At 39.2% G+C, this 44,788-nt stretch carries 39 protein-coding genes, 1 pseudogene and 1 riboswitch; of the genes and pseudogenes, 10 read left to right on the top strand and 30 right to left on the bottom strand.

Features of this window, described 5'->3' with window-relative positions:
- Nucleotides 1-577: 577 nt before the first annotated feature.
- Both rutD and umuD read right to left on the bottom strand, forming a co-directional pair.
- Entirely contained in the window at nt 578-1,378 is an 801-nt protein-coding gene (gene rutD, locus GJV03_RS15340; protein ID WP_105714093.1) for a pyrimidine utilization protein D, read from the bottom strand.
- 373 nt (nt 1,379-1,751) lie between these two features.
- The gene (gene umuD, locus GJV03_RS15335) at nt 1,752-2,363 is read right to left on the bottom strand and encodes a translesion error-prone DNA polymerase V autoproteolytic subunit (RefSeq protein ID WP_004724650.1); all 612 of its coding nucleotides are present in this window, start codon (nt 2,361-2,363) and stop codon (nt 1,752-1,754) included.
- Nucleotides 2,364-2,640: 277 nt separating this feature from the next.
- Here umuD and GJV03_RS15330 point away from each other — a divergent pair, with 277 nt between their 5' ends.
- The 6 genes from GJV03_RS15330 (at nt 2,641) to GJV03_RS15305 (ending at nt 7,462) form a co-directional block, all read left to right on the top strand.
- Nucleotides 2,641-2,874, top strand: a complete 234-nt coding sequence (locus GJV03_RS15330; RefSeq protein ID WP_004724652.1) for a hypothetical protein — start codon at nt 2,641-2,643, stop codon at nt 2,872-2,874.
- 450 nt (nt 2,875-3,324) lie between these two features.
- Nucleotides 3,325-4,269: an ABC transporter permease gene (locus GJV03_RS15325; protein WP_004724654.1), complete on the top strand. Its 945-nt coding sequence runs from the start codon at nt 3,325-3,327 to the stop codon at nt 4,267-4,269.
- Nucleotides 4,269-5,150 (top strand): ABC transporter ATP-binding protein, encoded by an 882-nt coding sequence (locus GJV03_RS15320; RefSeq protein WP_154130472.1) that lies wholly within the window; start codon nt 4,269-4,271, stop codon nt 5,148-5,150. The genes GJV03_RS15325 and GJV03_RS15320 overlap by 1 nt, the downstream gene beginning before the upstream one ends.
- 77 nt (nt 5,151-5,227) lie before the next feature.
- Nucleotides 5,228-6,232: a 2OG-Fe(II) oxygenase family protein gene (locus GJV03_RS15315; protein WP_105714092.1), complete on the top strand. Its 1,005-nt coding sequence runs from the start codon at nt 5,228-5,230 to the stop codon at nt 6,230-6,232.
- Complete coding sequence (locus GJV03_RS15310; protein ID WP_154130471.1) at nt 6,229-7,116, top strand: hypothetical protein; 888 nt, start codon at nt 6,229-6,231, stop codon at nt 7,114-7,116. The genes GJV03_RS15315 and GJV03_RS15310 overlap by 4 nt, the downstream gene beginning before the upstream one ends.
- A 16-nt stretch (nt 7,117-7,132) precedes the next feature.
- Entirely contained in the window at nt 7,133-7,462 is a 330-nt protein-coding gene (locus GJV03_RS15305; RefSeq protein WP_004724663.1) for a multidrug efflux SMR transporter, read from the top strand.
- 119 nt (nt 7,463-7,581) lie between these two features.
- Here GJV03_RS15305 and GJV03_RS15300 read toward each other — a convergent pair whose 3' ends face one another.
- From GJV03_RS15300 to GJV03_RS15270, 8 genes and pseudogenes are all read right to left on the bottom strand, one after another.
- Entirely contained in the window at nt 7,582-8,604 is a 1,023-nt protein-coding gene (locus tag GJV03_RS15300; RefSeq protein WP_105714090.1) for an ABC transporter substrate-binding protein, read from the bottom strand.
- Nucleotides 8,601-8,819, bottom strand: a pseudogene (locus GJV03_RS15295) (hypothetical protein); the annotation flags it as partial. The pseudogene GJV03_RS15295 and the gene GJV03_RS15300, both read right to left, overlap by 4 nt.
- Nucleotides 8,820-8,837: 18 nt before the next feature.
- The gene (locus GJV03_RS15290; RefSeq protein WP_004822751.1) at nt 8,838-9,272 is read right to left on the bottom strand and encodes a hypothetical protein; all 435 of its coding nucleotides are present in this window, start codon (nt 9,270-9,272) and stop codon (nt 8,838-8,840) included.
- Between the two features lie 4 nt (nt 9,273-9,276).
- Nucleotides 9,277-9,411 carry a hypothetical protein gene (locus tag GJV03_RS21905; protein ID WP_267313591.1) on the bottom strand — a complete coding sequence of 45 codons (135 nt, stop codon included), beginning with the start codon at nt 9,409-9,411 and terminating at the stop codon, nt 9,277-9,279.
- Between the two features lie 332 nt (nt 9,412-9,743).
- Nucleotides 9,744-13,349, bottom strand: coding sequence for an urea carboxylase (gene uca / locus GJV03_RS15285; protein ID WP_105714088.1), 3,606 nt, complete (start codon nt 13,347-13,349; stop codon nt 9,744-9,746).
- A gap of 2 nt (nt 13,350-13,351) precedes the next feature.
- Complete coding sequence (locus GJV03_RS15280) at nt 13,352-14,020, bottom strand: urea amidolyase associated protein UAAP2 (protein WP_154130470.1); 669 nt, start codon at nt 14,018-14,020, stop codon at nt 13,352-13,354.
- 11 nt (nt 14,021-14,031) lie between these two features.
- A complete protein-coding gene (locus GJV03_RS15275; protein ID WP_004822762.1) occupies nt 14,032-14,787 on the bottom strand; it encodes an urea amidolyase associated protein UAAP1 in 756 nt (251 codons plus the stop codon).
- 30 nt (nt 14,788-14,817) lie between these two features.
- Nucleotides 14,818-14,919: riboswitch (guanidine-I (ykkC/yxkD leader) on the bottom strand.
- 481 nt (nt 14,920-15,400) lie between these two features.
- Nucleotides 15,401-16,315: a LysR family transcriptional regulator gene (locus tag GJV03_RS15270; protein ID WP_004724679.1), complete on the bottom strand. Its 915-nt coding sequence runs from the start codon at nt 16,313-16,315 to the stop codon at nt 15,401-15,403.
- A gap of 319 nt (nt 16,316-16,634) precedes the next feature.
- Between GJV03_RS15270 and GJV03_RS15265 the strand changes: the two genes are divergently transcribed.
- The gene (locus GJV03_RS15265) at nt 16,635-17,297 is read left to right on the top strand and encodes an epoxyqueuosine reductase QueH (RefSeq protein ID WP_081401080.1); all 663 of its coding nucleotides are present in this window, start codon (nt 16,635-16,637) and stop codon (nt 17,295-17,297) included.
- Between the two features lie 22 nt (nt 17,298-17,319).
- Here the strand turns inward: GJV03_RS15265 and GJV03_RS15260 are convergent, their stop codons facing one another.
- From GJV03_RS15260 to GJV03_RS15250, 3 genes are all read right to left on the bottom strand, one after another.
- Nucleotides 17,320-18,708, bottom strand: a complete 1,389-nt coding sequence (locus tag GJV03_RS15260) for a methylenetetrahydrofolate reductase C-terminal domain-containing protein (RefSeq protein WP_154130469.1) — start codon at nt 18,706-18,708, stop codon at nt 17,320-17,322.
- Nucleotides 18,709-19,094: 386 nt separating this feature from the next.
- Complete coding sequence (locus tag GJV03_RS15255) at nt 19,095-21,197, bottom strand: TonB-dependent siderophore receptor (RefSeq protein WP_154130468.1); 2,103 nt, start codon at nt 21,195-21,197, stop codon at nt 19,095-19,097.
- Between the two features lie 213 nt (nt 21,198-21,410).
- Nucleotides 21,411-22,190 (bottom strand): helix-turn-helix transcriptional regulator, encoded by a 780-nt coding sequence (locus tag GJV03_RS15250; protein ID WP_004724689.1) that lies wholly within the window; start codon nt 22,188-22,190, stop codon nt 21,411-21,413.
- Between the two features lie 96 nt (nt 22,191-22,286).
- Here GJV03_RS15250 and GJV03_RS15245 point away from each other — a divergent pair, with 96 nt between their 5' ends.
- Nucleotides 22,287-23,105: a sulfite exporter TauE/SafE family protein gene (locus GJV03_RS15245; RefSeq protein ID WP_105714084.1), complete on the top strand. Its 819-nt coding sequence runs from the start codon at nt 22,287-22,289 to the stop codon at nt 23,103-23,105.
- A 130-nt stretch (nt 23,106-23,235) separates the two neighbouring features.
- Here GJV03_RS15245 and GJV03_RS15240 read toward each other — a convergent pair whose 3' ends face one another.
- Together GJV03_RS15240 and GJV03_RS15235 are read right to left on the bottom strand one after the other, a co-directional pair.
- Entirely contained in the window at nt 23,236-24,072 is an 837-nt protein-coding gene (locus GJV03_RS15240) for a class I SAM-dependent methyltransferase (protein ID WP_004724692.1), read from the bottom strand.
- Nucleotides 24,073-24,087: 15 nt separating this feature from the next.
- The gene (locus tag GJV03_RS15235; RefSeq protein WP_105714083.1) at nt 24,088-25,056 is read right to left on the bottom strand and encodes an AraC family transcriptional regulator; all 969 of its coding nucleotides are present in this window, start codon (nt 25,054-25,056) and stop codon (nt 24,088-24,090) included.
- Nucleotides 25,057-25,228: 172 nt separating this feature from the next.
- On the opposite strand from GJV03_RS15235, the gene GJV03_RS15230 reads away from it, so the two are divergent.
- Nucleotides 25,229-26,311, top strand: a complete 1,083-nt coding sequence (locus GJV03_RS15230) for a class I SAM-dependent methyltransferase (RefSeq protein ID WP_105714082.1) — start codon at nt 25,229-25,231, stop codon at nt 26,309-26,311.
- 189 nt (nt 26,312-26,500) lie between these two features.
- On the opposite strand, the gene GJV03_RS15225 is transcribed toward GJV03_RS15230, so the two are convergent.
- Nucleotides 26,501-27,442 (bottom strand): LysR substrate-binding domain-containing protein, encoded by a 942-nt coding sequence (locus GJV03_RS15225; RefSeq protein ID WP_171287935.1) that lies wholly within the window; start codon nt 27,440-27,442, stop codon nt 26,501-26,503.
- 180 nt (nt 27,443-27,622) lie between these two features.
- On the opposite strand from GJV03_RS15225, the gene GJV03_RS15220 reads away from it, so the two are divergent.
- Complete coding sequence (locus GJV03_RS15220) at nt 27,623-28,462, top strand: hypothetical protein (RefSeq protein WP_105714080.1); 840 nt, start codon at nt 27,623-27,625, stop codon at nt 28,460-28,462.
- A gap of 117 nt (nt 28,463-28,579) precedes the next feature.
- Here the strand turns inward: GJV03_RS15220 and GJV03_RS15215 are convergent, their stop codons facing one another.
- The 14 genes from GJV03_RS15215 to GJV03_RS15150 form a co-directional block, all read right to left on the bottom strand.
- Nucleotides 28,580-29,281 (bottom strand): fumarylacetoacetate hydrolase family protein, encoded by a 702-nt coding sequence (locus GJV03_RS15215; protein ID WP_105714079.1) that lies wholly within the window; start codon nt 29,279-29,281, stop codon nt 28,580-28,582.
- 67 nt (nt 29,282-29,348) lie between these two features.
- Nucleotides 29,349-29,735, bottom strand: coding sequence for a RidA family protein (locus GJV03_RS15210; protein WP_105714078.1), 387 nt, complete (start codon nt 29,733-29,735; stop codon nt 29,349-29,351).
- Nucleotides 29,736-29,795: 60 nt separating this feature from the next.
- Entirely contained in the window at nt 29,796-31,382 is a 1,587-nt protein-coding gene (locus GJV03_RS15205) for an aldehyde dehydrogenase family protein (RefSeq protein ID WP_105714077.1), read from the bottom strand.
- Nucleotides 31,379-31,825, bottom strand: a complete 447-nt coding sequence (locus tag GJV03_RS15200; protein WP_105714076.1) for a cupin domain-containing protein — start codon at nt 31,823-31,825, stop codon at nt 31,379-31,381. Before GJV03_RS15200 ends, GJV03_RS15205 begins: the two co-directional genes overlap by 4 nt.
- Complete coding sequence (locus tag GJV03_RS15195) at nt 31,822-32,553, bottom strand: dimethylmenaquinone methyltransferase (protein ID WP_105714075.1); 732 nt, start codon at nt 32,551-32,553, stop codon at nt 31,822-31,824. The genes GJV03_RS15200 and GJV03_RS15195 overlap by 4 nt, the downstream gene beginning before the upstream one ends.
- 8 nt (nt 32,554-32,561) lie before the next feature.
- Nucleotides 32,562-33,494, bottom strand: a complete 933-nt coding sequence (locus tag GJV03_RS15190; protein ID WP_154130467.1) for a VOC family protein — start codon at nt 33,492-33,494, stop codon at nt 32,562-32,564.
- Nucleotides 33,495-33,513: 19 nt separating this feature from the next.
- Complete coding sequence (locus GJV03_RS15185; RefSeq protein ID WP_105714073.1) at nt 33,514-34,056, bottom strand: flavin reductase family protein; 543 nt, start codon at nt 34,054-34,056, stop codon at nt 33,514-33,516.
- Nucleotides 34,057-34,089: 33 nt separating this feature from the next.
- Nucleotides 34,090-35,649, bottom strand: coding sequence for a 4-hydroxyphenylacetate 3-hydroxylase N-terminal domain-containing protein (locus tag GJV03_RS15180; RefSeq protein ID WP_105714072.1), 1,560 nt, complete (start codon nt 35,647-35,649; stop codon nt 34,090-34,092).
- A gap of 711 nt (nt 35,650-36,360) precedes the next feature.
- Entirely contained in the window at nt 36,361-37,740 is a 1,380-nt protein-coding gene (locus GJV03_RS15175; RefSeq protein WP_216070500.1) for a hypothetical protein, read from the bottom strand.
- 626 nt (nt 37,741-38,366) lie between these two features.
- Complete coding sequence (locus GJV03_RS15170; protein WP_154130466.1) at nt 38,367-40,967, bottom strand: TonB-dependent hemoglobin/transferrin/lactoferrin family receptor; 2,601 nt, start codon at nt 40,965-40,967, stop codon at nt 38,367-38,369.
- 193 nt (nt 40,968-41,160) lie between these two features.
- Nucleotides 41,161-41,751, bottom strand: a complete 591-nt coding sequence (locus GJV03_RS15165) for a fimbrial protein (protein WP_151957917.1) — start codon at nt 41,749-41,751, stop codon at nt 41,161-41,163.
- Nucleotides 41,752-41,839: 88 nt separating this feature from the next.
- Nucleotides 41,840-42,445: a type 1 fimbrial protein gene (locus GJV03_RS15160; RefSeq protein WP_151957916.1), complete on the bottom strand. Its 606-nt coding sequence runs from the start codon at nt 42,443-42,445 to the stop codon at nt 41,840-41,842.
- 90 nt (nt 42,446-42,535) lie between these two features.
- Nucleotides 42,536-43,129 (bottom strand): type 1 fimbrial protein, encoded by a 594-nt coding sequence (locus GJV03_RS15155; RefSeq protein ID WP_154130465.1) that lies wholly within the window; start codon nt 43,127-43,129, stop codon nt 42,536-42,538.
- 847 nt (nt 43,130-43,976) lie between these two features.
- A complete protein-coding gene (locus GJV03_RS15150) occupies nt 43,977-44,567 on the bottom strand; it encodes a type 1 fimbrial protein (protein WP_154130464.1) in 591 nt (196 codons plus the stop codon).
- Nucleotides 44,568-44,788: the final 221 nt, after the last annotated feature.

Raw genomic sequence — 44,788 nt, 5'->3', positions numbered from 1 at the left:
ATTTTTTATTTTACCTTTTGGTAAAATTTATAAATTTCTTAAGTGAAAAAATTAAACTAAAATAGTGCATAAATGCATCATTTTAGATCATTGAAATTTCTAAAATCGGATTTAACAAAAAATAAAAAACCGCATAAAAATGCGGTTCGATAGCATAACAATTTTTGTTTAATCAACCAGTATTTTAATAAAATAAATAACCTATTAAAAATCAAAATTAAAACTAAAATTAAAACCGTAGCAAAATCAATATTTATAATATTTTACAAGCACCCTCAACAGCTAATCGAAGCTATCATGCATATATTTTTATGACCAACATAACCAATATTAATAATCATATTTGCAGCCGTCATGTTTTTTTCTATATTTCATTTCCTAAAGAAAGCACTGGCTTTTATCCTACTTTGGCCTCAGATGTCGTCAAAAATATAAATCGTGCAGGACAATGATTGGCAGAAGTAGGTCCCATTTTTACTACATCATAAATCTGCTCAGTGCTGATTATTTTATCCAACTAGCCATTATAGTTCTGGCTGCTAAGCACAATTGATTTATATTCATATTTAGGTTCTGGTCATAAAACCTCTTCTACTAAATTTTGAATTAAAATCTGGTTGACTGTCTTACTTTCTGTTACAGAGGATGCATGTGCTCCTGTTTCCAACAGTGTTAATACCCCATGCCCCAATACTTTTTTAAGATCTATACTCTTTTGATAAGGCACTAAAAAATCATCTTTGTTGGCAATATAATACACATCCGTTTTTGCCAAAGCTGCAACATGTTCAGGTAAAATTTTAAAATTCATCAATGCATTCATACGTACCAATACATTGTTGATGGGTGGGAAATCATCGAATCCTGAATTTTCAATATCCTGAATTTTTTGAATATGTTTTGAAATATAGGCAGGCGGATATAGGAATAAAGCTTGTACCCGTATATAAGCTTCAACACCTACATTTTCTAATAAAGTAATACGTGCCTGAAAACACTTTTGTGTATGCGGATCAAGTGCATCCCAAGCATTAATAAAAGTAAGACTGGTTAATGATATATCTGTGTTCTGAACCAAGACCGCCAATTCTGCCCCTATGACCGCACCCAAAGCATGTCCAATAAAATGGCATTGTTTGATCTGTTGTTGTTGCAGAATATCGAGAATTTGTTTTGCCATATTTTTGATTGAGTATGATGTTGGCAATGCATCAGAATCCGCATGACAACCTTCTTGATCATAAACAAGCACTTGAAAATATTGGGTTAATGTTTCAATTTGTGGTTGCCAGAATGAGGCGTGCCCGCCTAAACCTGAAGATAAAACGACAATTTCAGCATCTTGCTGAGTAACACAAGGAAAAATTCGATAGCTCATTGTTTTACCATTTTATTAATTAGTTGATTTAATAACAGCAAAAAATATGCCGAATACTTGTTATGTTTAGGTTGGTTTTTTTAAGGCTTTTGATGACCAATGTAAACGGTAGGATTTTTATCCTATCCTTTACATGCTAAACATAACATCAGCATATTTTTGACATAAAGCTAAAAAGACTCTTGATAAAATGAATCTTTTATTCAAAATAATTCGATATCATAAACATAGACCTACCCATTAAAATTTGGATATTGGATTAAATCCCTTAAATGTATCTTAAAAAAAAGCAACAAGAATGTTAAAAAAAGCAACAAGAATGTTGCTTTAAAATACAAAAGACTTTCAGCATTATCCTCATATATAGTTTCAATCAACGCATGCGTTTTAAGTTATAGGTTACCACACCCCAGATTTCAAATTCCTGCCCTTCTTCAATATAAATATTTTTAAATTCTGGATTCTCAGCTTTTAACCAAACTTTCGGTGGATCAAACTGTTTATCAATCATCAGGCGCTTCACCGTGAAATCATTATCAATACGGGCAATCACAATATCACCAGATTTTGCAGAAATACTACGATCTACAATCAAAGGATCTTCAATATCTATACCGACATCCAACATTGAAAGCGAATTTGCTTTAACAATAAAGGTAGAACTTTCATTTCGAATTAAATATTCATTCATATCCAATGATTGTTCAATGCTATCTTGAACAGAAAATGGCACACCAGCAGCGACTCGTTCTGTCGCAAGTGGAATCTGATAGACCTTATCATTTTTAGGCTGAATGGTCTGGATATTCATGCTAGAGCTTAAATCACTGAGCTGGCCGTTTTTGAAATTTTTCAGTAACCAGTTTTTGATAAAATCTACTTGTGACTCTGGGACACGGATAACTTTGGTCGGCTCACTAAACTGTGCCTTACGCCCAGCATTGGCTCTCGCACCTCCGTGTTCAAATTCTACTTTCTTAGACATTATTTATCCTATATGCTTCATAAAAGCCTGTAAAATCAATATAGCTTGAAAAAGTTACAAATTCAAGTTGACGGCAAGTTTTTTTTGAATAACAATAACTCTATCGATCAGTTTTGATACATCTATTTGAACAAGGACGACAAAGATAATCAATATACTTATCATAAATCAATAATTTAGAATACAGACATCTTGTTAATTTATTGATATTTTTGAATAAGTTCTCTGATCCCACTTAAGCACTTAATTGATTGATTTTCTATGTGGAGACATAAAAATGGCGACTCAACGTGATGCAATTCTTGGTTATGCAGACGAACAACATGCTTACTATATTCGTTTGATTGAAGACAATAATGTGTTAGGCAGCCAGTATGGTTTATTTTGTGAAAATACCAATAGCGATATCGCTGAAAGTATCATGACCACATTATTTTTAAAGAAATCATTTTGGTTAAATGGTTCTGAATTTAGTGATATTGTTAAAGGTTTAGAACCTCTTCCACTTTAAGCTGATGCCAACCTGATAAAATTGGATTTGCTTAAATATTCAACTGAAGTTTATGATTTGATATGTATTTCGTGATTAAAATGTCGTTGTATTCCCCTCGATACAACGACGATTTAATTTTCAATTGATCATGCTATTGATTGAGTTTAGATCCTTGTCATAAGTATTAAGCTTTTTAATCAAATACTCACCACCCATTATTTCTTGTTTGATTATTTCTTCTTTAATCATTCCCCGCTTTATCCATTTCTTGATTATCTTGTCCTTTCATTGAGCTTCTACTGAGCGCTTTACCAGTCACTTATAGAGATCATTGATCACTCATATTCATGAGTTGCTGAAATACTCGCATCAATCCAATCGCCTGTTTATTCATGGCACTTATTTTGCTTAATAAATATTACGTTTTTCAATAATCGTAATACTCAAGCTAAAATGAGGGCGGTAAATATGGGTTATGTCGCAAAGGAAATTGGTCAAAAGAACAAGCTATTACTAAGCTTGTGTTCTTTTCTGATCCCTATATTGCTGTGGTGTGCGGTCAGTTATTTACCTTTTATTTGGCACCCTCAAGTGCAAATTACAGATTCTGGTAGTGTCTCGTATTTTCAAGTTGGCAGCCGAGTTGAAAAAAGTGTGTTCTATAGTGAGGCACAAAATGCGGTCGATCACCATTCTGCACCACCACAAGGTATTTTAGTTAATCCCATTTACTTACCTGCACCACATGAAGTGGCTAAAGCCTTGGTCACTGCATTTACCACGCCCCCAGAGCAACCAGATACACCATGGTTTCATCAAAGCTTATGGCACAGTATTAAAATCGTTTTTTCTGCTTTTTTAATCTCTTCAATTTTTGGTATTCCGCTGGGGATCCTCTGTGGTTTCTCACAAAAAATATCGCTGCTTACAGAACCTTTTGTTGAGTTTTTCCGTTATTTACCTGCACCTGCATTTGGTGCGCTTGCTGTTGCCATTCTCGGAATCAATGATGCGCCTAAGATTGCGATTATTGTAATTGGAACGCTATTTCAACAAATCCTAATTATCGCCAATACGACACGTATGGTCGATAAAGGCTTAATTGAAGCCGGCTATACCCTTGGAACCAATAAGCTTAAAAGCCTATTCAATGTAGTAATTCCTGCGGCTTTTCCAGATATTTACCGTGATTTACGTGTCTTGCTGGGCTGGGCGTGGACCTATTTGATTGTCTCTGAACTGATTGGTACGACCTCAGGTATTACATGGTTTATTACTCAACAAGCACGCTATCAAAACTTTGACAATGTCTATGCCGCGATCTTGATTATCGGCGTGATTGGGCTGGTTTGTGATGTGTTATTAATGAAATTGGGCGAGCGAATGTTCGCATGGAAAGCAGGGGCAAAATAATGAATGACTCAACTTTTAATTCAGCTGAATATTTTCAAAAAATTTATGCACGCCCTGTCATCTTAGAGGCCAAACGACTGAGCCAAGTATTTAAACATGGTAAAACTGAACGAACCGTTTTAAATCAACTGGATCTTAAAATCCATAAGCGTGAATTTATTTGTGTGATCGGTCCATCAGGCTGCGGAAAATCAACCTTAAGCCGAGTGATTGCAGGTTTAGATCCATACCATAGTGGTGAGATCTTGGTCGATGGCGAAGCTATTACAGGCCCAAGCCCTGAACGTGGCATGGTATTTCAGGGATATACCCTATTTCCTTGGAAAACGGTTAAAGAAAATGTCATGTTCGGCCCACGAATGAAAGGTGCCAGCCAAATGACTGCGGAAGCCAATGCACGGGAATGGATCAATATTATTGGCTTAGATAAATACGAAAACCAATATCCACATCAACTTTCTGGTGGAATGAAACAGCGTGTTGCCATAGCACGAGCTTTGGTCAATGAACCAAAAATCTTATTGATGGATGAACCTTTTGGTGCGCTTGACCCGCATACCCGCCAAAAGATGCAAAAACACTTAATGGATTTATGGAAAAACATTGATATCACCATTATTTTTGTCACGCATGATATGGATGAAGCCATTTTATTGGCTGATCGTATTGTTGCATTAAAAGCCAATCCCGGTGAAATTAAAGAAATTATTGAAGTAGATTTACCGCGCCCACGTTCATTAGATCTTATGGCAACACCCGCTTTTCAACATTTAAGAGCGCGAGTGGATCAGTTGGTCCATGCTCAGGAAGATGAGCTAGATCCATCACTACAAGACTTACCCAAAATACCGCGTATGACCCAAGTTAGTACGGGTAAATAAGCAGACGGATTTTTTGAGCATTTGGGACGACCCAAATCGCTGAATTCTTTGTTGGACGGCCAACCTTGGTGATATTCATGTCAAACACATATGTTTTACCGCTTGTGGACATTTCTCTACTCTCCAGCCCTGAGCTTCAAGATCGACTCACAGTCGCACACGCTTTAGATCAGGCATGTAAAGATGTTGGTTTCTTATATTTAACAGGAAAACAATTTAAACCTGAGTTATTTCAAAAGCTTTATCACACTGCCCAGCAATACTTTGCCCAAGATACTGCCATTAAGATGCAGAATTATATTGGCTTATCAGAAAATCATAGTGGTTATGTGCCGATCGGTGAAGAACGCTTTGTCGAAACAAGTTATGATCTCAAAGAGGCCTATGATGTCAATTATGATCACCAGAGCCAAGCAGATCGTCGCCCTTTGATTGGCCCAACGCAGTGGCCTGAGGACCCGATATTTAAGCAGCATGTCTCTGCCTATTATCAACATATCAAAGCGATTGGGCATGAAATTTTCCAAAGTTTTGCACTGGCACTCGGTCTAGATGAGCATTATTTTGATGCACATATTTCCAAAGCCCCCAGTCAACTTCGCCTGATTCATTATCCTTACCATCCTGAAATTCAGGATAAAGAAGGTATCGGTGCGCATACCGATTATGAATGTTTCACTTTGCTATTACCCACAGCGCCCGGATTACAAGTGCTTGATAAAACGGGGCAATGGATTGATATCCCCCTTCTTGAAAATACTTTGGTTATGAATATTGGCGATATGATGGAAATTTTATCCAATGGTCGATATTTAGCAACCAAACATCGTGTTAAAAAAGTGTCTGAAGAACGCTATTCATTCCCGTTTTTCTTCTCTTGTGATTATGACTATGTAATTCAGCCTTTACTCAAAGATCAGCCTGCACAATATGCACCTTTAAAAGGTGGTGAACATCTTTTTAATCAAACTGCACAAACCTTTCAGTATCTCAAAGAAAAAGTGGCACGGGGCGAAATTCAACTTGAAAATGCCCGCCCACTTTATTCATTTGGTTTAAGCCAAAATGAGGAGTCGAAATGAACTTATTAGAACTCTGTACTCAACTTAAGCCAACGGATGATTCAACCTGCTTATTGCCGCAATATTTATTGGGTGCTTTTCGCCGTAAGAGCATTACCTTTGCCAATGGTTTAACTGATGAAAATAGCCTGGTCTATTGGTTTCAATCCAAGACATTTACCATTGATTTACGCTTAAAAGACCCTCGATTAACACCCGTTTTAGAACGACAAGGTTGGGTTGGCGATACTCTTTGGGATGCTCAAAATCAATTACTTTCATGGCATCTCAGCAGTAATTATCAAAATCATGTGCAATGGCCCGAACCTGCAAAATTATATTCAATTGGCAATGCCATACTCGAGTTTTCACCCAGCCATGCTTATGTTGAGGATTGGCGTCAACAAGCGATACGTGGCATTTATCTTGGCTTACGTTTATTTAAAATTGAAAATACTGAGTTAAATACCAGTTATCCTGCGGATGGTGGCTTGATCCTTTGTGATCATTTTATTGCCTTTGCCAAGTCTCGACATCCCGATATACAACAGGCTTTTAAATCCGCTGAGACGTTAACAGAAGCTATTTCTCAGCAACAGATCAGTCTAGAAGCAATCCAAGACTATGAGGTTTCGATCAGTTTTGATCAACAGATCATCGAACTTAGTACCGTCACCAACAAAGTTGGAAGCAAGATTGATCTTGAAAATTTCCAACAGCTTGATCACAACACACTGGTTCAACAGCGAATTATCGATGGTGAACAGTGCCGTTTATATTTCACACTCGATGTATTTCAAGCAGATTTTTGCTTTACAACACTCACGGGCACTTCAACTGCTAGCCAAAGTTGGTTTGATCATGAAGAAAATCACCTTTTCCATCATGCAAAAATAGCCTTATAAGGAATATTTCCAAGCAATGTCTTTTTTATATTTAATCATTGCCATTGTGGCAGAAGTCATCGCGACTTCTGCCATGAAAGCATCTGATGGTTTTAGTCAGTTGTCTGCATCGATCATCACCGTGATCGGATATGCGGTTGCCATTTATTTTTTATCACTGACCATGAAAACGATTCCTGTTGGTATTACTTATGCGCTTTGGTCGGGTGCAGGTATTATTTTAGTGTCTTTAGTCGGCTTCTTTTACTACAAACAACACTTAGATTTAGCTGCAATCATCGGTTTGGTATTTATGATTATTGGAATTTTAATTATTCATCTTTTTTCAAAAAGCACAGAAATATAATCAATGGATAATCATATTTTAATGTGATTAAGCTCTATATAATATTTTTGCACCTAAAATAAAATAGCCCGAGACATGCTTAGGCTATTTTTCAAACTATCTAACTCTTTTAAAAAACGTTATTTCAACTCTTGTAACAATGTTGGATAAATCAGACCATCGACATTTTGTTCGGTTTTATAGATGCCATTTTCCACGTTGAATTTATTGACGTGATAAGACGAGCCATAGATCGAATCAAAACCATTGCCTTTGCTAAAGACTTTTTGATTGGCTTCTAAATCAAGTAAATGGGTACCATTCACCATTGTTTCGTATTGTTTTGGATCGACCCCAGAACGAATTGCCATAATTTTTACAGCATCTGCATGTGTCGCAGGATCATTGATGTATTTCACCGTCTTGTCCCACACTTGAAGGATCTTTTTCCATTCATCTTTATGTGCAGTTAAATGACTCATATTTACGGTCAGGGTGTCATAAATTAAGCCAGATTTATCCTTCGAGGTATAAATGATTTTTGATCCAGCTACCGCTTTTAATGCCTGACTGGCTACAGGTTGCCATACCGCAATCGCTGAAACATCGGGGCTGGATAGAACTTGTGGTAATTGATTGGTGGCAGAATTAACCAATTTGATTTCATTAATTGGAATTTTTTGATCTGACATTGCTGTTGCAAGAAGCAAGTGATCGACCAGACCTTTTTCAACACCAACAGATTTACCTTTTAAATCCTGAATACTATTGATCCCATCTTTGGCAATAATCACATCATTGCCAGCAGAATAGTCCGTTGCCATAATCATCATGCCTTGGGTACCACCTGATGCCGTCACCAAGTTATCGCCATTGGTGACAAATACCGCATCTAATTGATTGGCTGAAAAGGCTGAGAGTGATGCTGAATAATCAAACCATTTAAACTCAACATTGAGACCAGCTTCTTTTAGCCAGCCTTTTTCAATCGCAACCTGCCACGCCACAAAACCAGGCCAATCACTATAGCCAATGGTGATTGGTTTAGCATTTGTTGAAGCTTGAGTACCTTCTTTCGCTTGTGGAATTTTTGCTGTGTTGTCACAACCAGCGAACAATATCGCAGATAATAGTGATACTGATAATAAAGATTTATGGATCATACAGAAACTCCCCCGGTTTTCTCGCCTTTAAATTGTGTATTGGTTTGATTTAGCGACTGTATATATGCACGCCTGCCATCTTTAAGTTGTAAATTACCGATTTCCAACGGCGCTGGAAGCTCTGCAACGATTGCCGCAAAATTTGCCAATGGAATATCCCAAACCTCAACTTCAATAGACGTTCCTGTTGCATCACATTGCAGACCTGATCTTGGCATCCCCCTACTCCCGATTTAATCATTTTGCAGAATTGGTGGCATCACAGCATCCATCAGCTCCAGATGCCCTTTGATCACACCCTTGAGTGCTGTAAATTGTTGGCTAATATGCCGAAGCTCAGAACTTGCCCCTTGCATCAGCATGACTTGTAAGATTTTTTGTTGATCAAGTTGAATATGCAGTGAACTGATCACTTGTGTTAAAAACTGTTGTTGTAAATCAATCAGTTGATTTCGAAGTGGCATTTGTCCTGCATCATAAAGGATGGTCAAAGTGCCGACCATGACTTCATTTGCTTGAGCCTGTTCCGCAATCAGGTGTTTATTGATCATGTCAACAATCGCTTGAGAACGACTTTCGTAGTGCTGATCAACAATTTTCTGATCGAGTGCATTTAGCGTTGCTTCAGGTACAGTAATGCTGATTCGAGCCAACTTTTGTTTAGCCACAAACTTATCCTTTTACCTTGTTGACAGAAATGTTTTGAGTGTTTTGTTTGATATATACGCCTGCACGTACACTGAATAAATCAATAAAAAATGCTTTAAGCGGATGTGTTTTTTTGACTGCTGTTTTGATCTGATTCATAGCACAACTCCATCTCAGTATTACCAAATTAGGTTTTTGTATTACTAATATAACAATGCAGAAAATGTGCCAGTTTTTAACCAAGTTTTTGCTGGTTTTAGCGTGTATTTATGGATGATTTTCGGGCAAAAATAAATTAAATGCACAAGCATAGCGCGAAGCGTTATCTAGGTTTAACAGTAAAAGCCTCTTTTATTTTAATTTTAATCGGTTAAGTCTTTCTAACTTATGACACTTGATAGGATTATGGCTGTAAAGCAAATAGAAAAAAATAAATCTATGTTTAAAACAGAAAAGGAGCATCATGACTGACGCTCCTTTGTTGATTTTTATCAGGCTACAGGTGCCAAGGTAAACAACACCTGTCCAGTCTTAACCGTCTGACCTTTTTCAATGGTGATGGCTTCCACCTTCATCCGTTCAGGTGCAAGAATGGGAATTTCAATTTTCATCGCTTCAATCACCGCAAGGGTTGCACCTTCTTCAACAATATCTCCAGAAGCACATTCGATTTTCCAAATCGAACCGGGCATATGTGATTCAACTGCACAACCACCTTCAGGAATACTGACCGCTTCACCATCATCTACAGTATCTAAACCTTCTGATACATATTCTTGTAAACCTGCGGCATGCCAACGACGGCGCTCTGCTTCAAAGTTGGCTTGTTGCGTTTGTTTAAAAGTATGAATACTGTCCTGATTTGCAGCAAGGAAATCATTGTATTCTTTAAGATTAAGCACACCCTCTTCAATACGCAGTTGCAAACGCCCTGCTTTAAAATCTTCACGCATTTGTAGCAATTCTGCTTCTGAAACCTCATAGAATTTAACCTGATCAAAGAAGCGTAATAACCACGGCTTGTCAGCTTCAAAATTGGCATTTTTACGATAACGGCTCCACATTTGTGTGGTACGTCCCACAAATTGATAGCCCCCGGGACCTTCCATACCATAAACACACATATATGCCCCACCGATACCAACAGCATTTTCTGGTGTCCAAGTTCTTGCAGGGTTATATTTTGTTGTGACCAAACGCTGACGCGGATCAAGTGGTGTGGCAACGGGTGCACCTAAATAAACATCACCCAATCCCATGACCAGATAATTGGCACTATAGACCACATCTTTTACCGCTTGCTTTGATGCTAGGCCATTGATACGACGAATAAACTCAATATTATCAGGGCACCACGGCGCATCAGGACGGACGATTTGTGTATAGCGCTCAGTCGCCAATTGGGTTTGTGAATCTTCCCATGCCAGTGGTAAATACACGGTCCGTGAAGGCACTTGCATATTGTGAATATCGGGTAGTTCCGCTTCCGCTCGTTGAAGTTTTTCCAATAGCTCAAGTTGATCGATTTGAATTGAATCAAAATGAATTTGTAATGAACGAATCCCCGGAGTCAGATCAATAATTCCATGGATATTCTGCTCTTTTACCCATTGCATCAAAGCATGAATACGGAACCGTAGATTCAAGTCTAAAACCAGATCACCATATTCAACTAATAAATAGCTATTCCCCGCAGGTCGGTAAGTCACACTCGGTAAATGTGCTTGTCCTACGCGTGTGGCTAAAACAGCATTTTCTAATGTGTCATTTTCCGCGTGGAATACAGGATTAAAATTCACTTCATCTGTGTCAGAAGCGATAAGGCTTTGATGATATGTGTGATCCAAGACTTTTGCTTGCGCATAACTGACAGGAATAAATTTAACTTTATCACCTGCTTTAAGTTGACCAATTTTCCAAAGTTCAGAATGAATCACCACTGCTGGACAAACGAAGCCACCTAAGCTTGGACCATCAGGCCCTAAGATGATCGGCATGTCGCCTGTAAAATCAATCGCACCAATTGCATAAGCATTGTCATGAATATTTGACGGATGTAGACCTGCTTCACCGCCATCTTCACGTGCCCACTCAGGTTTTGGGCCAATTAAACGAATACCGGTACGACTGGAATTATAGTGAATCTCAAACTGATTGTTAAAGAATCTATCAATATCGTTTTTGGTAAAGAAATCTGGCGCGCCATGCGGACCATACATCACCGCAATTTCCCAATGACGCGCAAATTTAGGGATTTGATCTGCGGCTAAACTTTTGCTTTGATCAGATGAATATTCAGTAATCGCAAGCATATCCCCTATTAATAAATTACGCCCTGCATGCCCACCAAACTGTCCCAGTGTAAAAGTTGCTTTTGATCCTAAATATTCGGGAACATGGAAACCACCTTTGATCCCAATATAGCTTCGGCATCCAGTGCTCATTGTTCCACACTTTAACACCTGACCTTTTTTAACATTTACGGTTTGCCACATTGGAACCAGTACGCCATCCAGTTTAGATGGCATGTCGCCACCAGTAATCACAATTTGACTATCACAATGAAACTTTAAACTTGGCCCTTGTAAGGTACATTCCAATCCAGAAGTATTATAAGGATTGCCTAAAAGTTGGTTGGCGACATTTAAACTTAAAGGATCAATTGCACCCGATGGTGGAACACCCACATCCCAGTACCCTAAACGACCAGTAATATCCTGAATTGCGGTTTGAATACCCGATTGTAAAACCTCAATTTTTTGGGTTTTCCATACAAAGCTATTTAAGAAGCGTGTGGTTTGTGTCCCTGAATTAAACACCTCACCCGCAATAATATTTTGTAGGTATTCCAGATTGGTTTCGATTCCTGCAATCTGTGTATCTGCCAGACTAGATAGCATGGCTTGAATTGCTGCACCTCGATCAGACGCCGTCACAATGATTTTGGCAAGCATGGGATCATAAAATGAAGATACATTTGAACCAGTTTCAACCCATGTTTCGACCCGTGCATTTTGATCAAATTGCACATAGGTCAGTAAGCCTGCGCTGGGTTGAAATTGTTTAATCGGATCTTCCGCATATAAACGCACTTGAATCGAATGTCCTTTTGACGCTAATTTTTCAGTGGGTGCTGACCAATCGCCACTGGCCAAAGTCACCATCCATTCAACCAGATCTACAGCATAGACTTGTTCCGTCACGCCATGTTCAACTTGCAGACGGGTATTCACCTCTAAGAAATAGAACTGCTCGGTTTCAGTATCCATCACAAACTCAACCGTACCTGCTGAACGATAATTCACAGATTGCATAAGTTGAATTGCGACAGTTTGAATATAGTCACGTTGCTCATCGGTTAAATGCGGTGCGGGTGTTTCTTCTATGACTTTTTGATTACGTCGTTGTACAGAACAATCTCGTTCTCCTAAAGCCAGCACTAGCCCTTTTCCATCACCAAAAATTTGTACTTCAATATGTCGAGCATGCTGCACAAATTTTTCTAAGTACAAGCCTGCATCTTTAAAGTTGGATTGGGCCAAATACGAAACGGTTTGATAAGCGTCTTTGAGTTCCGCTTCATCCCAAACCAAACGCATACCGATACCACCACCACCCGCAGTACTTTTTAACATCACAGGATAGCCAATACGTGCAGCTTCGGTGATTGCTTCTGGTTCGCCTGAAAGCAAAGAACTTCCCGGCAACAGTGGTACTTGGCTTTTAATCGCCAGTTCGCGGGCCGTATGTTTTAGACCAAAGTCCAGCATTTGGCTTGAGGTTGGGCCAATAAAGGCAATGCCCTGATTTTCACATAGGTCACAAAACTCTGCGTTTTCAGACAAAAAACCATAACCCGGATGGATTGCTTCAGCGCCAGTTTGCTTGGCAATTTGTAGAATTTTTTCAATATTTAAATAACTTTGTTGTGCTGGTGCAGCACCAATACAAAATGCCTCGTCGGCTAAAGTCACATGTAAAGAATCCTGATCAGCTTCTGAATAAACAGCAACGGAAGCGATGCCAAGTTTTTTTAGTGTACGAATCACACGACAAGCGATTGCACCACGATTGGCAATAAGAACTTTTTTAAACATATTTATGCTCCCATACCATTGTGTATCAGCAATTGAATTTTCGTTGGGTTATAGCCATTACATGGGTTATTTAATTGCGGGCAATTTGAAATCAGTACGATCAAATCCATCTCTGCTTGAATTTCCACATATTTTCCAGCAGCAGAAATACCATCAGCAAAGGTTAAATGGCCGTCCGAGCTGACAGGCACATTCATAAAGAAATTAATATTTGGGCCGATGTGCCGAACGTTTAACTGATGTTTTTGTGCAATCGGATGCTTGGCTAATGCATACATAAAATTATTACGACAACTGTGGATTGGATAGGTGTCATGTGCATAGCGAACCGTATTACTTTCACATGAACAAGCACCGCCTAAGGTGTCATGACGACCGCAGTTATCATCGACAATCACTGCAATTGGGCGGCCTAAATTACTGTATAAGGTTGTCCCTTTTTCAAGGTAAACATGCTGATTAATGGCCAAAGTATCTGTTGCGCTATAACGTTCTGCTGGGTTTTCTGCTGAGATAAATAAGGTATCGACGGCTTGATTGCCTTCTAAATCAACAATACGGAAATATTGGCCTTTTTTTACTTCGCCCATCCATGCTTCACCCGCAGGACAAACTTCATTTAACAAGGCTTGATCTAAAATAGGCTTTTCGATTGAAGTTAAAATGCTCATGATGATTGTCCTTAAATGCGTGTGTTACTAGATGAACTCAGCGCGTAATAACGCTGGTTATTGTCAAATGCACGTTGATTTTGCGGACATGAGTCTCGACAAATATCGTTTTCTGTTAAGGGCAATGCGGTAAAAAGACCCATTTCTATATCAGCGGGGGCATATTGCGCTGAATGATCTAAACCATGCGGTGCAGCCGATAAGAATACAAAACAATCCATTTCAAAACGCAGTTCAATGATTTGCCCAGTATTGTCTGAGCCAATATAAGACAATGCACCCGCATCATCTGGGGTCACTTTTGAAAATAAATTCACTGTTGCGCTGAGGTCGATTTGCCCAAGTGAATATTTGCTCATTTCAATCAGCAAACCATCTAGACCATTTTGAATCATTTGATTTCGGGCATCTTGGAATGTCTTTATTCCAAAAGTAGCTTGGATTTGTTCTGGACGACTTGGACCACACAAAGCGTCATTCCAGCCATGATCATCATAAATAATTGAGGCCATAACCCGCCCCAAATCGGAATACAACACATGACCTTGGGTTAAAAAAGCAGTATGTTGCCCTTTTAAACTATCAGGCATATTAAAACGCTCAAGTCGATCATGGGCATTCACACAAAATAAAGAGACATTGGCATCGGCAGATAAAGCTTTAAATTGAAGTACGCTTCCTTTGGGAATGCGACCTGACCAGTGATGCCCACCGGGTAATTTTTCAGACCAAATGACCTGTTGATCATGATAATTTGTCGTATGCATAGCCACTCCTGTTCGGATAGTTTATTGACTTCCTCCCGGGCTTTTATCCCTCCGTGTAGTTCTTTCGAACCGCGAACTCTCGGTCCAGACATACTCTTTTAGACAAGTATCGGAACCCTAGATCACTTTTTATAATTTTATTTGATGCAAAGGATGTGCCAATTAAGTATTACGTTTTTATGTTTTAGTAATACTAATTTTGTGCGATAAGAGTGCATTTCAGGACATAGAAAGCAAAAATGAGTTATTAATGAGCTAAAAAATGGCGATGTGCTAAATAAAAATCCGTTCTAAATAAAACGATCTCTAATTAAAAGCCATCTCTAATAAAATCCTTTTCTAAAAGAAACCTGTCATCGAAACAGCGCAGCACAAAAAATATTTAGGCTCGTCGATAGGTTGACTTAGGGCATGGCAAACCTTACGCTGCAAACAAAGCCAAGCTTTGTTTTGCTCATATTCTGCTTAAGAAGATAATTCAGGGATATAGCGAAAACACCCGATAAAAAACACGCGCTCATTTAGGCCAAAACCAGCCTGAGTCAGCGCGTGTTAAAATGATTCATCGTACTCAGCAAGCAGGTGCTACAGGATGACTCATTAATAATGCATTTTAGTAATACGTTGCTCTTTTTTTCGAGAATTTATCCAATTGCTTAAGAAAGCCATCAAAATAATCTTTTTCTTTTTCTTCTACACGATAACCTGCATATAAGGTTCGACGTAAACCTTCAGGCGCAACACAATCTAAACGGCGAGAAACCACCCAGCCCTTTTGCTCATATTCATTAACCACCCAATCAGGCAGTGCTGCGATACCATGACCACTTGCCACAAGTTGAATCAACATTTGGGTTAAGTCTGTGGTGCGAATATGTTTTGGCTGAATATTGGCAGGAATAAATAATCTCGACATGATATCCAGCCGATGCTTATCCACTGGATAGGTCACCAAGGTTTCTTCCGCCAACTCTTGCACCGTAATTTCTTTCATTCGTGCTAAAGGATGCGTGATTGAGAGCACCAATCGCGATTCATATTCAAAAATTGGAAAATACTCTACCCCTTTTAGCGCAATTGGATCTGCTGTAATTAACAAATCAAATTCACCGGTTTGTAATAACTCATGCGGATTGGCTTCAAATCCTGAGGCAAAATCCAAATCTACATCTGGGTATTGCTGACGATACTGATTCAGCAATGGCATAAGCCAATCAAAACAACTGTGGCATTCAGAAGAGAAAACGATTCGTCCCGTTTGCCCATGCACAATACGGGTAATATCAGACTGGGCAATTTGCACTTGTGGCAAAATATCATCAGCAAGTTTCAGTAATCGTTGACCAACATTAGAAAAACTCACAGGGCGTGAGCGGCGATTCACCACTTCGACACCAAACCATTGATCTAACTCTCGAAGCTGGTGTGATAAAGCAGAAGGCGTTAAACACAAATCTCCTGCTGCTGCAACCAATGAACCATGTTCACGTAAAGCAGTAAGTGTTTTTAGATGTCGAAGTTCTAACATTCCGTCATTACCAAATTAATATGTTAAAGGTGATCTGGCTATAGCATAACGGATTGATGATGTTTATGTTTAATTATTTTCACTTCAATTTTAATTTTGTTATTTTTATTCATTTTTAAATGATACGCAAAATATTGAAGATGCTCTTACTCATCCATACAATTAAATCACTCCATTTTTGAATGAACTAAATCTGGTGATTTAAAATATCATCCTTAAAAACTTTCAGCTTAGACTGAAAACATTTCAGTGAATTTAAGCACCACAAGACGTTAAAACTTCTAGAATAGAAGATTATTCATTTTTTATATTGTTTAACATGACTCTGGAACGCCAAAAGCTCACACTCCCCCAAGGCCACGACAAATTGTTGCTGCATTCATGTTGCGCGCCTTGCTCAGGTGAAGTCATGGAAACCTTAATTGAATCAGGCATCGACTTTTCAATTTTTTTCTATAATCCAAATATTCATCCAGTCAAAGAATATTTAATTCGCAAAGAAGAAAATATTCGCTTTGCTGAGAAGCATAATATTCCATTTATTGACTGTGACTACGATACAGACAATTGGTTTGAACGTGCCAAAGGTATGGAAAATGAGCCTGAAAAAGGCATCCGCTGTACCATGTGTTTCGATATGCGTTTTGAGAGAACCGCACTCTACGCACACGAACATGGATTTAGTTTAATCAGCAGCTCATTGGGCATATCGCGTTGGAAAGATATGCAACAAATTAACGGCTGTGGAATCCGAGCTGCCGCACATTACCCACAAATTGAATATTGGGATTATAACTGGCGTAAAAGTGGCGGTGCACATCGTATGATCGAGATCAGCAAACGTGAAGAATTTTACCAACAAGAATACTGTGGCTGTGTTTATTCACTGCGAGATACCAATCGCTGGCGTATGAAAAACGGTCGTGACCGAATCAAATTAGGTGAAAAGTTTTATACCAATGCGATGGACGAGGAAAATTAATTTATTCAAACTCGTCCCTTTATCACTGCTTCACATACCAGTTTTTCCAAGAGCTGGTTCCACGTACTTCTATCGGTACAGTTGGAATCAGCTGTTTTTTTAATATCTGAATTTGATCGACCTCTTCAGCCAATCGAGCTTTGATAGAGTGTATACACTCTCGATCCCCAAATTCACAACGGTCTAAATGTGTGCCACCGCATGGACCATTTGCCAGACCTTTAGGGCAAGTTTCAGGGCAAATGTATAAGGTTTCAGCCAGCCGACACTGACCACAGCTCTCACACCCGACAATAAAGTGCTTACTCAAATATTCCGCTTGTAATAGTAATTTTGCTGCAAGGGCTTTATTCCAAAAATTCGCACTAAAAATATAAGCACCCAGCCCTTTGACCAAACTGGAATTAAACATGGTACTGTGAATGGTATCTAAAAATTGATATTTCACTTTCTGATGCAAATTACGCAGCTTAGACTTTTCTACAGCAGCTGGGCGTAATTCATTGCCCGTTTTAAGCTGCCATAATTGAGTCCATAATTGTTCACATTGTTTAAGATCAAGATGTCGATACTGTTCAATATAACTAGTTAAAATCGCTTGCTCATCGGCTTTATGGCACGCAGAAAGATGCACACCAGCATAACCAATATGCTGACAAATCAAAATTTGCAAAGCACAACGTAAATAAGTATTTTCAGTTTGATCAGAATCATGTTCTTGAGCCAACACTTCAAGCATATGTGGTGTAATCACAATACCTGCAACGTTATGTTTCAGCATAAATTTCGCTCGTGCTAAAGTCAGCGGCATCACACAAGCAAGAATTTTTTGCGTATAGTTTTCTTCAATTAAAAACTCATGCGCTTGTTTAAGTGCCACGAGGTCAAAGCCCAACTGGGTAATAATATAATCAGCGCCGGCTTGTAGTTTTTTATGTAATTTTAAATACTGCGCTTGTTTTTCTGCTTGGCTATATTTAAACGGATTCAAAGCAACGCCAATATGAAAGCCGCCCTGTTGTTTGGCAGCGATGACCGCATTCACCGATTCTAAATAGCGTGTTCGAGCGTGGCTACCTTGTCCATCATGATGTTGTTTTAACTTATCGCCAGTCAGTAACAATAAATTTTGCTGTCCGTGTTGTTTGGCTTGCGTTAAAAACAGATTGAAATCATGAATATCTCGGCCTTTACCTGCATAGTGCAATACTTTTTCAATCTGCTGTGGATAAGATTGTGCGGCGATTAATGGTGCAATATCTTCATCTGAACGTACTCGATCTGACAAAGTCATACATACAGGAAAGCCCGCCAGTTGTGTTGCTACAGGCAATACCTCTTGCTTTGAAGGCAAATATTCCACCAAACAACAAAATTGGTTTTGAGCAAAGTATTGGGAAAGCTGAGACATAAAAAAATTTAGATAAATACAGCAAAATAAATAGGCCTGAATTATAGAATGTTTTAAAACGAATTGCTGTAATCATAAAATGCTTTTCAAGCAGATCTCTGCATAATCGACATCATTCACTGCATCTTAATTTAAGCTTTTTAATCACTTCTCTATAGCATCAATGATTTTTATCACGATGGTAGAAATTAGCCATAGTGTTGTTCTAAACTGAATGTCTTAAGGTTTTCGCTCGATTAGCCAATATTTTAATAAATCTGAGTATCTTTAATTCCAACTTTTTTATACTGAAAAAAATGGGTATTGTCATCTCCAATACCCATAAAGCTTCCGCCTTAGCATTAAATTCAAATAGCGAAAATAATAATATCTAAAGCGAACAGCTGTTAATATTTAAATTTCACATTCAGACGAACCATCATTGGATCCCCCCAATTAACCAATTGTGCATTTGGTGTGGTCCCTGCCAGATACTCTCTATCAAATAAGTTTTTAATCGTTAAACCCGCACCCCAATTTTTGGCTTCATAACCCGCATTTACATCAAATAAGGCATAACTTGGTAAGTAGACAAAATCTGTACTACGTTGTGCTGTTCGAGAACCTTGATAACGAATCCCCGCACCAATATTCCAACCTAATTTATCTGGGCTAAAATAGTACTGGGTAGATAACGAACTGGCATTTTTAGGTACATGATTGGTACGTTTGCCAATATCACTGGCAATCACACTTTCAGTGACTTTTGCTGTTGGGATATAGCTATAGGTTGCTGTGGCATTCCATTGATCGGTTAATGCCGCAGCAATTTCTGCTTCAAAACCTTTGGTGACTTGTTCGCCTGTTTGGATTGAAAAGTTTCCAGAAATATCTGCTTCAGTTACATTTTTACGGGTCAGATCATAATAGGCAATATAGCCTTGTAGACGCTGATCCAGTGCTTGTAACTTGACCCCAACTTCGGCCTGTTTACCCTCTTCAGGATTCAGCAATTGACCATTTTCACCGGCATCTGTTACAGGCATAAACGAGGTCGAATAACTGATATATGGTGCAAACATATCGTTGATACGATACATCACCGATCCACTGCCCGTAAATGCATTGTCTGAGTTTTTGCTGCTGCTATTTTTTAATACATCGTCAATTTCAACCTGAGTCCAATCATGTCGACCAGACAATCCGATAATCCAGTGATCATCTACTTTAAGTGTATTGCGTAGATATAAACCAGTATATTGGCTATAGGTTAGTTGTTGCGTTGGTGCCCCCAGTTTGGTACTGGTGATCCCATAAACTGGACGGTCGGCATTAAAAGAATTGATGGTATCAGTTCTACGATAATAATCACTGCGCTCTCGCATCATATCAACACCGACCATCACATCATAGTTGATCTTTCCAAAATCAAAATTACGTTGTAAGTTATTGTCCAAGGTGTAGTTAGTATCTTGTTTGTCTTGATTATTCACCGCGCGTTTAATGGTTGGCAGCGTATTTGTACCCGATGCCAATATCGGATTGCCTTGGGTATTAGTTTTGGTGACCGCAAAATTCTGTTTAAAAACCCAAGCATTATCAAAGTAGTGTGCATAATTTGCACCAAGACGATAAACATCGACGTCATAACCATGATCAGGTTCGCCAAAGAATAGACTTGAAGGATATTTTTTATAATTGCCTTTGCTATAAGGAATGCCCTGTTGACGGATGTATTCACGATGTTGATAGCTGGCAATGACAGATAAATCATCTTTATCGCCTAAATCAAAATTGTATGATGGAGCAATATATTGGTTTTTAAAATAGACATGGTCAGTTGGGTCATCTTGATCAGAGATCCGTCCTACAATACGAAAAGCCCCTTTTGCACGATTATCAGGTGCGTAGTTCAGGTCAAATGTACCCTCTTTTAAACCATAGCTTCCATAACTTAATGTGCCTTTATAAGCGGTTTCTGCTTGTGGCCGTTTGGTGGTTAAATTGACTAAACCGCCTGGCAGCGCCAAACCAAAACCAACTGAGTTTGGGCCTTTGACCACTTCAATAGACTCTAAGCCAGAAATATCTTCCGCTCTTAAAACATTATCTGATGCTTGAATACGCAACCCATCAATATAAGTTTGTGAACTGGATATTTGTCCACGAATAATAAAATCATCCCAGCCTCTTCGTCCATATTGACCAGAGGTCACACCTGCCACACCTTCTAAAGCTTCGGCTACTGTTTTTGCTTGCTTTTGTTCAATTTGCTGATTGGTGATCGCACTAATCGACTGAGCTGTTTCAAATAAAGGCGCTTTAGATCGCAATACCGCACTTGCTGTTTTTGCTGCATAGGCTTTTTTATCACTGTCTGCTTGTACGGTAATCGTTGGCAATTTATTGGTTACAGCATTTTGCGTTATATCTGATTCTGACTCAGCATGAGCGGTGGATAGCATGATGGCAAAAACTGAAAATGCGAGGGAGGATTTATTAAATTGCATTAAACAATGACCTAAAAACTTGAAGCATAATTATAATCATTTTCATTTATATTTATCACTACTTTTTACGCTTTCCTTTTGATGATATAAGTTTGAAAAGAAACACGCTTTAAATAAAACATGATTTTTCTAATGATTCGACTGTCTCAATCACATCATTGATAAGTTAGGCTTATTCTTTTATAACGATCGGTCAAAAATTAATAATAGTGTTTATTTAGATGTTTTATTTTGCAGATGACTCATATATTGAGTTGGGCTTAAACCTAGAACTCGATGAAACATGGTGGTGAATGCAGCCGGATTTTTAAAGCCAAAATCATAAGCAATGTGCTGTATTGGCTGATTTTGGATTAATTTTTCCAGACTTAACAGTACACAAGCATGTTGTCGCCATTTTGAAAAAGACACCCCGACTTCACTTTTAAACAGCCGACTAAAATGCCGCTCACTGATATAAAGTTGTGTCGCAATTTCTTCAGGTGATAAATGAATATTTGGCTGCTTTAAGAACTTTCGGCAAATTTCTAAAATGGCTTTATTTTCTGGCAAAGGTAAATGCAGTTCAATTTTTTCGGAAATTCCCAGCTCAGTTAAAATCAATTCTTGAATCAGCTCATCATGTCTAGAAAGTGGTTCATTTAACGCTGGTGCTTTTAAAAGTAATTGTCGAAGCAAAGGCGAAATTGACAGCACTTCGCAACATCCAATCTGCCTCGGGACGTATTCAGGAAGAATATACAAACTACAGGTTTTAACATTAAACAAAGTCAATTGATGCGGAACTTGCGGTGGAATCCAAACCGCCCTTTCAGGAGGAATGATCCAGTTTCCTTGTGGTGTTTCTACATGCATCACACCCTGAGCAGCATAGAGTAATTGTGCTCGTTTATGGCTGTGCATCTTCAACACATAATACTTAGCGTACTGCGTTTCTATCGCAATCATTTTATGTTTTAAATGCTCAACACTATGAATCGAGATTTGTTTCATATCCGTGTCTGATTTGAGTAATTAAATGCGGAATATAACAAATTTTACCGATCGAGAAATCCTTAAACTGGTATTTATTTTGAAAGATCTCTGTGTATGGAACTCTATCTTATTTTATTGGTTGCAGGATTTGTCAGTGGCATACTCACCATATTATTTGGTTTTGCCGGTGGCTTTGTTGTTGTTCCATTGGTTTATTCGACAATTCGTATGCAATATCCAATTCATTCTACCGCCTATGATTTAGCTTTTAAAAGTGCGGTTGCAAGCTCATTATTATTGATGGTGATCAACTCTGGTTTGGCAACTTATCAGCAATATAAACAACGAAAAATACACAAGCAGTACCTCTTCCCAATCGCGTATTGGATTGCTGCTGGCGCAATTTTAGGCACTTTACTCACCCTGAATATTTCATCACATGTATTAAAATGGTCTTTTGCGCTCTATTTGTGTATAACAATTTTTGATTGTCTGATTCGTCAATTCAAACAGCCGCATTCAAATCCACAAGCAATAAGATTACTCACCAAAACAGAACAAGGTCTAGGCGGCATCTTTATCGGCGGGATTGCATCAGCGTTGGGTGTCGGTGGCAGTGTGATGACTGTTCCCCTATTCCGTCGCTGTGGTTTGGATATGTCTTCAGCGGTTGCCCTTGCCAATCCCTTAAGTATGCCTGTTGCTATTGCAGGTTGTATCACCTTGATCCTTGGGCAAATTATCCAACCACAACATCTAGGCGCACATTTTGTTGGTTATTTTTACTATCCCGCTTTAATTGCTTTGATTATAGGCGGCTTTTTAGGCATGAAATTGGCAATACAATGGACTGGAAAATTGTCTAATCAAATGCATGAGCGTGGTTATATTCTATTACTCATACTGGTTTTAATTAGTATTTTATTTCAATAACGGAGACTAGCAACTTAACGACTTGGAGCTTATCTGTGATAAAAACCCAACTGAAAACCAAGCCATATATCATTTTAATGCTAATATTTTTTATATTTGATATATGACTGGATCGATGTTTTTTTATAGGCTAGTTAATTTTAAACATGACAATACGTGAAGAAGTTTTCAGTTTTGGAACAATTGACATCAGTGTCGTTAACACTAGCCCCATTCGACGCCAACCTTTAAATTGATTAAACAAATAGGTCTGTACATGTTTAAGTTTGGGATGCCATGTTTCGATTTCTTTTTCATCATCTAAGCCAAACTTAAATGTGGCTTTGGTTTTACTCACAGTATCGTGTAAAGCAGACTTGGTACTCATCCAAGCATTAAGCATATCAAAATGCAGTTCAGCACCAGAAAACCGCTCTGCCAAAGCTGTTAACACCTGTTGATTTTGTGCTTGATTGAAGTACATCAATACCCCTTCGATCACAAACATAAAATGACCATTGGGATGCGTCTCTTTTAATTGATCCATCCAAGTGGTCGATAACATTGAAGTTGCGATGAAGTGTTCATTTTTTTGCGCTGGTATTAGTTGCTGACGTTGCTCAATGACTTCTGCAATATCCAACTGATAAAATTCAGCATATTCAGCACTTTTACCAATACGTTGTATACGGGTATCTAAACCACAACCGACAAATACAATAATTGGCTGATTACGAAGATAATTATGAAGTTGAATGAAGTCTTTAACCTTCTGATCAAAATGTGTTGAACGCAATGCAACACCAACAGACGTGGCCTTCTTGTTTTTATATTTTGAAAAATCATAATCAATTTTTTCCACCAACTCACAGGCTGTTTGGTCATTAATTAAAGGATTTTTTTTCTGCGTTTCAACGGATTTGGCATATAAGGTAATCAATAGCGTGTCGGCAATGTCATCCTGTAAGTTAAGCGATATTTTTTTCATTACGTATTCCTCATGTCATTTAGATTTATTTTTTGCAAATAATGCTTTGGGTGATTTTCCATAAAAACGAGTAAACGCAACTGTAAAATTATTGGGATATTGATATCCCACCTGCCAGGCCACTTGAGTCACGTGTAAACCTGACTCAAGTAAGCTATGGGCTTTTCGCATCCTCAACTGCAATAAATATTCAGTCGGATTGACCCCATACAGCTTGATAAAACAGGCTTTAAATTTATATACATTCATACCGATCACACTGGCGATATACTGCATCGTCAATGCTTGATCTACTTGATTGATCATTAACGCTTTGGCTTTTTCCAAATTTTGCACATCCTGCATACTCAAGTTTGCAGGTGAGACTGTTGATTCATCAGGCACAATTAACGGCAAATGTTCTGATAACAAACTCAGTGCATGAATATGTTGTTGTAAGCTATGTTTTGGTTGGTTGTTGCGTTGTAATAGTGAATGTGCCAATGCGCAAGCATGGACTTTAGTGGTCATTGAAACAGGCTGAAAAGCGATTGGATGGATATGGTTTGGGAAAAATAATGTCTTGAGCTGTTGTGAACTTAAATATTTACTCAAAAATTCCGAAGTCATAATCAAGCGAAGTTGAGAAACCGTCTGCTGTTTTTGATAGTGACGTATTCCTTCAATAGATGGAAAAGTATTGATACTGATATGGTCAGTTTTAAAACTGAGCTGTTCTGTATTGTTACTCTGATATTTTGAGCACCCTTGTAATCCAACGGTCAATACCATCACGGGGTTTGGGTGTGTTGCTTGGGTTTCTTCTTCTAATGCATATTGAGGACAATAGTGTAATTGGTTAAGCAGCAAGCCAGCTTCAATCTGTAAAGTGTCTGCATAGCAATAACCAAAATCTTCAGGCAAGCCAATACGTTGTTGCTGTGAAGAGATCTCTTGAACCGAACGCTCTACATCAATCCGTACACGATGATGTAATTGTGTCATCACTCAATACTCCATCTAGCCGAAAACTTCATTCCGCATACTATTTTCTATAATTTTAATATAAGAAATAACAATCATTCTCATTTATTGAGTCATCATATCGTATCTTTGGATCGAATGTCTAGACCAAATGTTATCGGCATTCCCTGTGTAATTTTAAAAGGTGCTTTTAATGAATCTTTCTCTAAATCAAGCCGTACAAATACTGACTCAACCTCATCCTTTACATTCCATTTGGCAAATTTACCTGTCACAAATACAGGCGCAAGCCTTAGATTTTTCAATTGAAAATAAACTCTTTGCATCATTATTTCAATTTGTAGATGCCACAGTCCTAGCAAAGAAACATGCTTTGCATCCTCAAAATACCGATTATCTGTTACAGCTCTTGGCAAGTTTACAGCTGTTAGATACCCAGTTTGACCCAACCAGACAGGCTATGCTTTATCGTATTAAACCAGCACTTAAAGACTACTTTGATCCGATATCAGATCAATATTGTGCTGATGCTCTGTTATATCGGCAGCAAGTGATTCAGTCTGTTGCTGGACAACTTTCTGTATCTTTCTCTCGTGATTTCCAAGCCCAATCTCAAACACCAGAAACAATCGGATCTGCTTGGGCACAAGCGGCTCAAATACAAATTGCCCAAGAACAAAACGCTGTTACAGTTCACATTGCAGATGTGCTTTCTGACGTAGTCCGTGAATTTAAAACAGCAAGACATTTTCTTGATATCGGTGCTGGCGCTGGACGGATCGCAATGCATTTGGCTGAAAAGTTTACTCAACTTGAATGTACTCTTTTAGAGCTTCCGCATGTCATCGAGGCAATTCGTCCCACTTTAGCAAACCATCCAGCACACCAACGCTTACATTATTTAGCTGCGGACTTGCAAAGCTTAGACTTTCAAACTCTGGACTTTCAAACTTTAAAATCTCACCCTCAATACGACATTATTTGGTGCTCATCTGTACTACATTTTGTCGATGATTACGCGTTAATTTTAGAAAAACTGCTTACAGCTCTATCATCAAATGGCGTATTGATTTGTTGTCATGCAGAAATTGACCCATCTCAATATGATGCAGGCATTCAAAGCTATTATCTCAATATGCGTATGCAAGGCAATTACGTTCCACAAAAGGACGATATTTATCGCAGCTTAAAACAACTGGGTTGTCAGCACATTGAAACGATCGAGAATGTTCAATTTCCTGTTGCCCCAGTTGATGTGCTGATTGCGCGGAAATAGGTTATGAAAATCGTCAGATAAAATTTTAATCTCATAAAGCCGAAGAAACTTGTACTCCATCCTATTATCTTGCGCTGAATCTGAATAGGTCATCATCAAGAAAATATTTTCTGGAATAGTAGAATGATTAAACACTAAAAAATAATGTGATTTATAATTTAAATTAACTCATAAAATAGAGCACTTATATTATTTTAAGTTACTGATAAAAACAGTATCCTCAAGCATTGAAATAATATTCAATTGCGATGGAGTTAATGTTCTTTCCGTATACCAAACTAAGCCAATATCAATATAAATATTTTTCATCGTCAAAGGTAAAATATCTACAAGATTGGCTTTTTTAAAATAATCGGCAAGTTGAAAAGATAAAAAACCAATCGATTCGGTTGCCAAAAGCACCCCGATATTGGTCAGTGTAGATAAAGACTCTACATAACGTTTAGATAAATTGACCTGATGACACAGTAAGAATTCTTCGATCACAATTCGAGTGGTGGCAAATTCAGGTGGAAGTACCATTGGGAATTCTGACAGATCTGTCCAAGTGAGATCCTGCTTGGTCACCAGTGGATGCCCTTTTTTCACCACTACCACAATCGGATCTTTATACAAATGCTTGGTTCTAAATTCTATGCCCAGTGGCTTAGCAGCCAGATTTCCAATCATGACATCCAGTTCACCTGTACGAAGCAATGAAATCAAGACGTCTGAGCTACCTTCTCGTGCGTTGATACTTGTGGAAACCATTTCATTTTCCACTCTTGCGATAAAGTTCGGAAGAATAGACAGTGAAACCGCTGGCAGCAACCCTATCGCTATTCGAGTGGCTCGTCCTTCACTGATTGCCACCAGATCATCTCGAGCAGAAGCGATTTCATTTAGAATTTTTTTAGCATATTTCACCAAACATACACCTGCTTCTGTCGGTAACATTCCTCTTGTGGTGCGATCAAAGAGTTTGATATTTAACCCTTCTTCAAAGTCTGCCAAAGTTTTTGAAATAGCAGGCTGAGTAACATTTAAATAATTTGCAACCTTTCCGATATGTCGCATTTCATCCAGTGTCACCAATAATTGCAAATGTCTTAATTTAAGGTTTGAGCGTAAATAATGGTCGATCTTTGCCATAATATTATTCCCTAATATAAAATCCATTTATCTTAGATTAATCTCACTATATATAATTTCTATTCACAATCCAATTAAAACCATAACCATTTTATTATAAATCAATCTTTAAATATAAATAGACGCATAAATAGATTCAGTCAAAATTAAAAGTCAGATATAAAGATCAAGGATGTATCTATGTATTTTCAATATTTAAAGCATAATATCGCCAAGCATATTTTATATGGCATGACCCTAAGCTGTTTCAGTCTAACCATCCATGCAGAGTTCTGGCAAAGTAATCAGGTAAATGTTTCATGGAGTAATCAATACCGAGAGCCTGCTAACCCCGATCAGGTATCCAAAACCATTCTAAACTTCACTCATTTAAGTGGTGATCAGCTCGGGCGCAATGTATTGGTTGCTAACATTTTTCTATCCAATGACAAAGATCCTAAAGCAAATGGTGATGGTGGCGCGACTGAATACTATGCGTTCTATCGCCGTTACTTTTCCTATAATTCAATTTTTGACAATAAAATTGAAAACAAGCTTCTCCGTGATATCAACCTGACTTTAAGGGCAGATAAAGGGCTAAAAAACTCAGCAATGGAACCTAACCCAACTAAAGCCCGAGCGGGTTTAAGCATGGATTTCAATGTTCCCAAAGGTTATTTTGAAGTCGGTGCAGACTGGTATTATGAAAGTGCAAATAACAATTTGGCTGGTGGCCGGTTCAATTTCGATCCAACCTATGCACTATGGGCCAACTTTGGTTTCCCCTTACATGACAAAGGTTTTGTCGACGGCTTTGTTGACTTTATTGGCAGTACGGGTCCGGGCTATTTTAACGAGGATGCCAAACCTGCAACCCTATTTCAGATGAACTATATGTACGATGTTGGCGCTAAAGACGGCCTAAAACTTGGTTTTGGTTATGAATATTTCCGTAACAAGTATCAGGTTGATAACCGAAAAGATCCCTATAGAAATGCGCTGCATAGTGCTCCATTTATTGCCGCTCGTTACGTTTTCTAAGTCGATAATCAAGTCATTCCATTGGTGATGGCTTGATTATTCCTATCTATTCAAATCAAATAAAAACCAGAATCCATCGTCTAAATTCTGGATTTTTATCTTAAAGAATTTTTTATCTTAGCGAATTTGCAGCTTAATCTCTGCAATTCCCTCAATAGAACCTTCTAGCAGATCTCCCACCACTACAGGCCCGACACCTTCTGGCGTACCGGTAAAAATCAAATCTCCTGCTTGCAACGTATAATAAGTGGAGAGATCCTCAATCATCTCAGCAATATTCCAGATCAAATGCTGGGTGTTTGAATGCTGAGTCGTTTGACCATTTACCCTTAATTCAATATTTACCGCATTTACATCCACGTTTACATCCGAAGCTGGAACAATATCGGATAACACTGCAGATTGTTCAAAATTTTTCCCCAAATCCCATGGTTTGCCCTGATCACGTGCAATAAGCTGTACATCACGACGTGTCATATCCAGACCACAGGCATAACCATAAATATGATCAAAAGCCTGATCAGCCTGAATATTTACCCCAGATTTACCTATCGCCAGTACCAGTTCAATTTCATGGTGATAATTTTGAGTTTTAAGCGGGTAAGGAATCTCACTACCAGATGCAACATAAGTTGCCGCATCTTTTAAAAAATAAAAAGGTGATTGTGTAGACTTATCTACACTGACACCCATCTCGGCAGCATGAGCCATATAGTTGCGTCCCATACAAAAGATGCGGTTCACTGGAAATTTTTTGGCTTGATTGACGATCGGTATAAGGACAGGTGCTTTAACTGGGAAAAGTGTTTCTACTGACATTCTGATATTCCTCATTTTTTTAATTTATAAAATCATCGGGGCAGCAGTTACTGCCCCAATCAAGGGATTAACCCAGAATTGCAGTCGCTTCAATTTCCAGTAGGATTTCTGCTTTGGCCAGTGCCTTTACTTCCACAAGCGTACAAGCCGGAAAATCGCCTTCAAAGAATTCCTTACGGGCTTTCCAGACGGCGGTGTTATTGGCGATATTGGTGACAAAGATGGTCATTTTGACAATATTGCTCATCGTGCCTCCAGCGGCTTCAATTAAATCCTTAATTTTCTGAAAAATCACTTGCGACTGTTCATATTCATCACCCAGCACGGTTTCACCATCTGGCTGCCGTGCGGTCATTCCAGATATAAATACCTGATTGCCCACTTTCAGGCAGTTTGACCACAAGCCCGGTGCTGGCTCTTTAACTGTTGGAGAAATAATCCTTTCTTTTAACATGTTGTTTTCCTTATATTCCTGACACAATATTTCTAACTCAATATTTTTAATTCAATATTCCTAGCCCACTTTTTCTGATGAAAGATGAATGTGTGAATCCCAAGCACTTTCACGACTCCAGTTAATGCATACGCTTTGGCGACGCACATAGCCTTTCCATGAGTCTGATCCTGCGGTACGTCCACCACCCGTTTCCTTTTCACCACCAAATGCCGCGCCAACATCTGCCCCGGTTGTTCCCATATTGACCCGAACAATACCGCAATCACTTCCTGCCGCCGACAAGAACAGTTCGATATTGCTGAGGTTTGAACTGTGAATACCTGAAGCAAGTCCCTGCGCAACGTTGTTATGAATAGCAATGGCTTGTTCAAGGTCGTCATATGGCATCACAAATACAATCGGTGCAAAAGTTTCATGCTGTACACAGTCCCATTCAGGTTCGACATCCATAATCAGACATGCCTCAACATAAAGCCCCGGACGGTCAATGCGCTGACCACCATAAACCACTTTAGCGCCAAGTTCCTGAGCACGCTGAATCGTTGCCTGATATTGCGCTACAGCAGCTGCATCAATCAGTGGACCGATGATGGTCTCTTGTTCACGTGGGTCACCAATACGGATCTGGTCAAACGCCTGTTTAAGCAATTCAATCAGTTCATGCATGACACTGCGATGCACAATCAGGCGACGAGTACTGGTACAACGCTGGCCTGTGGTTCCCATCGCCCCAAAAGTAATGGCACGCGCTGCAAGTTGTAAATCGGCCGTTTCATCGACAATACAGCCATTATTACCTGAGCACTCGAGCATATATTTACGCCCCAATGTTTCACTCACAATACTTGCGACTTTTTTTCCTACACCTGTAGAACCTGTAAATGACACCATGTTGATACGTAGATCTCGGATCATCAATTCAGCTACAGCGCTATCCGCTGGAATAAACAAAGAAAAAACCCCTTCCAAATTCATTTCCTGCATGGCTTGATTGGCCAATTTCTGTAAAGCTATTGCGGTCAGCGGCACTTTTGGGCTGGGTTTCCATATCACCGTATTGCCACCAATAGCTGAAAGGAAAGCATTCTGCGCCCAAACAGCTGCGGGGAAGTTATAGGCGCTGATCACCCCGACCACACCCAGTGGTAACCACTGATCATACATCCGGTGTTTCACCCGTTGTGACTGTAAGGTGAAGCCATACATCATGCGGGATTGCCCTGTCGCAAGGGTTGCCATCTCGACCACTTCTTTGAGCTCACCTTTGGCTTCCATTACGGATTTACCCGTATCTAGTGCAACTATACCTACCAACGCCTCCATGTTTTCCTGTACCAATTGACCAATACGCTGTACCAATTCACCACGGCGCGGTGCTGGAACCATGCGCCATGTTTTCTGATACGCCACTGCTGCCTGTATAATTTCCTCATAATCTTCTGCTGTAGATGCTGCAATTTGCCCCACTGTTTCATTATCAGCAGGACAAATTGCATGAATGAGTTCACGCCCTTCTAGCGTAGACCATCCTTGTTTTACACCAAAGGAACCTGCATGCAGTTGATCCAAACCAAAAGTTTTTAACACCTGTTGTGTATCAAACAGTGCATCTTCTGCATATTTTTTTTGTGCAATATTCATCATTGTTCTAACCTATTCTCTTGATTTTCTTTCTTTACAAAATCACCGATACTTTCATCTGTGTGATATGCAGGCTTTTCGTAATAATGCGGGCCATCATAAATCTCGATGAGCCGACTAAACTGATGTGCTAAGGTGGGGCCATGCGGATGGTCTTTCGGGTTCATATAAAAGCAGCCAGATTTCAGCTTCAATTCCACATCTATATATTCGTACTCACCCTCAAGGCAAAACATAAACTGATTGGATGCATGAGTATGCTTGATCGGGATACAGCCACCTTTTTGGAATTCAAGCAACGCAATCGTCGCGCCAGTGTCTACATTTTTCCAAAGGAAATACTGACGAAACCCATACTCAGGGAAATTAATCCATTCATCGTCACTGAGTTCAGTGGTATTGAATAGCACTTCCAAACTTTTAAATGTTTCAGCATTGATATTCATCCTTGTTGCTCCTGTTTTTGCTCAGATTTCCAGATACTGTATTCCAGACGGCTTTCCGCTGTGGCTGGAAAAAGTCCAAAAATGGATCTTCCCTGTCGAATATGTAGCGCTGCAAAAGCTTCATATTCACAAGCATCCAGTGCTTCATTTGCAACCTGATCAGCCAGTGCCTGTGGAATGACCACCACACCATCTCCATCCCCCACCACAACATCACCGGGATAGATCGCTACACCAGCACATCCAATCGGTTCATTCAAAGCGATCGGATGCATTGCAATCGGCGTTGCTGGCGGTGCATTGTGCTTCTGAAAGCAAGGCAAACCCGCCGCATAAATTGCGGGAGAATCACGATATCCCCCATCGGTGACTACACCAGCAACACCTCGGTATTTAAGTCGTGCTGCCATCATGTCTCCCATACTGGAAGCACGAGTACAACCAAATGCATCAATAACCAGTACAGATCCTTTAGGACATTCCTCAATGGCGCGACGATGCAGATTGTCTTCACGACTGTAATTGCTCATCTTGCTCAAATCTTCACGTGCTGGAATAAAGCGCAAGGTATAAGCAGGTCCCACCAATTGCTCCTGAGTGGTACTGATTGGAGAAATACCGTGCATGATGACGTTATTAAAACCGTGCTTCAGTAAAACGTTGGCAATATTTGCCGTACCCACCCGCATCAGTTTTTCGCGGGTCGGAGCCTTTAACATGTATGTCATGAGATCTCCTACTGGAAAAATTCCAATTCTGGTGCCATGCCCCACTGTGTGGTTTCAGTTGCAGTACCGTTGAATTTCATCGGCTGTGCATGCTGATCAAGCATGTCGCCATCTGTATAGTGCTCAACCCTAAAACCAAAGGGGTCCTTCCAGTAATCAAAAATCTGGCTGCCAAGCATATGCCGTCCAACACCACAATCCAGTTGATAGCCTTGCGTGACAAGATAATCATGTGCGGTCATCACCGCATCCAGATCAATAACTTCAAAAGAACAGTGATGCACACCCACCCAGTCCGACTGCAAAATCAAAATCGAGTGATGATCTACTTTTTCTGCACCTTGATTGAAGCGCAGGAACGTTCCCACAATCGGCCCTTCTTCACCAGGCGGTACAAAATAGTCTGAAGGAAGTAAATCAAAGCGTTGCTCAAGCCATTGCACCGATGCATCATGATTACTGACATGCAGTACAAAATGTCCAAGTTTAATCGCCTGACAGGGTTTGCACTTTACCCGTATAGATTCATTCAAACGTGGTTTAGATGTGGCATTGTTTAAGTCAAAAGCCTTACGCTCTGTGATATCTGCATGTTTGTCACGCCCCCAAATGGCTTTGATTTGAAAACCGTCTGGCATGATCATCACCACTTCATAGCCGCCACCTTGTTCAGAAGAAGCTTGTACCGCTGAAGAACCCTCAAGTTTTGCCAATTCATTTAAGTCTTGTAGACATGACACTTCTATGGAAGCACCAATAAAATGCTGCTTTTCAGCACGATAGCTCACATGTATATGGTGTTGCTCGCCACTGCCCCGCATATACAACACCTCATCGGTTTTATTGACACAGGTCAGACCAAAGTCAGTCATAAACTTTTCCATTACAGCCAAATCTGGTACGGCATACGTCACCTGAGCAATTTCAATGGGTTTCACCATATTTCAATTCCTTTTACTTTCAGCCTGCAATCTGAGCGTATTTCCCATTGTGAAATACCAGTGGTTTTAGCCCATGTTGTTGCTGTAAATGCGTGACCAGTCCAACAAATAAGGTATGATCGCCGCATGGATAGCTAAACTGTAGTTTGCTCACGACCTGAACAGCAGCATTTTTGATCACAGGAAAACCCGCGATATATTCAAATTCAGGTTTAAAATGTTTATCGTGCTTCCCAGCAAAATGGTTACTCACCTGTATCTGATCTTCATGCAAAATACTGATACCAAAATGCTCGCCTAGGATGATTTTTTCATGTGATGCTGCGCTATTGCCTACGGAAACCAGCACCATGGCCGGTTCCAGTGAACCTGACATAAACGCATTTGCTGTCATGGCATGGATTTGTCCATCATGGCATGAGGAAATCACCACCACACCTGTTGCAAATTTCCCCATCGCATTGCGAAATTCATATGATGTAAAATCCACGTTGGTCTGGTTTGCTTGCATGATCTTCACCATTTCACCCGGTGTTGTTATCCGTAAATTCGCAACTGTCATTTTCTATATCCTTATATTGAGCAGTGGTTTGAATTATTTTCTGTTCAGGATACTGACATCATCTGGGTTGATCAGATCGGGGACCGTCCAACCATTGAGGTCATATTCATCCATGGCTTTCTGGGCAAAATCCTTACAAAAGTCGAGCATCCCTCTAGACTGTGCAGCAAACAGATTGGTCTGACGGGTCACATCATTACTGCCAAGATAATTAATTTCATACAGCTCATGCCGAGCACCAAATTCAGTACCAATCGCATCCCAGAGCATTTTCATGACTTTGACTCGTTCAATCGCATCCTTACCATTTGATCCGCGAAGATAAGTAGCGAGATAACCCTGAATGTGTGGATTTTTAAAATCATCTACATGTGAATTAAGGTAGATCAAACCACTTGCCACAACCTGTTCAATGATATTTTTGATTTTTGGCATCGCCAATTGACTGATGACTCGATATGCCCCCGCATGATGCGGATCTGGACGAATCATGCCATTCCATGGCTCAGCACTTTTTGCCATCGCATCTGACAGCGCCCAAAAAGTGTTACGCCATGCAATCACTTCGCCCATCTGGGACATCACACCATGAAATTTGTCTGCCCCTGTAATTTCGAGTGCTTTTGCTAAAGTACCGACTAAAAAATCAAGTTTGACCGCAAAACGCGTACACCCATGTAAAGATGCCCGTTCTAAGTAACCTGCTTCGGTGTTATAAGCATTTGCTTGTTGTAAATTGTTATAAATAAAGACGTCTTCCCATGGGATAAAGACATTATCCAGTACCAGAATGGCATCATTTTCATCAAGGCGGCTTGACAATGGATAATCAAAAGGGCTACCAAGTACCGCTGCACGATACTCATTTGAAGTACGGCAAAGTAGTTTCACCCCAGGCGCATTGGTCGGCACGATAAATACTGGGGCAAATGCTGGATCTTGAAACATCACCTGCCCAACATGTGCAATAAATGTAAAATGGGTTAAAGCCGAGCCTGTTGCAACAACTTTGGCACCAGACACATAAATGCCTTGCTCATCCTCTTTGACCACTCGAATAAAGACATCTTTACCTGCGTCTGCGCCAAGACCACGGTCTACAGGTGGGTTCATCAATGCATGATTAATAAACCAAGTTTTTTCTTGTGCTTTTCGATACCAACGACGCGCATTTTCTTCAAAGCCCTTATAAAACGCTGCATTTACCCCCAGTGTTCCAATAAAACAGCCTTTATAATCAGGCGACCGCCCCATCCATCCCCATGAAATACGTTGCCATGCCGCAATTGCATCACGAGAAGCCACTTGCTCTTCGACATTATGGGCAACACGGAAAAAGCGGTGAGTAAAACCACCCCACTCTGTTGGTGTGGTTAAAATATCTTTGGTTTCAGGTGCATGTAAGGCATCATACATTCTGGCAATCATACGTGCTGAATTACGAAATGCGGGATGCTCGGTAATATTTTCTACCCGTTCACCATAAATCCAAACTTCGCGCCCATCATTGAGACTGTCTAAATACTCCTGTCCTGTAAATGGAATATAGTCCTTATTCACTGCAACACTTTCAGTATCTAATTTACTATTCATGTCCCATATCCTTATATTCGCTTTATTTTATAATTGCTTAATCTTTAAGCATAAAATGAGGTTAACAAGGTTATTTATATACGTCCAATCATGTATTTAGCTCACATATATAACCTTTTTATTATGAATAAAAACTGCTTAAGCATTAAAAAAAGCCACGTTCATAACAACATGGCTTTTGAGTGCTTATGACTATCAGTTCAGTAAAAGTCTTGGATTAATAGTCGAAAATCTCCGCTTACACCACGACAACTCTAGATCACTTACTTTGAGAAAGTAGCTGAGCGACTCGAAACACGATGAATGTTAGCAATGGAAAACGAGCGCCTTTAAAAAGAAAAGAAATGAAAAGTATTAACCTTGCAAGGGAAGGATTTAGAAATCCAAAATGAATCAGTATGAGCTTTGTTAAAGCTTTCATTGCCACATTTTACTTTGAAAGTTTCAATAAGTTTGCGTAGGCGATGCCAAACCTTGCGCTGCAAACAAAGCAGTGCTTTGTTTTTGCTCATGTTAGGCGAGGGGTACGTCCTGTACCCCCGCATTCCCACACACAATGGGCGACATCCCTGTCGCCCCACGATAGGATAACCATCTAGAATTCAAAAGCACAAAATTTGAGTGTCAATCCGCTGCATCCAGTGCAACATCAGCCTCGACAAAATGGGTTGCTGTTCCTTCTGGCATCAATTTTCTAAGTGCAGGATAAAGCTAGAAAGATAAACCCAATGTCACAAAGAAACCCAGTTCAAACACTTTGCTTGCGATCAGCACAATCCCAATACCCGAAGTAATAATCAAAGTAATCACACCCGCCCAATTACAGCTTTCAACCTTTGCAGTCTGTAATGAAAACTGCCCTTTCCTGACATAGTAATAGTCGATAAGCATAACGCCACACAAGCCCATAGTCATACAACCCAGATAGGAGAGCCAAGCGACAAATTGTCCCAGAATCCCAGCACCAATCATCATCAAAGCAAAAATATTACCAAGTACCACCATAAAGGCTCGTCCCGGTTTTTTACCAGTCAGTGCATCCAGCAGATTAACCAATGCAAGTGAACCTGAATAAGCATTGATTGCTTGTGCTTTGGCCTGTGCCGCATAAATGGTAATAAATCCAACCCAACCTGCAAGTACCACAAAAAATGCACCTGTATTCGTCATGGCAAATCCCGCAGCGGCTTCCGATGCCTGTTGTGGTGATAGGCCTGCTTGACGATGCATCAAATATTCAGCCACTTCGGGTATACCACCAATCACCACTAGCCCACCCAATACAATCATGATCAGGTTTTGCATAAGCGGACCAGCCATCGCCAGAACTTTAACATCCTGAGTATTGCGGCAATATCTGGCAAAATCTATCGTGACCAATGCAATTGTTCCCGCAGTTGCCCCCATCAAAACCAGTGCCGTGCTGAGTTTTGGCCAAAATCCACCAGTAACTGAACCCGTAGAATTAAAAACCAGCATCGGGTCCATACCACGTACACCATAAAGGTGATAAATCATATAGAAGGTGACCACCAGCGTAACCACAATCATGTATTTTGAAACCCTTAACGCAAGTTGGAGACCAAATATCGCCAATAAAATCCATGCAAGGGTCAGTACACCATACAGGGATATTTTGACCAGCATGGTGTCCTGCAAGTTAAACATCAACAGCGTTCCTTCATACAGCAAGGCGCTTTCCAATGCCAGAAAACCCAGAATCATAAAGGCAAAAATAGCTGCGCCCAGTGATGAGCCTTTGACACCAAATCCGAAAAACCGTGATGTGACCGTACTCGACATACCCGTCTGAAAGGTCATTTTCCCAAGATAATAACCCATGCTATAACCAACAATGGTTGCAATAAATCCTGCCAGTAACCCAATCCAAAAGCCTGAGAGTAACACTGTAAATCCACCAACGGCAAAAATGACCAGTGCTGTTGCAACACCCATTGGACTCATCGCCAATTTAAAACCACTCTGGCGTTCTGCCATGGGCACACTGACCAATGCATGATCCTCTACAGCTTGTGCGATGGTGGATCCAGCCTGATTTATGTTCTGTGAACTGTTTTTATTTGTATTCATCATCGTCCCTTTTATACAGATCCTAATACACCAATCCTCTGGTGATCATTTATAAACAGTGATTTATCTGTTTAGCCTGAAGGTATTTTTTGAATGAATAGATGCCAAAGTCCAATCATCTTTAGATGAGAATTCATAACCAAATGGATATATATTGCATCTAGACTGGTAAATCACTGATAAAAATTATTATTTTAAACAATCGAATGTATGGTGATTTGTTGTATAAAAAGTGAGAAATCATACAATTCAATAAAAGAGAATGAATATGATCGTAAAATCTTCACTGCCTTATTTTACAGTGAAAAGTTTAAATCGGTTTGTGTAGGCAATGCCATATCTTGTGTTCCCACATCCTTGCGCTAAGAACAAAGCAGTACTTTGTTCTTGCTCAGATAAAAAAGGGGACAAAATCTTTTATTGTACGAGGAGAGATACTATCCCCTCGTACTCTCACACATAAGGGCCGACATCCCTGTCGCCATGCAATCCCTACACCTTGTATAATTAAATAATGTAAAAAGCGATTTAATTTACATGAAGTAAATCTGTATAAACTTACTCCTTAAATCAAATTGACTTCTCGCAATCTCACTCTACCACTTCGAATATTGGATACAGAAACATTAGAATTTCTGCGAAATACTCACTTTATAATCCCGTCCTGTACCTGTCATATATTCACCCAAATACATTTTGTAATCACGATTAAATAAATTATCAATCGAGAAATTCAGCGTCGGCCCTTTTGCACCAATTGGCTGCCAGTCGGCATAAACGCTATGCAGTGAATAGCCCTTGGTTTTAGGTAATGAAAATGAAGATGCCGCGATCGATTTATCATTATCTGAAAGGCTTCGATCTTGTGCAGCAACAAATATCCCTCTCCATCCCATGGTTAAGTGATGCTCAGGTACATTAACCCCTAAAGTCGCTGTGGCTTTTTTCGGTGGAATATTGGTCATCCATGTTTTTTGATCAAACCACGGATTTACAGGGGAATTATCACGTTGCCCGCGAATATAGGAATAGGTTAAACCTGCAAACCAAGTCGGCTGATTATAGAAAGCTTCGGCTTCATAGGCTTTGATGGTGTAATCAGTCACATTACGATAAAAACCATGATCATAATTACCTTTACAGTCTGCTACGCTGCCTGATCCGTTGTTGGCATTGTTTTCTGCTTGTGCTTGACAAAATGTTGAGCGATTGCGGAATATCTCATCGCCCCCACGATTATGATGATAAGTTAAACGCACTTGCAGATGATCTTCATTGCTAAACACATCGTCAAAATTCATTTCATTTCCGACACGAATCGCCAACATTTTTTCAGGAACTAAATAACGACTGGTCGATGGAACAGTGGTTGCTGCGGATTGCACATAATATTGTTCATCTACACGAGGCGCACGCCAAGTTTTACTCACGTTAGCAAACCATGTCATGTAGTCGGTCTGTTTCCAAGATATCGCTAAACGAGGAGACCAGCCTGTATAGGTTTTACTGGAATAATCATGTCCAGCAGCCGGATCATTAAATCGTGATGCACGATTTGGCTTACCGTTATTTTCAATATGATCATAACGTAGCGATGGGGTAATGATGAGATTATTAATCTGATACTGATCTTCAATAAATGCACTCAGCATTTGCTGATCACCAGCAGGCATATAGTTCGGTTCATAATAACCAAAATTATAGTCAGGCTTTTTCACATTATTTTTGTCATAAATCAGCGAGTTTTGTTCCATTTTCTGGTATTGCGCGCCAACCTTTAATTTATGCGTCCCCAGTTTTGTATCAATATCACTGATATTACTCATTTTTAATGCAGTATTAGTATAGGTTACCCAGCTTTCATTGCCTAACAGTGCCGCTGAACCCGTCACACTTGGCAAGCGTAAATCATGCTGATAGGTCTTGGAATAGGATGCGACAGCTTTTAAGTTTAGATATGGGTTAGCATCAGGATTGAATTCATAACTTGCAGAATAACTGGTATCTTCCTGATCACGGTCGACCAAACGGCGTTTCCAAGCCTCATCATAACCATATTTGGCAATATCAGCTTCAGTCGGCACGGCATCTTGATCACGCATGGCAGCAAAAGGTTCCCAACCTTCATGCCCACTGCGCATGGCATTTAAAGAAATTTTATGACCATCGGCAGGATAAAAGTTCAGTTTGGCTAAATAGGTTTCTTGCTCTTGTCCAGAATATAAAAACTCACTGCCATCAGGTCGCTTTACATTTCCGCTGTCTCGGTTTGTATAGTAAAACAGACCATCGACCAGCCCATTGTCGGCTTTACCATATACTGCACCCGTATAGGTATTTTGACTGTTGTTGGAAAAACGTGAATATTTTAAGAATGCGCCAATATTTTTACCCTCATCAAGCAAATCTGTCGCATCTTTAGTTTCCAGTGTAACTTTACCACCAAAACCACCATTACCGACTTCGACGTTATGTGGCCCTTTATCCACGGTGATTTTCTTTAAAATCTCAGGTTCAATAAAGACTGAACCTTGTCGATATTTATCAAACGTTTTAACAGAATCGTCTAAGGTGATTGGTACATCGGCTACCCCACCCATCCCCAAGATATTAATCGTTTGCCCTCCTGGACGTGGAGATCCTGCTGAACCTACACTGGGCATATGATCGAGCAATTGCGCAACATTATTGGCCTGATAACGATCAATCGCCTTTTGATTGAGCACGCTCTGACCAAATTGTATGGTGTCTTTTTTTATTGCTTCGACCACAATCGGGGTCATCTGATAAATTTGGTTTTCAGCATTTGTGGATGATGTTGCTGTTTTCCCCGTTGCTATTTTTCCTGTTGCAGTGTTTTCTGTATTGACTACAGACGTTTGTGCCGCAGTAGGCTTTTCAATGAGTAGATAACCTGCGGAAGTTTTTTGAATCTGGAATGGGGTATTTTGCACCAATAATGCAAAAGCTTGATCTAGGGTATATTTACCCTTCATCGTCTTTACCCGATAACGATTGGTTTTTGCAGGATCTAATAACAAGGATACATTGGCTTGCTGTGCCAAGCTATTTAAAGCTTGGGTTAATGAACCGCTTTGCACTTGATAAAAGCCAACAGGCGAAGCATTATTTGCATGCGTTTGTATACTGATTGCACTCATAGAGAGTGCGATTGCAACAGCCAACGCAACAGGCTTTATTGCATTCTGATATAAAGATTGAGACATTCTCTACCCACCCAAGGTTAAATGATAATCATTAACTTCACTCAGTTAAAATAATCTGTGTTTTCATGTGTTCTAAGTTATATGACGAAGCAGAAACGAAAAAACCGCAATGAATTGCAGTTTTTTTAAATTTTAATTTTCTAAAGCATTAACGAATATATGATTATCTACTTAAGCCAACAGATACAAAAGATTAATTATAGTGCATTGTATAATTTATCGTTGCGGTGTAATTCTGAGCATCGACAATTCCAGTCTTGGAAGCAGGCACTGCATCGTATTGTAGATACGTTTCATCTCCAAGCGTATAAATTGGACTTTTTGCTTGAACTCCCCAAGGTGCGGAAAAATCTACTACCCCATTAATGCTAGAAATTTGAATAAAAATAGGATTGATTGTAGAAGCGTCTATAGCTTTGTTAACCAATAAAGTCTTATCTGTGGCATCCAAATCATTTGCTGAAATTGCACTGAGATGGATCCCTTGAAAGGCTTTCGTTGTTGCTACATCACAGGCACCAGTACCTGCAGCATTTGTGAGGTACAGAGTAAATCCATGCTTCCTTGGGTCTGGAAGTGTAGGTGTAAACTTTGATTTAGGCATAGTACCCAAGTCAACGGTTATATCTTTTAAGCCAGTTGCAAAACCACCATCACCCTTTAATGTACATGTTTGGTCCGTCACCACACCATTGACTATAATAGTTCCATCTACAGCAAACACGCAACTACATGTCAAACTTAAAGCCAAAGCACTCAATGTGGCTAAAGTCAGTTTCTGCATTCAATACATCTCATAAGATTTGAATAAGTTTTAATTTTCTCAACCCTCAATAAACCTAAACTTCATCAATAAAATCAACACACAAAATTTAATTATAGTGCAAGGTATAATTGATCGTTGTCGTGAAATTTTGAGCATCGACAATCCCCGTTTTGGAAGCAACCGCGACTATGTAATATACATATGTTTCACCATCAGCACGGATACGCACTAAGCTTTTCTCCTGAGTTCCCCAAGCCGCAGAAAAATCTACAGGTCTACTGTTTTCAGTCTGCATTTGAATAAAAACAGGATTTTTAGCAGAAGCACCACCCGCACCTTTGGCTTTATTCACGAGTAAAGTCTTATCCGTCTCATCCAAATCATCTGGTGAAATTGTACTCAGATGTATTCCTTTTAATGCTTTACTTGTTGCCACATCACAGTGAGCTGTACCTGTTGCATTGGTTAACTGTAGAGTAAGTCCATAACGCATTGGCACTGGAAGTGTAGGCGTAAACCACGATTTAGGTACAATACCTAATGGATATACGATATCTTTCAAACCAGTTATATAACCACCATCACCTTTTAATGTACAGGTTCCATCAGTGATAACACCATTAACCGTAATGGTGCCATCTACTGCAAATACATTTGTGCATGGCAAAGTGAAAACCAAAGTACTCAATGTGGCTAAAGTCAGTTTATTCATTGAATAACCCCTTTATAATGTTTTAATCATTTTAAATTGCTCAATCTTCAGTAAACGCATGCTTCCCAACCAAAAACAACAGAGGAAAATTTAATTATAGTGCAATGTATAATTTATAGTTGCTGTGACGTTTTGAGCGTCAACAATCCAATTCCAGGTAAAATATACTACATAGTAAGTAATCCATGTACGGCCACGAAACTGATTAACATAACTTTTCGCCTGTGTTCCCCAAGGTGCAGAAAAATCTACCCGCCTAGCAAGACCAACCCCCTTATCAGTCTCTATTCGCATAAAAATAGGGTTGGCAGTAGACGCACCGCCTACCCCCGTAGCTTTATTGAGTAATAAAGTCTTATCATATGAAGCCAAGTCAGTTGGTGAAGCACTGAGATGTATACCTTGCAAGGCATTACTTGTTATGGCATCACAGTTAGCTGTACCATCAGCATTTCTTAACTCCATCACAATTTTCGTTGACGCTCCACCAATATTTGATTTAGATACAGTGGGCATGGTAACCGTTAGATCTTTATTACCGCTTACACCACTACTACCTTGTAATATACATGTTCCATCAGTGATAACTCCATTGACTGTAATGGTGCCATCTACAGCAAAAACGCTGGTACATACCAAAGTTAAAAGCAAAGTGCTGAATGTGGGTAAAGTCAGTTTATTCATTGAACCAGCCTTATAAAGCTTTAATAAATGCGATAATTTAACGATGCTGTGATTCACATTAGGAGACATGTTAATTTCAACGAAAATAGATAGATCTAAATATATAAACGCTGTTGCTGTTAACTCTAAACCTCTGCTTATTTCAAGCTAGAGTCTATTTTAATAGATGTTTTTATTTTAAATTTCCGACAATTTAAAATAAAACTCCATGCTGACAAAAATATCCGCATATCACAATATTTTTAAGTTTACTTTTTATCATATAAATACATTACATAAAATCATGTATAAATTTTATTATTAAAAATCAATATAATAAATAAAACAAATGATCAAAAATTTAATTTTATTTGAGTTTTAAACACCATTTACAACATGTCAAAATATGACTAAACATCAATAAAATCATTTTTCTCATTATAGATTTAACCCGACTAAAATAATATGTTTTATCATTTTGCAATCATATAAATGACCTCATCATCCAGCTTCCTTATTAAGATCTTCTATACGTATCCAAAGTATTACCCATCAACATCATTGACTGAATATTCATTAAAGCACTTATGCTTTTTATAAAATGATATTGAATCGATTTCGTTCATCAATCAAAAATAATCGTGTGGCGTAAATCATATTGCTATTCAAAGTGCCTTCTCTATTTGCAAAAAAGTGAAGATGAAAGGGATTTTTATATTGATCTATGCTTTTAAAAAGGGCTAAAGGGCTGATGAAACAAGCCTAGCGATAAAACAAAAAACCGCAATGAATTGCAGTTTTTTTAAATTTTAATTTTCTCAATCATCAGCAAACCTATGCTTACCAGCTAAAGTCCACATACCAAAAATTAATTATAGTGCAATGTATAATTAATTTTTACTTGTACATTTTGAGCATCTACAATTCCTGTTTTAGAAATATATGCTACTTGGTAAAATACGAAACGATTTTCCACGCCCAAAACGTCACTTTTCGACTGAGATCCCCAAGGCAAAGAAAGATCCACAACGGTCTGATGTCCAGTACTTATTTGAATAAAAACAGGATTTTTAGTAGGAGCATCTGTAGCTTTATTGACCAATAAAGTTTTATCCGTTGCATCTAAGTCATCTGGTGGTGAAATTGTACTGAGATGTATCCCTTGAAAGGCTTTCGTTGTTGCTGTATCACAAGTACCTGTACCCGTAGCATTTTTTAAGTACAACAGTACGCCCATTCTTATTTGTGAAACTCCAGGTCTAAATCTTGATTTAGGCACAGTGGGCAAGCTAATTGTTAGATCTTTCAAACCACTTACCTCACTAGAGCCAGCTTGTAAGGTACAGGTTTGGTCAGTCACAACACCATTGACTCTGATGCTCCCATCTACAGCAAATACGCTGCTACATGTCAAAGTTAAAACCAAAGCCCCCAATACAGGTAAAGTAAATTTATTCATTGAATCCCCCATGAAGTTTTAATAAATCTTACAATATAATGATGTTGTTGCTTATATTAGGAGGCAAAGTAATATTCACATAAATAGATGCATCTAAATATATAAAAAACATTTTCATCGTTAACTTTAGCCTCAGCCTATTTCAAGGTTTCGCCTATTTAAATAATTATTTTTATTTTAAATTTCCGACAATTTAAAATAAAACTCCATGCTGACAAAAA

Origin of the sequence: Acinetobacter sp. RIT698, assembly GCF_009668065.1 — a bacterium.
GTDB lineage: Bacteria > Pseudomonadota > Gammaproteobacteria > Pseudomonadales > Moraxellaceae > Acinetobacter > Acinetobacter guillouiae.
The sequence above is the reverse complement of the archived record's forward strand: the minus strand, read 5'-3'. Positions and strand labels throughout refer to the sequence as shown.

Bases quoted from the DNA above. Each gene is read 5' to 3' on its own strand.
- umuD (WP_004724650.1), bottom strand. From the start codon at position 2,363: ATGTCTAAGAAAGTAGAATTTGAACACGGAGGTGCGAGAGCCAATGCT.
- GJV03_RS15320 (WP_154130472.1), top strand. From the start codon at position 4,269: ATGAATGACTCAACTTTTAATTCAGCTGAATATTTTCAAAAAATTTAT.
- GJV03_RS15280 (WP_154130470.1), bottom strand. From the start codon at position 14,020: ATGAGCATTTTAACTTCAATCGAAAAGCCTATTTTAGATCAAGCCTTG.
- GJV03_RS15200 (WP_105714076.1), bottom strand. From the start codon at position 31,825: ATGAATATCAATGCTGAAACATTTAAAAGTTTGGAAGTGCTATTCAAT.
- GJV03_RS15185 (WP_105714073.1), bottom strand. From the start codon at position 34,056: ATGACAGTTGCGAATTTACGGATAACAACACCGGGTGAAATGGTGAAG.
- GJV03_RS15210 (WP_105714078.1), bottom strand. From the start codon at position 29,735: ATGTTAAAAGAAAGGATTATTTCTCCAACAGTTAAAGAGCCAGCACCG.
- GJV03_RS15325 (WP_004724654.1), top strand. From the start codon at position 3,325: ATGGGTTATGTCGCAAAGGAAATTGGTCAAAAGAACAAGCTATTACTA.
- GJV03_RS15215 (WP_105714079.1), bottom strand. From the start codon at position 29,281: ATGTCAGTAGAAACACTTTTCCCAGTTAAAGCACCTGTCCTTATACCG.
- GJV03_RS15220 (WP_105714080.1), top strand. From the start codon at position 27,623: ATGTATTTTCAATATTTAAAGCATAATATCGCCAAGCATATTTTATAT.
- GJV03_RS15260 (WP_154130469.1), bottom strand. From the start codon at position 18,708: ATGTCTCAGCTTTCCCAATACTTTGCTCAAAACCAATTTTGTTGTTTG.
- uca (WP_105714088.1), bottom strand. From the start codon at position 13,349: ATGTTTAAAAAAGTTCTTATTGCCAATCGTGGTGCAATCGCTTGTCGT.
- GJV03_RS15330 (WP_004724652.1), top strand. From the start codon at position 2,641: ATGGCGACTCAACGTGATGCAATTCTTGGTTATGCAGACGAACAACAT.
- GJV03_RS15225 (WP_171287935.1), bottom strand. From the start codon at position 27,442: ATGGCAAAGATCGACCATTATTTACGCTCAAACCTTAAATTAAGACAT.
- GJV03_RS15255 (WP_154130468.1), bottom strand. From the start codon at position 21,197: ATGCAATTTAATAAATCCTCCCTCGCATTTTCAGTTTTTGCCATCATG.
- GJV03_RS15300 (WP_105714090.1), bottom strand. From the start codon at position 8,604: ATGATCCATAAATCTTTATTATCAGTATCACTATTATCTGCGATATTG.
- GJV03_RS15310 (WP_154130471.1), top strand. From the start codon at position 6,229: ATGAACTTATTAGAACTCTGTACTCAACTTAAGCCAACGGATGATTCA.
- GJV03_RS15230 (WP_105714082.1), top strand. From the start codon at position 25,229: ATGAATCTTTCTCTAAATCAAGCCGTACAAATACTGACTCAACCTCAT.
- GJV03_RS15315 (WP_105714092.1), top strand. From the start codon at position 5,228: ATGTCAAACACATATGTTTTACCGCTTGTGGACATTTCTCTACTCTCC.
- GJV03_RS15150 (WP_154130464.1), bottom strand. From the start codon at position 44,567: ATGAATAAATTTACTTTACCTGTATTGGGGGCTTTGGTTTTAACTTTG.
- GJV03_RS15155 (WP_154130465.1), bottom strand. From the start codon at position 43,129: ATGAATAAACTGACTTTACCCACATTCAGCACTTTGCTTTTAACTTTG.
- GJV03_RS15205 (WP_105714077.1), bottom strand. From the start codon at position 31,382: ATGATGAATATTGCACAAAAAAAATATGCAGAAGATGCACTGTTTGAT.
- GJV03_RS15275 (WP_004822762.1), bottom strand. From the start codon at position 14,787: ATGCATACGACAAATTATCATGATCAACAGGTCATTTGGTCTGAAAAA.
- GJV03_RS15180 (WP_105714072.1), bottom strand. From the start codon at position 35,649: ATGAATAGTAAATTAGATACTGAAAGTGTTGCAGTGAATAAGGACTAT.
- GJV03_RS15240 (WP_004724692.1), bottom strand. From the start codon at position 24,072: ATGAAAAAAATATCGCTTAACTTACAGGATGACATTGCCGACACGCTA.
- GJV03_RS15195 (WP_105714075.1), bottom strand. From the start codon at position 32,553: ATGACATACATGTTAAAGGCTCCGACCCGCGAAAAACTGATGCGGGTG.
- GJV03_RS15160 (WP_151957916.1), bottom strand. From the start codon at position 42,445: ATGAATAAACTGACTTTAGCCACATTGAGTACTTTGGTTTTCACTTTG.
- GJV03_RS21905 (WP_267313591.1), bottom strand. From the start codon at position 9,411: ATGAATCAGATCAAAACAGCAGTCAAAAAAACACATCCGCTTAAAGCA.
- GJV03_RS15235 (WP_105714083.1), bottom strand. From the start codon at position 25,056: ATGACACAATTACATCATCGTGTACGGATTGATGTAGAGCGTTCGGTT.
- GJV03_RS15305 (WP_004724663.1), top strand. From the start codon at position 7,133: ATGTCTTTTTTATATTTAATCATTGCCATTGTGGCAGAAGTCATCGCG.
- GJV03_RS15270 (WP_004724679.1), bottom strand. From the start codon at position 16,315: ATGTTAGAACTTCGACATCTAAAAACACTTACTGCTTTACGTGAACAT.
- GJV03_RS15250 (WP_004724689.1), bottom strand. From the start codon at position 22,190: ATGAAACAAATCTCGATTCATAGTGTTGAGCATTTAAAACATAAAATG.
- GJV03_RS15245 (WP_105714084.1), top strand. From the start codon at position 22,287: ATGGAACTCTATCTTATTTTATTGGTTGCAGGATTTGTCAGTGGCATA.
- GJV03_RS15165 (WP_151957917.1), bottom strand. From the start codon at position 41,751: ATGCAGAAACTGACTTTAGCCACATTGAGTGCTTTGGCTTTAAGTTTG.
- GJV03_RS15190 (WP_154130467.1), bottom strand. From the start codon at position 33,494: ATGGTGAAACCCATTGAAATTGCTCAGGTGACGTATGCCGTACCAGAT.
- GJV03_RS15265 (WP_081401080.1), top strand. From the start codon at position 16,635: ATGACTCTGGAACGCCAAAAGCTCACACTCCCCCAAGGCCACGACAAA.
- GJV03_RS15175 (WP_216070500.1), bottom strand. From the start codon at position 37,740: ATGAATACAAATAAAAACAGTTCACAGAACATAAATCAGGCTGGATCC.
- rutD (WP_105714093.1), bottom strand. From the start codon at position 1,378: ATGAGCTATCGAATTTTTCCTTGTGTTACTCAGCAAGATGCTGAAATT.
- GJV03_RS15170 (WP_154130466.1), bottom strand. From the start codon at position 40,967: ATGTCTCAATCTTTATATCAGAATGCAATAAAGCCTGTTGCGTTGGCT.